General features: G+C 59.0%; 51 protein-coding genes and 3 pseudogenes (2 of these 54 only partly in view). 35 read left to right on the top strand and 19 right to left on the bottom strand.

What is annotated here, in order from left to right; genetic code table 11:
* The 11 genes from AB4N91_RS09160 to AB4N91_RS09110 form a co-directional block, all read left to right on the top strand.
* Window positions 1-807: the 3' portion of an undecaprenyl-phosphate glucose phosphotransferase gene (locus AB4N91_RS09160; protein WP_077749465.1), read on the top strand. It extends 585 nt beyond the left edge of the window; only the last 807 of its 1392 coding nucleotides appear in the window; its start codon lies beyond the left edge, outside the window; it ends in the stop codon at window positions 805-807.
* A gap of 47 nt (window positions 808-854) precedes the next feature.
* The gene (locus AB4N91_RS09155; RefSeq protein WP_077749466.1) at window positions 855-2195 is read left to right on the top strand and encodes a UDP-glucose dehydrogenase family protein; all 1341 of its coding nucleotides are present in this window, start codon (window positions 855-857) and stop codon (window positions 2193-2195) included.
* A gap of 13 nt (window positions 2196-2208) precedes the next feature.
* Window positions 2209-2913: a WecB/TagA/CpsF family glycosyltransferase gene (locus AB4N91_RS09150; RefSeq protein ID WP_077749467.1), complete on the top strand. Its 705-nt coding sequence runs from the start codon at window positions 2209-2211 to the stop codon at window positions 2911-2913.
* A gap of 2 nt (window positions 2914-2915) precedes the next feature.
* Window positions 2916-3998, top strand: a complete 1083-nt coding sequence (locus AB4N91_RS09145) for a glycosyltransferase (RefSeq protein WP_460112330.1) — start codon at window positions 2916-2918, stop codon at window positions 3996-3998.
* Entirely contained in the window at window positions 3995-5107 is a 1113-nt protein-coding gene (locus AB4N91_RS09140; protein ID WP_460112329.1) for a glycosyltransferase, read from the top strand. The genes AB4N91_RS09145 and AB4N91_RS09140 overlap by 4 nt, the downstream gene beginning before the upstream one ends.
* Entirely contained in the window at window positions 5104-6417 is a 1314-nt protein-coding gene (locus AB4N91_RS09135; protein WP_221106310.1) for an O-antigen ligase family protein, read from the top strand. The genes AB4N91_RS09140 and AB4N91_RS09135 overlap by 4 nt, the downstream gene beginning before the upstream one ends.
* A gap of 17 nt (window positions 6418-6434) precedes the next feature.
* Window positions 6435-7388: a glycosyltransferase family 2 protein gene (locus AB4N91_RS09130; protein ID WP_077749471.1), complete on the top strand. Its 954-nt coding sequence runs from the start codon at window positions 6435-6437 to the stop codon at window positions 7386-7388.
* Window positions 7389-7403: 15 nt separating this feature from the next.
* Entirely contained in the window at window positions 7404-8822 is a 1419-nt protein-coding gene (locus AB4N91_RS09125; RefSeq protein ID WP_460112328.1) for an oligosaccharide flippase family protein, read from the top strand.
* 30 nt (window positions 8823-8852) lie between these two features.
* On the top strand, window positions 8853-9908 hold the full coding sequence (galE, locus tag AB4N91_RS09120; protein ID WP_077749473.1) for a UDP-glucose 4-epimerase GalE: 1056 nt from the start codon (window positions 8853-8855) through the stop codon (window positions 9906-9908).
* Window positions 9909-9913: 5 nt separating this feature from the next.
* The gene (locus AB4N91_RS09115) at window positions 9914-11386 is read left to right on the top strand and encodes a family 16 glycosylhydrolase (protein WP_460112327.1); all 1473 of its coding nucleotides are present in this window, start codon (window positions 9914-9916) and stop codon (window positions 11384-11386) included.
* Between the two features lie 513 nt (window positions 11387-11899).
* Window positions 11900-12949 (top strand): acyltransferase family protein, encoded by a 1050-nt coding sequence (locus AB4N91_RS09110; protein WP_172791216.1) that lies wholly within the window; start codon window positions 11900-11902, stop codon window positions 12947-12949.
* 27 nt (window positions 12950-12976) lie between these two features.
* Here AB4N91_RS09110 and treS read toward each other — a convergent pair whose 3' ends face one another.
* Complete coding sequence (treS, locus tag AB4N91_RS09105) at window positions 12977-15043, bottom strand: maltose alpha-D-glucosyltransferase (RefSeq protein WP_200666444.1); 2067 nt, start codon at window positions 15041-15043, stop codon at window positions 12977-12979.
* A gap of 371 nt (window positions 15044-15414) precedes the next feature.
* On the opposite strand from treS, the gene AB4N91_RS09100 reads away from it, so the two are divergent.
* The gene (locus tag AB4N91_RS09100; protein ID WP_460112326.1) at window positions 15415-16206 is read left to right on the top strand and encodes a hypothetical protein; all 792 of its coding nucleotides are present in this window, start codon (window positions 15415-15417) and stop codon (window positions 16204-16206) included.
* Between the two features lie 160 nt (window positions 16207-16366).
* Here the strand turns inward: AB4N91_RS09100 and AB4N91_RS09095 are convergent, their stop codons facing one another.
* On the bottom strand, window positions 16367-17770 hold the full coding sequence (locus AB4N91_RS09095; RefSeq protein ID WP_460112325.1) for an MFS transporter: 1404 nt from the start codon (window positions 17768-17770) through the stop codon (window positions 16367-16369).
* Window positions 17771-17899: 129 nt separating this feature from the next.
* Between AB4N91_RS09095 and AB4N91_RS09090 the strand changes: the two genes are divergently transcribed.
* On the top strand, window positions 17900-18799 hold the full coding sequence (locus AB4N91_RS09090; RefSeq protein WP_427700514.1) for a LysR family transcriptional regulator: 900 nt from the start codon (window positions 17900-17902) through the stop codon (window positions 18797-18799).
* Window positions 18800-18890: 91 nt separating this feature from the next.
* The gene (gene ilvD / locus AB4N91_RS09085) at window positions 18891-20573 is read left to right on the top strand and encodes a dihydroxy-acid dehydratase (RefSeq protein ID WP_460112324.1); all 1683 of its coding nucleotides are present in this window, start codon (window positions 18891-18893) and stop codon (window positions 20571-20573) included.
* A 170-nt stretch (window positions 20574-20743) separates the two neighbouring features.
* Here the strand turns inward: ilvD and AB4N91_RS09080 are convergent.
* Window positions 20744-21340, bottom strand: a pseudogene (locus AB4N91_RS09080) (methyl-accepting chemotaxis protein); the annotation flags it as partial.
* A 309-nt stretch (window positions 21341-21649) separates the two neighbouring features.
* A pseudogene (locus AB4N91_RS09075) lies at window positions 21650-22357 on the bottom strand (MCP four helix bundle domain-containing protein); the annotation flags it as partial.
* Window positions 22358-22584: 227 nt separating this feature from the next.
* Here AB4N91_RS09075 and AB4N91_RS09070 point away from each other — a divergent pair.
* Entirely contained in the window at window positions 22585-23445 is an 861-nt protein-coding gene (locus AB4N91_RS09070; protein WP_010455357.1) for a CAP domain-containing protein, read from the top strand.
* Window positions 23446-23483: 38 nt separating this feature from the next.
* Here AB4N91_RS09070 and AB4N91_RS09065 read toward each other — a convergent pair whose 3' ends face one another.
* The 4 genes from AB4N91_RS09065 to AB4N91_RS09050 all read right to left on the bottom strand — a co-directional run bounded on the left by AB4N91_RS09065 (window position 23484) and on the right by AB4N91_RS09050 (window position 25928).
* Entirely contained in the window at window positions 23484-23843 is a 360-nt protein-coding gene (locus tag AB4N91_RS09065) for a hypothetical protein (RefSeq protein ID WP_010455359.1), read from the bottom strand.
* A gap of 392 nt (window positions 23844-24235) precedes the next feature.
* Entirely contained in the window at window positions 24236-24736 is a 501-nt protein-coding gene (locus AB4N91_RS09060; RefSeq protein ID WP_460112654.1) for a CinA family protein, read from the bottom strand.
* A gap of 71 nt (window positions 24737-24807) precedes the next feature.
* Window positions 24808-25080 carry a hypothetical protein gene (locus tag AB4N91_RS09055; protein WP_010455365.1) on the bottom strand — a complete coding sequence of 91 codons (273 nt, stop codon included), beginning with the start codon at window positions 25078-25080 and terminating at the stop codon, window positions 24808-24810.
* 125 nt (window positions 25081-25205) lie between these two features.
* Window positions 25206-25928 carry a cysteine hydrolase family protein gene (locus AB4N91_RS09050; RefSeq protein ID WP_010455367.1) on the bottom strand — a complete coding sequence of 241 codons (723 nt, stop codon included), beginning with the start codon at window positions 25926-25928 and terminating at the stop codon, window positions 25206-25208.
* Window positions 25929-26080: 152 nt separating this feature from the next.
* On the opposite strand from AB4N91_RS09050, the gene AB4N91_RS09045 reads away from it, so the two are divergent.
* From AB4N91_RS09045 to katG, 6 genes are all read left to right on the top strand, one after another.
* Window positions 26081-26974 carry an AraC family transcriptional regulator gene (locus tag AB4N91_RS09045; RefSeq protein WP_083376451.1) on the top strand — a complete coding sequence of 298 codons (894 nt, stop codon included), beginning with the start codon at window positions 26081-26083 and terminating at the stop codon, window positions 26972-26974.
* 135 nt (window positions 26975-27109) lie between these two features.
* The gene (locus tag AB4N91_RS09040; protein WP_102616858.1) at window positions 27110-27682 is read left to right on the top strand and encodes a hypothetical protein; all 573 of its coding nucleotides are present in this window, start codon (window positions 27110-27112) and stop codon (window positions 27680-27682) included.
* Window positions 27683-28071: 389 nt separating this feature from the next.
* Entirely contained in the window at window positions 28072-29370 is a 1299-nt protein-coding gene (locus AB4N91_RS09035; protein WP_010455372.1) for a sialidase family protein, read from the top strand.
* Entirely contained in the window at window positions 29367-29981 is a 615-nt protein-coding gene (locus AB4N91_RS09030) for a hypothetical protein (protein ID WP_154913558.1), read from the top strand. The genes AB4N91_RS09035 and AB4N91_RS09030 overlap by 4 nt, the downstream gene beginning before the upstream one ends.
* Before the next feature lie 31 nt (window positions 29982-30012).
* Entirely contained in the window at window positions 30013-32049 is a 2037-nt protein-coding gene (locus tag AB4N91_RS09025) for an LTA synthase family protein (RefSeq protein ID WP_077749489.1), read from the top strand.
* Between the two features lie 390 nt (window positions 32050-32439).
* The gene (katG, locus tag AB4N91_RS09020; protein ID WP_077749490.1) at window positions 32440-34698 is read left to right on the top strand and encodes a catalase/peroxidase HPI; all 2259 of its coding nucleotides are present in this window, start codon (window positions 32440-32442) and stop codon (window positions 34696-34698) included.
* Between the two features lie 121 nt (window positions 34699-34819).
* Here katG and AB4N91_RS09015 read toward each other — a convergent pair.
* Window positions 34820-35568, bottom strand: a pseudogene (locus AB4N91_RS09015) (glucose 1-dehydrogenase).
* Window positions 35569-35765: 197 nt separating this feature from the next.
* Here AB4N91_RS09015 and AB4N91_RS09010 point away from each other — a divergent pair.
* The gene (locus tag AB4N91_RS09010; RefSeq protein ID WP_460112652.1) at window positions 35766-36689 is read left to right on the top strand and encodes an AraC family transcriptional regulator; all 924 of its coding nucleotides are present in this window, start codon (window positions 35766-35768) and stop codon (window positions 36687-36689) included.
* On the opposite strand, the gene AB4N91_RS09005 is transcribed toward AB4N91_RS09010, so the two are convergent.
* Complete coding sequence (locus AB4N91_RS09005; protein WP_154913562.1) at window positions 36676-37020, bottom strand: cupin domain-containing protein; 345 nt, start codon at window positions 37018-37020, stop codon at window positions 36676-36678. The two genes, AB4N91_RS09010 and AB4N91_RS09005, sit on opposite strands and share 14 nt — an antisense overlap.
* A gap of 162 nt (window positions 37021-37182) precedes the next feature.
* On the opposite strand from AB4N91_RS09005, the gene AB4N91_RS09000 reads away from it, so the two are divergent.
* Together AB4N91_RS09000 and tspO are read left to right on the top strand one after the other, a co-directional pair.
* A complete protein-coding gene (locus AB4N91_RS09000) occupies window positions 37183-37998 on the top strand; it encodes a DUF1206 domain-containing protein (RefSeq protein ID WP_083376447.1) in 816 nt (271 codons plus the stop codon).
* 63 nt (window positions 37999-38061) lie between these two features.
* Window positions 38062-38505 (top strand): tryptophan-rich sensory protein TspO, encoded by a 444-nt coding sequence (gene tspO, locus AB4N91_RS08995; RefSeq protein WP_083377295.1) that lies wholly within the window; start codon window positions 38062-38064, stop codon window positions 38503-38505.
* Between the two features lie 34 nt (window positions 38506-38539).
* Here tspO and AB4N91_RS08990 read toward each other — a convergent pair whose 3' ends face one another.
* Window positions 38540-38998 carry a winged helix-turn-helix transcriptional regulator gene (locus tag AB4N91_RS08990; RefSeq protein WP_077749493.1) on the bottom strand — a complete coding sequence of 153 codons (459 nt, stop codon included), beginning with the start codon at window positions 38996-38998 and terminating at the stop codon, window positions 38540-38542.
* Window positions 38999-39123: 125 nt separating this feature from the next.
* Between AB4N91_RS08990 and AB4N91_RS08985 the strand changes: the two genes are divergently transcribed.
* The 4 genes from AB4N91_RS08985 to ycaC all read left to right on the top strand — a co-directional run bounded on the left by AB4N91_RS08985 (window position 39124) and on the right by ycaC (window position 42665).
* On the top strand, window positions 39124-40407 hold the full coding sequence (locus AB4N91_RS08985) for an MFS transporter (RefSeq protein WP_460112323.1): 1284 nt from the start codon (window positions 39124-39126) through the stop codon (window positions 40405-40407).
* Window positions 40404-41363 (top strand): EamA family transporter, encoded by a 960-nt coding sequence (locus tag AB4N91_RS08980; RefSeq protein ID WP_169858072.1) that lies wholly within the window; start codon window positions 40404-40406, stop codon window positions 41361-41363. The genes AB4N91_RS08985 and AB4N91_RS08980 overlap by 4 nt, the downstream gene beginning before the upstream one ends.
* Window positions 41364-41414: 51 nt before the next feature.
* Complete coding sequence (locus AB4N91_RS08975) at window positions 41415-41870, top strand: VOC family protein (protein WP_010455390.1); 456 nt, start codon at window positions 41415-41417, stop codon at window positions 41868-41870.
* Between the two features lie 162 nt (window positions 41871-42032).
* Complete coding sequence (ycaC, locus tag AB4N91_RS08970) at window positions 42033-42665, top strand: isochorismate family cysteine hydrolase YcaC (RefSeq protein ID WP_077749496.1); 633 nt, start codon at window positions 42033-42035, stop codon at window positions 42663-42665.
* A 200-nt stretch (window positions 42666-42865) separates the two neighbouring features.
* Here the strand turns inward: ycaC and AB4N91_RS08965 are convergent, their stop codons facing one another.
* Window positions 42866-43774: a glycine betaine ABC transporter substrate-binding protein gene (locus AB4N91_RS08965; RefSeq protein ID WP_010455394.1), complete on the bottom strand. Its 909-nt coding sequence runs from the start codon at window positions 43772-43774 to the stop codon at window positions 42866-42868.
* Window positions 43775-44092: 318 nt separating this feature from the next.
* Between AB4N91_RS08965 and AB4N91_RS08960 the strand changes: the two genes are divergently transcribed.
* Window positions 44093-46129 (top strand): oxidoreductase, encoded by a 2037-nt coding sequence (locus tag AB4N91_RS08960; protein WP_460112322.1) that lies wholly within the window; start codon window positions 44093-44095, stop codon window positions 46127-46129.
* Between the two features lie 68 nt (window positions 46130-46197).
* On the opposite strand, the gene AB4N91_RS08955 is transcribed toward AB4N91_RS08960, so the two are convergent.
* Window positions 46198-46974: a pyrroline-5-carboxylate reductase family protein gene (locus AB4N91_RS08955; RefSeq protein ID WP_304874078.1), complete on the bottom strand. Its 777-nt coding sequence runs from the start codon at window positions 46972-46974 to the stop codon at window positions 46198-46200.
* Window positions 46964-47671 carry a TetR/AcrR family transcriptional regulator gene (locus AB4N91_RS08950; protein WP_010455399.1) on the bottom strand — a complete coding sequence of 236 codons (708 nt, stop codon included), beginning with the start codon at window positions 47669-47671 and terminating at the stop codon, window positions 46964-46966. Before AB4N91_RS08950 ends, AB4N91_RS08955 begins: the two co-directional genes overlap by 11 nt.
* Window positions 47672-48397: 726 nt before the next feature.
* On the opposite strand from AB4N91_RS08950, the gene AB4N91_RS08945 reads away from it, so the two are divergent.
* A complete protein-coding gene (locus AB4N91_RS08945) occupies window positions 48398-48691 on the top strand; it encodes a fructose-bisphosphate aldolase (RefSeq protein WP_460112321.1) in 294 nt (97 codons plus the stop codon).
* Between the two features lie 53 nt (window positions 48692-48744).
* On the opposite strand, the gene AB4N91_RS08940 is transcribed toward AB4N91_RS08945, so the two are convergent.
* Window positions 48745-49167: a hypothetical protein gene (locus tag AB4N91_RS08940; protein ID WP_145308309.1), complete on the bottom strand. Its 423-nt coding sequence runs from the start codon at window positions 49165-49167 to the stop codon at window positions 48745-48747.
* 129 nt (window positions 49168-49296) lie between these two features.
* Here AB4N91_RS08940 and AB4N91_RS08935 point away from each other — a divergent pair, with 129 nt between their 5' ends.
* From AB4N91_RS08935 to AB4N91_RS08915, 5 genes are all read left to right on the top strand, one after another.
* Window positions 49297-50769 carry a hypothetical protein gene (locus AB4N91_RS08935; protein ID WP_460112320.1) on the top strand — a complete coding sequence of 491 codons (1473 nt, stop codon included), beginning with the start codon at window positions 49297-49299 and terminating at the stop codon, window positions 50767-50769.
* Between the two features lie 219 nt (window positions 50770-50988).
* Window positions 50989-51507: a hypothetical protein gene (locus AB4N91_RS08930; RefSeq protein ID WP_314639663.1), complete on the top strand. Its 519-nt coding sequence runs from the start codon at window positions 50989-50991 to the stop codon at window positions 51505-51507.
* A 195-nt stretch (window positions 51508-51702) separates the two neighbouring features.
* Window positions 51703-52134, top strand: a complete 432-nt coding sequence (locus AB4N91_RS08925) for a hypothetical protein (RefSeq protein ID WP_460112319.1) — start codon at window positions 51703-51705, stop codon at window positions 52132-52134.
* Window positions 52135-52391: 257 nt separating this feature from the next.
* Complete coding sequence (locus AB4N91_RS08920) at window positions 52392-52742, top strand: DUF6152 family protein (protein ID WP_077749504.1); 351 nt, start codon at window positions 52392-52394, stop codon at window positions 52740-52742.
* Entirely contained in the window at window positions 52742-53254 is a 513-nt protein-coding gene (locus AB4N91_RS08915; protein WP_460112318.1) for a DUF6644 family protein, read from the top strand. The genes AB4N91_RS08920 and AB4N91_RS08915 overlap by 1 nt, the downstream gene beginning before the upstream one ends.
* Window positions 53255-53407: 153 nt before the next feature.
* Here the strand turns inward: AB4N91_RS08915 and AB4N91_RS08910 are convergent, their stop codons facing one another.
* The 4 genes from AB4N91_RS08910 to AB4N91_RS08895 all read right to left on the bottom strand — a co-directional run.
* Complete coding sequence (locus AB4N91_RS08910) at window positions 53408-53884, bottom strand: NUDIX hydrolase (RefSeq protein WP_083376438.1); 477 nt, start codon at window positions 53882-53884, stop codon at window positions 53408-53410.
* 115 nt (window positions 53885-53999) lie between these two features.
* A complete protein-coding gene (locus AB4N91_RS08905) occupies window positions 54000-54548 on the bottom strand; it encodes a cupin domain-containing protein (RefSeq protein ID WP_007946335.1) in 549 nt (182 codons plus the stop codon).
* Window positions 54549-55236: 688 nt separating this feature from the next.
* Window positions 55237-56520 (bottom strand): NAD(P)/FAD-dependent oxidoreductase, encoded by a 1284-nt coding sequence (locus AB4N91_RS08900; RefSeq protein ID WP_010455430.1) that lies wholly within the window; start codon window positions 56518-56520, stop codon window positions 55237-55239.
* Window positions 56521-56572: 52 nt separating this feature from the next.
* A protein-coding gene (locus AB4N91_RS08895; protein WP_083376437.1) for an aldehyde dehydrogenase crosses the window boundary here: on the bottom strand, window positions 56573-56743 show its end. The gene runs 1320 nt beyond the window's last position; 171 of the gene's 1491 nt are visible here — the last part of the coding sequence; the start codon falls outside the window, past its right edge; it ends in the stop codon at window positions 56573-56575.

Below are 56743 nucleotides of genomic sequence, written 5' to 3'. Positions count from 1 at the left end.
CGCGAAATCATCACGCGCCTGGATGTGCGCCGCGTTTACATTGTCCTGCCGATGACGCATGCCGCCACCATCGAAGCGTTGTACATCGACCTGCTGGACATGAATGTCGACGTGGTCTGGATCCCGGATTTCGGCAGCATGGTATTGCTCAACCATTCGATCTCGGAAATCGAGCGGATGCCCGCCATTTACCTCAACGAAAGCCTGATCAGCTCCCATCCGGCCAGCCTGTTTTGCAAAGACCTGTTCGAACGCAGCCTGGCCGCCGTGGCCATTATTGTCCTCAGTCCGATGCTCTTGACGGTGGCGATCGCCGTCAAGCTGACTTCCGCCGGTCCCGTGCTGTTCAAGCAAAATCGTCATGGCTGCAACGGCGAAGTGATCAAGGTCTGGAAATTTCGTTCGATGCGCCTCCACGACGATAGCGAAGTGCACCAGGCCACCCGTGACGATGAACGCGTCACGCTGATCGGACGCTTTCTGCGCCGCAGTTCCATTGACGAGTTACCGCAGCTGTTCAACGTGTTGTTCGGGCAAATGGCCCTGGTCGGTCCTCGCCCGCATGCGGTCACCCACAACATTTACTACACCGGCAAAGTGCGCGCCTACATGGCCCGTCACCGTCTCAAACCGGGGATTACCGGATTGGCCCAGATCACCGGGCATCGAGGCGAAACCGAGACGGTGGAAAAGATGCAGCTGCGCGTCGCCCAGGACCTCAACTACATCAACCAATGGTCGCTGTGGCTGGACATCAAGATCCTCATCAAGACCCCCTTCACGCTGTTCTCGAAAAACATCTACTGACCCCTGCCCCCTCGTTGATCACTGTCACGCCGACCTGAGGTTTGATCATGAATGTGAGCGTATTTGGTATTGGTTACGTGGGCCTTGTCCAAGGCGCCGCGCTGGCGGAAGTGGGCCATAACGTCCTCTGTGTGGATGTTGACGCCGACAAGGTACAGGCGCTGAAGGACGGCACGCTGCCGCTCTACGAGCCGGGGCTGAAAAGCCTGGTCCACAGCAATTACCAAAGTGGCCGGCTGCAGTTCGGCACTGATCTCGCCAGCGCTGTCCACCATGGTGATGTGCTGTTGATTGCCGTGGGGACACCGCCGGATGAAGACGGGTCGGCAGACCTCAAACATGTATTGAGCGTTGCGCAAACCATCGCGCTGAACATGGACCGGCATCACATCATCGTCGATAAATCCACCGTCCCCGTCGGGACCGGTGACCGGGTTCGCGCGCACATCGAGCAGGTGCTGGCCGACACCGGTCGCTGCAATCTGACCTTCGACGTGGTCTCCAACCCCGAGTTTCTCAAGGAAGGCTGCGCGGTCGAGGATTGCATGCGCCCGGACCGGATCATCATCGGCACCGACAGCCAACACGCCGAAGAGGTCATGCGCGAACTGTACGAACCGTTCAATCGCAACCGCGAAAAGATCATCGTCATGGACCTGCGTAGCGCCGAACTGACCAAGTACGCCGCCAACAGCATGTTGGCAACCAAGATCAGTTTCATGAACGAAATGGCCTGCCTCGCCGAAAAACTGGGTGCCGATATCGAGATGGTCAGACACGGCATCGGCTCTGATCCGCGCATCGGTTATCAATTCATCTATCCGGGTGTGGGCTACGGCGGGTCGTGCTTTCCCAAGGACGTGAAGGCGCTGATACAGGCCGCCGCCAGCGTCGACATCGATGCTCGGGTACTCAAGGCCGTCGAGTCGCGCAACCACGAACAGAAGGCCAGCCTGTACACGAAGATTTTCAATCACTTCGACGGCGCCCTTCGCGGCAAGACCTTTGCCCTGTGGGGGTTGAGTTTCAAACCCAACACCGACGACATGCGCGAGGCCCCCAGCCGGGTACTGATGGAAGCCTTGTGGCACGCCGGCGCCAGCGTCCAGGCGTTCGACCCCAAAGCCATGGAGGAGGCCCAGCGCATTTACGGATCGCGCGACGACCTGACCCTGGCCGGCACCAAGGAGGCGGCCCTGAAAAATGCCGACGCCTTGATCATCGTCACCGAGTGGCAATCGTTTCGAGCCCCGGACTTCGACTTGCTCGGCCGGCAGCTCAAGCACCCGCTGATTTTTGACGGACGCAATCTGTTCGATCCGCAGCGGTTGAGCAAACGGGGTTTTACCTACGTCTCCGTGGGCCGACAGACCCGCTCAGTCATCTGAAAGGAGCGGCGCCATGATCAGGCTGGAACTAGTCGGGCAATACTCAACGAAGTTACTGGAGGCCAACCAGGCCTATTCCTTCATCAACTTCGCGTCCATTGGCAGTGTTTTCGAGCAGCCCCCGAACACCGTCACCTATTTTTGCGACGGCATGCTGATGTCGACTTTCATGTCGCGTGTGACCGGCAGGAGGATCGGACGGGTCAGCTTTGACTTCACGTCCATCGCCGACCTTGTACTGCGCAGCGCCGAGCAACAGGGCAAGCGCGTGTATTTCGTCGGGGCCCGGCAAGCGGAACTGGAACTGTTCGTCAGCAAGATCAAGGCCCTTTACCCACGGCTGACCCTCGCCGGTTACCACAACGGTTACTTCAATGCGTCCCAGGCCGAGGGCATTCAGGCCGACATCTGCCGCAGCGAAGCGCACATCCTGATCGTGGGCCTGGGTGCCGGACTGCAAGAGCAGTTCGAGCAGGACGCGTTGCGCGCGGGGTTTCGCGGGGTCGCCTTCACCTGTGGCGGGTTCATTCGTCAGGAAGCCCTGGCCACGCGCAACTATTACCCGGCGCTGATCAATCGCCTGCATATGCGCGCGTTTTATCGCATGTATCGCGAGCCCCATACGATCAAGCGCTACCTCATCGACTACCCGAACAACTTTGTGCACCTGTTGGCGCTCATCGCGTCACGCAAAGTCGCCATCAGCGTTGAGGAATGACCATGCACATCCTGTTTATTCTCAAGGATTTCAAGGTGGGCGGCGGTGTCGAGCGCGTCCAGCAACGGCTGTCCGAGCAGTTTCTCAAGGATGGCCAGCGCGTGAGTTTTTTCGTCATGAACGGCGACACGCCGGACACGGATGGTGTTCAAACACTCGGCAGCGCCAGCGGCAGCGGCATCGTCGGCCTGCTCAAATCCATTGTGCAGTTGCGCCGGCTCATTCGCCGTGAGGGCGTCACCCACGTGATTTCCGCCAAGGAGCAAGCCAACCTCTGCGCCTGGTTCGCCACCTTGGGCAGTCCTTGCAAAGTCATCTACAGCCGCCACGCGGCACTGGATTGCACTGAACAGAAAACCGGCCCTTCAAGCCTGCGCCTGCTCTATACGTTGTACCTCTGCGGTAGCGGCAAAGTGGTCACGGTCTCCACCGCCTTGCGCCAGTCCCTCATCGACGTGATGCCTTGGGGTCGGCAACGGATCCGCTATTGCCCCAACGCTGTCGTCACCGAACAACTGCTTCAAGCCGCACAAGCGCCGTTGTCCGCTGATTTGCCCCGCGACTATTGGTTGAGCCTGGGCCGCCTGGTGGAACCTAAAGGGTTTCATCTGTTGCTGGATGCCTACGCCCTGGCGCTGCGCAGCGAAACACTGCCGGATCTGGTGATTGTCGGTGACGGTCCGTTGCTCGACGCACTGACCACTCAGGCAGCCCGACTGGGCATCACGCACCGGGTGCATTTCACCGGATTCCTGAGCAACCCCTATCCGCTACTGAGGCACGCACGGCTGTTCATTCTGAGCTCCGTGCAGGAAGGCATGCCGACCGTCCTGATCGAGGCGCTGGCACTGGGCACGCCCGTGCTGGCATGCGACTGCGAGACCGGCCCGAGGGAACTGCTGGACAACGGTCGACTGGGTCAACTGGTCGCCGTCAACGACGTACCGGCGCTGGCGCGGGGAATGCTTCAAAGCCTGACCGCACAAAGCGGCGTTGCACCTAGCGCAAAAATGCTCAGTGACGCCATCCATCCGTACACCAGCCAGCACGCCGCGCAAGCGTACTACCAGGTATGGAGCCAATGAAAAAGCTGCTGATTATCCTGCATGACCTCGGCGCAGGCGGGGCTGAAAAAATGATGACGCGCCTCGCCGGTGCCCTGGTGGACGCTGGCAATGACGTGACCTTGCTGTTGCTCACCGGCGGCGGCCTCCATGCGGCGAACCTCGACCCGCGTGTCAAGAAAGTTGAACTGCAAAGCCAACGCACCGCACGTGCGGTACCGGCACTCGCGCGATTTCTGCGCGCCAATCGCTTTGACGCGCAACTGGCGGCCCTCACGCACGTCAACGTGGTGGCGATCGCCGCAGCCGTGCTGTCCGGCACGCTGGCACGCCTGCACGTCAGCGAACGCAATGCGTTTTCCCATGACAAACACGTCAACCCCGACTTCATGGTGCGGGTCGCGTACCTGGTGGCGCCACTGCTGTATCGGCTCATTCCCAACCCGGTGATCTGCGTCTCGCGCGGTGTCGCCCAGGACCTGGTCGATACCACCCTTGCGCGTCGCCAGGACGTGACCATTGCCGACAACCCGGTGCTCGATAACGACTTCCGCGACAAGTCGCCTGGGCCGCCAAGCCACCGCTGGCTGCTGGAAAAAACCGGCTCGGTGATTGTCGCCGTGGGGCGCCTGGTGCCGCAAAAAGGCTTCGACACCTTGATTACAGCGTTCGCCGCGTTGCCGGATTCAGACGCTCGCTTGATCATTTTTGGCGAAGGCCCGCTCAGGGCGCAGTTGCTTGACCAGGCCCGGACGCTGGGCGTGGCGGATCGCTTCGACCTGCCGGGTTACACCTGTGAGCCTCTGGCAGAAGTGGCCGCGGCGGATTGCTTTGTGTTGTCGTCACGCTTCGAGGGCAGTCCCAATGCGCTGGTAGAGGCCTTGTCCACGGGTACACCGGTGGTGGCGACGCGCTGCCCCCATGGTCCTCAGGACATCCTCATCGGCGGCCTCGTCGCACCGCTCGTCCCCGTCGACGACCCGATCGCGCTGTCGCAGGCGGTTGCCCTGCAACTCTCCACACCGCGGGACCTGCAACGTCATTCCCGCCTGGATGCGGCCACCCGGTTCATGAATGCCAGCGCGGTGCAGACCTACCTCGCCGCGTTGCTCGGGAGTCCATCATCATGAGCACACTGCAGATCAGGTATTCGACGTTGCGCGATGGCTTCACCTTGTTTGGCGTGCTGTTCTACATTCAGGTGATCACGTTTGCCCTCAGTCTGGGGGGCGCCTCCAGCTTCGGCGACATCGATAAAGACCTCGAAGGCAACGTCGCCAACCAGATCTGCGGCCTGATCACACTGTTGGTGCCCTTGTTCTTCTTCATCCGCAACAAGGTGTTCCTCAGCAAAACCTTTTACCGCAGCAACTTCTTTCTGCTGGTGTTCATGCTCTGCGTCATCGCATCGATCGGCTGGTCCCACGACCCGATGCTGAGCCTCAAGCGGTTCATCGCGATGCTCAGCGTGGTGTTTTTTGCCGGTTTCATTGCCTACAACTACCCCCTTGAAAAAATCACCTTCATGCTCGGCTGTGCCATCGGCGTGGCGGCGTTGATCGGATTGATACTCGCCGTGGTCATGCCGGGCGTCGCGTTCTTGTCCGGTGGTATTCGCGACGGCGCATTCAAGGGTATTTTTGCCGAAAAGAACGCCGGCGCCCGGCTCAACGCGATTGCCATCCTGCTGTTGCTGCCGATGATCCGCCAACGCAACCGCTGGGCCCTCTTCTGCTCGTTTTTTTCGCTGATTGCCATCCTGCTTGCCCAGTCGGCGACCGGCGTGGCATTGATTCTTTCCGGCACGTTGAGCTACTGGTATTTCCTCACCCTGATCCGCCTGCGTATCAACCGCTCGCAGTGGCTGTTCTTCGGTTGCACGCTGGCGTTCCTGCTGGTTTGCCTACTGCTGTACAACCACCTTGCGTGGCTGCTGGAGATCGCCGGCCGCGATCCGTCACTCACGGACCGCACGTTGATCTGGGAGCTGCTCGCGCCCTTTGTCGACCAACAATGGCTCAAGGGTTACGGCTTTGGCGCCTTCTGGGCCAGTCCCGACGCCAATGCGTTCATCCTTCGCTGGGGCTACATCGGCAACGCCCATAGCGGCTACATGGAGACCCTGCTCAATGGCGGCGTCATCCAGTTGACTGCACTGGCGTTGCTGCTGGGCGAAGCGCTGTTCAAACAATACCGCGCCGTGACGGCGAACCAGGCGGCGCAGTTTCGCGCCAGTGCCCTGGTGATCATCGGCTTGTTCGTCGTCACCAATTATGTGGCGTACGTGATTCCCAACTACCGCTCCGCCGAGTTCCTGGTGTTCTGCACCCTGGCCCTGTCCTTTCGGCGTCACCACGCGACCTACCCCGAATTATCACCGACACCCCTGCGCCAGCGTCCGTCTGGCGGGGGATTCCCGCGCGATTCAGCCCAGGCGTAATCAAAGGAGAAACACCCGTGTCAGACCAAACCTCCCCTCTAGCGCATTCAGTGTGCGTCGTAATCCCGATGTACAACGGCGCCGGCAGCATCGAGCAAACGCTGACGTCCCTGGTCGAGCAAACCCGGCTGCCCGATCACGTGATCGTCGTCGACGATGGCTCCACCGATGACGGCCCCCAACGGGTCAAAGACTTCGTGGCGCCGTTTCGCCTGACGCTGTTGCAGCAAGCCAACGAAGGCCAGGCCAGCGCCCGCAACCACGGATTGCGGCACTCGGAAGAGACGTTTGTGGCGATGCTCGATGCCGATGACCAATTTCGTCCACAAAAGCTGGAGCTGCAACTGGCCCTGTATGACGAACTCACTCGTCAGGGACGGTCGGTGGGGCTGATCGACTGCTACACGCAGGTCAATTACAGCGACGGCCGGCGGCAACTGGACAACCGGCGCAAGAACGGCCGGCATTTCTACGATTTCATCCACGCCAACGTCGTCAATGGCGTCTCCACCGCGCTGGTCAAGCGCGAGGTGATCATGCAACTCGGCGGCTTCGATGCCAGCCTGCGTTACTCCGAAGACCGCTACATGTGGACCCGGATTGCCGAACACTGGGAGATCCACACGGTGCCGCAGGTGCTGCTGGAGCGCACGGTCAACGGCGGCAACATGACCGCGCAGCCGAAGAAGTATTACCAGAACAAGATCCGGTTCATCGAGGTGTACCTGGCCCGCTATGGCGCGCAGCTCAGCAAGCAGCAACGGATCGATTTCGTGCTGGGCAACCACACAGATTTTCTCAATGCCTTTTCCCGACGCGACGAGCATGCCGAGGTGCTCGACGTGTACCGGCGAATGCTTGAGTGCTCCTGGCAAGCACTGATCTTCGCCAACGGCAAACCGACCTTGCGCTACCTCTATGCCCGCGCCAGAACCTTGCGCAAGGCAACGGCGTCAACCACCGCTCATTGAACCGGTCCCACACCCATGGCCAATCATCGCCTCATTACCCTAGGGTGGATCTTCACCGAGAAATTCGGCCTGATCTTCCTGTCCATGATTACGTTTGTCGTGTATGCCAGGCTGCTGTCGCCGGCAGAACTGGGTGTGGGCACGGTCATCATTGCCATCGTCGAGTTGATCGGCCTGGTGTACTCATCGGTTCTGGAAGACCCGCTGGTACGACTCGAACGGCTGGAGGACAAACACATCACCACGGCCTTCTGGGCGGCGGTGCTCGTCAGCCTGGTGTCCATCGTCGTCATCTCGGGCGCAGTGATGCTGTACACGCCCGACCCGGTGCTGCAATGGATGACGGCGGTGGCCTCGGTGAAAATCCTGTTCACCATGATGGCGCGCGTCTACGTGGCGCAGATGCGCCGCAACGGCAACTTCAAGATGCTGGCGTCACGCACGTTACTGGGCAAGGTGTTTGGCGGTGTTGCCGGCATTGCTGTCGCACTCTGGGGTATGGGGGCATGGGCGGTAATTGCCCAAGCGGTGATCATGGAACTGGTATCCATCATCGTGTTGATGCTCGGAGACCGGCGCCGCATTGCCTTCCATATCGATGGTCCGGTCTTGCGCGAACTGTTGAAGTCCGGCGCACCGGTTGCCATCAACGCACTGAGCTCACAAACACTTCAGCGCGGGGTCAACGTGGTGCTCGGGATGACGGCCGGCGTCAACGCGGTCGGAATGTTCAACATGGCCATGCGTATCATCGAGCTGCCGCGCACTGCGATTTACAACGGTCTGTTGAGCTATGCGCTGCCGGCATTCGCCCGGCGTAGCGCGGAGCCGTCGCGGCTCCTGGGAATCATTGGCGATTCCACCGCCGTCAGCGGCTTTCTGTTGACGCCCCTGTTCATTGGCATCGCGCTCACGGCAAACGACCTCATCCCGTTGATATTCGGCGCCAAGTGGACCGACGCCATTCCCCTGCTGCAAGTGCTGGCCTGCACGGCGGCCATTGGCAACACCGCCATGTACGCCACGACGGCACTTGTGGCAGTCAACCGCAGCCACCTCACGATCAAGGCTGAAGTGGCAACCACCGTTCTCGCGCTGGCGCTGGTCTACACCCTCGGCAACCTGTGTGGCGGCATGGCCGCTGCCCTTGCTCTGCTGGCGCGGATGCTGATCATCACGCCGCTGCAAATCCGTGGGCTCATCGCAGCCATCGGTTACGGCTGGCAGCGGTTCTTCGACTCCAATTACCGCAGCGTGATTGCTTCGGTCGTCATGGCCGCAACCGTCCTGTCTGTTTCACCGCAGCTGGGTTTGCACGGCTATCTGCACCTGTTCTGCAACATCGTGGTTGGCGCGCTGAGCTATGCCGTGGCGTATAGCGTCATGCACCCGCGCTGGCCGCAAGAATTCAAATCGGTTTTCACCGCCCGCTGAATTCAATCCCTGAGACAGGAAGACCTCACCATGCGCAAAACTACGTTGATTACTGGCGGGGCCGGCTACATCGGTTCCCATACCGCGTTGGCGCTCATCAACGCCGGGCACAATGTGCTGGTGCTCGACAACCTGTGTAACAGCTGTCGAGAGTGCATCGGGCGTCTTGAGTTGCTGACCCACACCCGTGTCGATTTCGTCAATGGCGATATTCGCGACCCCATCCTGCTCGACGATATCTTCAGCCGCTACGACATTGATGCCGTGGTGCACTTTGCCAGCCTCAAATCCGTAGAAGAAAGCGTGCGCAAACCACTGGACTACTACGCCAACAATGTCGCCGGCACGCTCAACCTGTGCCGGGCGATGGCGCGCAATAACGTGTTCCAGCTAGTGTTCAGCTCATCGGCCACGGTGTACGGCGAGCCCACACGCACGCCGATTGCCGAAGATTTCGGCACCGGCAAGCCGGTCAATCCCTATGGACGCACCAAGCTCATGATCGAGGAGTTGCTCACCGATCTGTGCCACTCCGATCCGCGCTGGAGCATCGGGTTATTGCGCTACTTCAATCCGATTGGCGCGCACGAAAGCGGGATGATCGGCGAAGATCCCAGAGGCCGACCCAACAATCTGTTGCCCTGCCTGACGCAGGTGGCGATCGGACGAATGCCCGAACTCACGGTGTACGGGTGCGACTACCCAACCGTGGACGGGACGTGCGTGCGCGACTACATCCACGTGGTCGACCTTGCCATCGGCCACCTCAAGGCGCTTGAGGTGTTGCACCACCACAGCGGCATCAATTTCTGGAACCTGGGCACTGGCATTGGCTACAGCGTGCTGCAGATCATCCAGAGTTTCGAGGACATCACTGGCATCACCATTCCCTACCGTTTCGCACCGCGACGCGAAGGTGACATCGCCAAATGCTGGGCCGATCCCAGCAAGGCCGGGCGGGAACTGGGCTGGACCGCGCAGCGCGATCTTCAACAGATGATTATCGATACCTGGCGGTGGCAGTCGTGTAATCCGCAGGGGTATCAGTCTTCATTCGAAACGCCAGTGCTGAGTGCCGTGAAGTGAAGCCGATGTTTAATGCCTCTGTGCTGGCCCTGCTGCTGTCGGTGTCGATGGTTTGCAACGCCGCACAAGCGCCCCCCGGTGTACCCACCACCGGGCTCGTGCTGTGGCTGGATGCGGCCGATGCATCATCAATGACCCTGGATGCGCAGAACCGTGTCCAGCACTGGAGCGACAAATCCGGCGAGTCCCATCACGCCACAGTGGACGATGCCGCCTCGCAGCCACAGCGGATGGCAAACGCCCTGAATGGTCATTCGGTCGTGCGCTTCAGTGGCGTGTCGGCGTTTGTAGGTAAAACCATTCGCAGCGCCAAAGGCCCTGTGACGGTATTGATTGTGTCCCGTCGATTGCCCGAGCAAGCCGAGGCCGATCCCTGGCAACGGTTGTTCAGCTCACGCCCACAAACCGCCCACAACGATAACGTGTTGCCGAACTTCGCCATCAGCCTGCAACAGACCACCGCGTATGTGCCGACCGTCTCCGTCCTGGAGCTTTACGATGTGCCGATTGGTCCGTATGCCGTCGGGCGCAATGTGGTCGGCAATGCCGACAACTTTCGCGGCGACATCGCGGAAGTGTTGGTGTACGACCGTGCGTTTGCCTCCCTCGCAGAACGCCAGCGCGCATTTCAGTACCTGGCGGATAAATGGTCAGTTGCCATTCCCAAACAGGCCGATACCTGGACCCGTGTCGGACCGCTGGGCCGATTGCCGGCCCAGACCAACGCCAACCTGCCGCTGTCCGATCAGGTCAATGCCGGCCAGTGGGTGCTCGACACGAAACTGTCCGACGACTTCAATGGCACCACCCTCGATCTCGAACGCTGGCACGTCAACAACGCCATAGGGAACGAGTCGCTCGGACGCAAACCGGCACTTTTCACCCCGGCCAATGCCAGCGTCCACAATGGCAACCTGAACATTGTTTTTCGCAAGGAAACCCTGCCGCAGAAATACGTACAACTCGGTTTCAAGGACTACACCTCAGCGATGGTCCGGACCAACGAGCGCGGGTTCTACGGGTATTACGAGGCACGCGCCAAACCCATGAACTCGGCCGGTTCCAGCGCCTTCTGGCTCGCGTGGACGGGCATGGCGGACAACGCCACCGAGATCGACATCTTCGAAATCGGCGGTAAGACGAAAAACGCAGCGTTAGACCGTTCGTACAACATGAACGCCCACCTGTGGGCCACGCCGCATAGCACCGAGCATATCGCCGACGGCAGCGTCTGGATCAGTCCCTGGCGCCTGGCGGATACCTTCCATGTCTACGGCTTCGACTGGCAGCCCGACACCCTGCGTTGGTACGTCGATGGCGTGCTGGTCAGGGAATCGAAAAACAACCATTTCTTCTTCCCGATGCAGGTTGTGTTTGACAGTGAGGCCATGTGGCAGTGGTTCGGCGTGGTCGACGATGCTGACCTTCCCTCTACCTTCCGCGTCGACTACGTCAAGGTGTGGCAACGGCGTCGATAGCCATTCAACCGTCGCCTGGCTGACGTCGGCTCAGGTGATAGATACGACCTGTTTATCCTGACAGCGCCACCGCCCTGAACTTTCTTTCGACCGCAGGGGTCGACCGCGTTCCAGCCTCCTCCGTGCCACCGACGATTCCCGTACCGGGCGTCTCAACCGGCTCACGGCGACGGTTAAATAACAAAAATGGATGATCACGATGAATTGCCTTATCTGTGTCGGCGTGGCGGAACGCATTCAGTGTCAGGGCCCGTGGGAGGAAAGGGATTGCCCGGACTGCGGGCGCTATCGGGTGTCCGATGAGCTCCTTTTGAACTTGATGGATCAGGGCCAGATCTTCGATATAGACAAAACCAGACGTTGGCTCGACAGCCGACGCAAAGAAGAAGGCATGACACCTTCAATAGAACTCCACGAAGCGCTACTGCTGCTATAGCGTTCAGCCCGGGTCAAATTTCAATCGGCAACGTGGTCAGTTTCCATTCAGCGCTAACACGTCTGGAGCGCATAGACATGATCAAAGGCCGGCTGAAAGAACTGGACTTGCTGCGCTTCCTCGCGGCAATCGCAGTCGTGTTTTTTCACTATGCTTTTCGGGGGTATGCAAAAGGCGACATGTCAGTAATGCCCTACCCGTTGTTGGCCGAGCCTGCCAAATACGGTTATCTGGGCGTCGAACTGTTTTTCATGATCAGCGGATTCGTCATTCTGATGACCGCTTCGGGCAATAACCTCAGGGCATTTTTTATATCCCGTGTCGTTCGTCTCTGCCCTGCTTTCTGGGTGTGCTGCACCCTGACTTTCCTGATCACGCTTGCCATCGGCCGGCCAAGATTCACGGCTGATATTTACCAATACATGATTAACATGACATTCCTTGGCGACTTGATGGGTGTGCCACCGATTGACGGGGTCTACTGGTCGCTGTTTGTCGAAATAAAGTTCTACCTGATGATCTCCATTCTGTTGGGCTTCAAGAAAATAGAAAAAATAGAGACCTTCCTCGTACTGTGGCTGTTGGTCTCCGCCACCGCAGAAGTCCTGGCTTTTGAAAAGCTGCGCTCGATATTAATTACCGATTACGCGGCCTATTTCATCGCGGGTTCGACGTTCTACATTATCTGGGCCAAGGGATTCACAACGACACGGGTGCTCCTGTTGGCAGGGTCATTGGCATTGGCCAACTACACCGCCATTGCCTGGGCCCAACTGCTCGAATCAAAATATTTAACCGAATTCGATCTTCTGATCGTATGCGGCATGGTTACCCTGTTCTTCATGACCTTTCTTTTGATCGCAACGAATAAAACGGCAGCTATCGGTGCATTGAACTGGACGGCATTAGGCGCGCTCACTTATCCCCTTTACCTGCTCCATCAAATGATCGGCTTTATGATCTTTAACCTTGCCTATCCGGCGATGAACCCGCACGTACTACTGTGGGGCACCATCGCCTTGATGATCAGTGCGTCTTACATCATCCACAAAAAGATAGAAACGCCCATGGCCAGGCAGATCAAGAAAATCCTTTCATTGTCCTTCAAGCGTGTCGAAGCTGATTAGCGCCCACCTGGGCGCCAACCAACGCCCTCAAATCATCGGCGAAGTGCTCACGACGCGCAGTGCCAACCCTTCGTAGGCATCCAGCGTAATGGTGAAATCACCCTCAGGCGTGAGATCACCTTCGACTCGCTCGTTGATGATGTCGACCACCGGGCCCGGCGCAATATTGGGCAGGTGCAAGGTTTCGGTGATCGGCGTCGAGCCGAAGTTCAGCGCAGTGATTTGCGTGCCTTTACCGGCCGGCAATTCGTGGACCATGACCAGCAGGCCCGGATGCTGGACATCGGGAATCAGGATCTGCCGACTGGCGGCGATATCGTAAGCGCGGCGCGCGGCGAGGATCCTCTTGAGTTGCGAGACGAACGAATCGGAGTCCTTCAACTGGCTGGGCAGGCTGCCGTACAAAGTTTTCGGCCGTGGCATTTGCCCTGCGGACAGCGGTGCGTCCGGATTGAGGTCCACCAGGTCGTAGGCGCCACGATGAATCCAGCGCGTGTCGCCGTCACCCATCAAATGCTCAACCTGTTCCGCCGGCAACGGCAGCGCGCCGACCAGGTCCCAGCCGGACAGCGCAAACACGCCCGGTTGCATGGCGTTGTACATCACCAACAGCAAATGCACCTGGCGAATCTGTTGGATGTCCGCCTCGGTGATCGCGTCGAGATCACGAATCCCCAGCGCTGCCGTGATGATGCTGGCGGTGGTGCAAGACACGCCGTTGGTGACAAATTTCAGGTTGTAGGGCGCGTGCTCGCCCGCCAGACGTTCGTACATCTGCTCGCGAATGTGTTCACGCAGGATGTTGCCCGGGAAGGTCTGGCCTTGGTAGAGGTAGGTGTCATGGGCGTGCAGCGTCCAGAAATGCACCAGCTCCAGGGTCAGCTCGTCGTGGTTTTGCAAGGCATGGATCAGCGATCCCGGGTCGATGCCGAGGGTGTGCATCTGCCGCAGCATCAAGCGCAGGAACTCGGTGTCGCCCATCAGCAACGCGTGCTGGTAGGCCGGTCGGGTGATGAAGTCATAGGAAAGGTCGGCGCCGCCATGGGACATGTTGGCGATGTCGTCGACGGTCAGGTTGAGCTCCTGGAAACTGAAACCGCCGGCCTTGCGGATCGCCCCGGCCAGCAGCTGGTTACCGGTGATCGATAACGGATGGCTTTCAGACCAGGCTGTGCCGTCGAGCTTGCGCTCCACGCCGAGGAATCCGTTGGCGTCCAGGCGCAGGATTTTCGCGCCCATGACGTCAATGGCGTGCAGCGCATCGCCGATGATCATCTGCTGCGCGGCGAAGGTCGGGTCCAGCCAGTTCAACGACGGCTGCCCTTCCTTGAAGTAATGCAGATAGACCCAGCGTCGCGGCTTGCCATCGACGCCGATCACGATTGGCGTCGCGCTCCAGTCGGTCTCCTTGACCCCGGGTTCGAAGAAAATCACCCGTTGCAACTGGCCGACGATGTAGTGCTTGTCCCGGAGCACGTCGACCTGCAGCGGACTGAGATTTTGTGCATCACGGCCATCGGCGATGTCCGGCAGCAACGGCCAGTCCTCTTCGCGGATTTCGACCATGTGGTAGAGGCCCGGATAGTCTTCATAGGCCATCTCGGCCAGGCGGAAGTCTGCGCCTTTGCCGGTGTGCGAAGGGATCACGTCATCGATGATCACCGCATTGTGCGCGGCGGCCATGCGCACCAGCGCCTGGAGCTGCGCCTCGGTGCCCAGTTCCGGGTCGATCTCGAAACTGACGCGGTCAAAATTGCCGTCAATGGTCGGCGTGCGTTGGGTGCCTGTCAGGCCGCCCGACATTTTCAGCGGCCCGTTGTGAATACCCTGGATGCCGATTTTCGAGAGGGCATGCCATAAGGTTTCATCGCCCAGGGCTTCCAGCACGCTGCCGTCTTCGCGGGTGACGATGGACGCCGGGTAGGCGGTGAACCACACCGAGGCCAAGGCGGAAGCATCACGGGGCCGGGTATGGGCGTAAGGCTGTTGCCACAGTCGACCTTGCCCCGAATAGAGCTTGGCCCGCTGCCTGGCGGCATGCAGCATCGATTGTTCAACCAGCCAGGTCACATGGTTTTTGTCAGCCGCGGTCATAAAAGCAATCACCTGTTGTCGGGGAAAAAGTGCGCGTGGCCATCCCATGCGTACCTGCACCGATGGACCCGTCCTTTTCATATGAGGCCCTGGGCCGGCATTCGTTGCATCACGCGGTGACGATTCAGAATCCGCTTGCTGTTGCAAGTCATACCTGTGGGTGAATCCTTAACACCTATATATCCCTTCGAAGCAACCTAGGCATAAGTGACGTAATTTCGCCTCTGTTTAAGATACAGACGTCAAATGCCAAGGCTTGACCGGACCCAAAAACGTCCAGGCTCAAGTCAATTCGACGCTGACGTCGGATCGCCGGACTCATGCAAAGCCTCTTGGTGTTTGAACCTCCCCTGATCAAATAGGAAAACAGGATGAAAACGCCAAACGTTGTATTGGGCATCGCCCTCCTTGCCACCACCGGCTTGATATCGGCGATGACCCACGCCGCCGAACCACACGCTGGCGCTGCCGGCGGCAGCCGGGCAGGCGGAGATCGGGATGCAACGGCCCCTTTGGTCCAACACGCCGCTGATAAACCCGCTGACCAACACCTTGCCGAGGGTGGTGCTGACCGCTTGAAAGAGCGGCAACTGGCATCGGACGGCTCCGACCACCTCAAGCAGAACAGCCTTGCCGAGGGCGGTGCTGACCGCTTGAAAGAACGGCAACTGGCATCCGACGGTTCCGACCACCTCAAGCAGAACAGCCTTGCCGAAGGCGGCGCTGATCGCTTGAGAGAACGGCAGCTGGCATCCGACGGCTCCGACCACCTCAAGCAGAACAGCCTTGCCGAAGGCGGCGCTGATCGCTTGAGAGAACGGCAGCTGGCATCCGACGGCTCCGACCACCTCAAGCAGAACAGCCTCGCCGAAGGCGGCGCTGATCGCTTGAGAGAACGGCAGCTGGCATCCGACGGCTCCGACCACCTCAAGCAGAACAGCCTTGCCGAAGGCGGCGCTGATCGCTTGAGAGAACGGCAACTGGCATCGGATGGCTCCGATCATCTGAAGCAGAACAGCCTTGCCTACGGTGCCAACAGCAATATGCGCGGTACGCGTGTAGCGGAAGGCGGGTCTGATCGTTTGATGCAGAACCGTGTTGCCGACGGTGGCTTTGACTTCGGTTCCGACACGAACTCGGACTTCTGCTACGCCTGCCGCTGATCGAGCACCCATTCAATGCTCGACAACAAAGCCCCTCACCACAAAAGCTCCACGCTCAGGTGAACAGCAAGACGTCTACAAGGGGCTTTTTCAGTTCCTGAATAACGCTTTCCAAACGCCCGCCAACCCGTTTTTTTGGCGGGCGTTTTTTTCTTCTGCGTTACGCCACCACGGGTTCTCTTTTCAGCGCGGGCAACGCAATGGCGAACGCCAGGCCAATCAGCCCCGCCGCGACCGCAAAGGTGATCGCCATGCCGTGGGCGACCGCTTCCGGGGCTGCATGGGTGATGTCGGGCGTCGAGGACGCCAGCGCAAACACCGCGCCCATGACCGAGGCGCCGGTGATGAGGCCGAGATTGCGTGACAGGCTCAACAGTCCGGCAATGACGCCGCGCTGATCCTGGCTCACATCGGTCATGATCAACGTGTTGTTGGCCGCCTGGAACAGCGCATAACTGGCAGTCATCACTGCAATCGGCGCGAGGTAGCCGATGATGCCGACACGCGCCGGGATCAGCGACAACACGCACGCGCCGAGCGCCATCGCGACGAGCCCCGCCACCGTCATGCGCCGGGCGCCTAAACGATCCACCAGGCGACCTGCTGGGACGCCAGCCAATGCAGCCACCAGCGGGCCGACGGACAACGCGAGCCCGACCAACGCAGCATTCAAACCGAGTGCGCCCGAGAGATAAAACGGCCCGACCACCAGCGTCGCCATCATCACCGTCGAGACGAGCATGCTCATGGCCAGGCTCGTCCTCAATCCCCGATCACGCAACAGCGCCAGTTTGATCAGAGGCGATGCAGCTGTCGCCTCGACGAACAGGAAAACGCCTGCCCCGGCAACAGCGATGAGCAATAACGCAAGGTTCAGCGCCCCCCAATCGCCTTCGCCCCATGTCATGGCCAGCGCATACGCACCGAGCGTCAGGGCCAGCACCAGCGTGCCGAGCAGATCGAATGCGCCGCGCTGAACCTTCGGCGCTTGGCGATCGGCGGGCAAATAACGATAGGCGAGCACAACGTTCAAAACACCCAGCGGCAGGTTGACCAGAAAAATCGCCTGCCAGCCGAAGCCGGAAATCAACACGCCGCCGAGCGACGGCCCCAGCGTCGTGCCGATCGCCGACACCGTGCCGAGCAATCCCATGGCGCTGCCGGTCTGCGCCTTGGGCACCGTCTCACCGACCAACGCCACGGTGAGCGCCAACATGATCGCGGCGCCCAGACCTTGCACGGCCCGGGCGGCGACCAGCCACCCCAGCGACGGCGCCAGGCCGCACGCCAGCGAAGCCAACGTAAAAATGGCAATACCGGCCAGCATCAAGCGGCGACGACCGACGATGTCGCCCAAACGTCCAACACTGACGATCAAGGTGGTTATCGCGAGCAGATAGGCCAGGACGATCCACTGCACTTGCTGGAATGAAGCGTCCAGTGCCTGGGACAAGGTGGGCAAGCCTGCATTGGCGATGCTGGTGTCGAGCGAAGGCATCAGCATCGACAGCGAGAGACTGGCCAACGCCCAGCGGACCGAACCGGAGGATGCGATAAGTTTCATGGTAGGGCTCACTTGTGAACTGTAGACCTTCAGCGTATGCCGGCGCCTGACAAGGCGGAAGACGCACCGTTTGCACTTGATACCTGCATACGACGCCATGTCACCATCCGGCCGTGCTAACGTTAAAGCATGACGACTCCCGACCTGAACCTGTTGATTACCCTCGACGCGCTGCTCACAGAAGGCAGTGTGGCGCGTGCCGCCCAACGACTGCGGCTGAGCCCGTCGGCCATGAGCCGGGCGCTGGCGCGACTGCGTGAAACCACCGGCGATCCCCTGCTGGTCCGCGCCGGACGCGGCCTGGTGCCGACACCCCGGGCACTGGAACTGCGCGAACACGTCAGCCAACTGGTGCAGCACGCCGAAGCGGTACTGCGCCCCGCCGAGCAGCTCGACCTCAAGCACTTGGTACGAACCTTCACCCTGCGCACCAGCGACGGCTTTGTAGAAAACTTCGGGCCGGCGTTGATTGCTCGCCTCAGCGAGGAAGCACCGGGGGTACGGCTGCACTTTTTGCAGAAACTGAACCAGGACAGCACCCTGCTGCGGAACGGCACGGTCGATCTGGAAACCGGCGTTGTGGCGGACACCACCAGCCCGGAAGTGCGTACTCGCGCGTTGTACCAGGACCGTTTCATCGGCGTGGTACGGCCGGGGCATCCACTGAGCAAGGGCAAGATCACGCCCGCCCGGTATGCGGCCGGCCGGCATGTCCTGGTCTCGCGGCGCGGACGGGACCAAGGGCCAATGGATGATGCGTTGGACACGCTTGGACTGACCCGTGAGATCGTCACCATCGTCGGCGGTTTTTCCGCGGCCCTGGCGTTGGCCCGGGCCTCGGACCTGATCGCGACGGTGCCCGAACGCCACACCCACACGCTGCGCGCCGGCCTCCACAGTTTTCCCCTTCCGGTCGCCACGCCAGTGATCACCATTTCAATGCTCTGGCACCCGCGAATGGACGCCGATGCCGCGCACCAGTGGTTGCGCGGATGTCTTCGGGCGGTGTGTGCGGGATCGCTGGATTAGCAAACTGATTTTTGTCGCCGCCGGGTCTAGACTCTATGCGTTGCTTCGGGCCACACCGGTCGGGCCAGCGATCTGGATAGAAGGGAACGTCATGAGCGACAAAGACAATTTGCGTAAGTACTCCTCTCAAGTGGTCGACGGCGTGGAGCGCGCGCCCGGCCGTTCCATGCTGCGGGCCGTGGGCTTCACGGATGAAGACTTCAAGAAACCGCAGATCGGCATCGCCTCGACGTGGGCGATGGTCACGCCGTGCAACATGCACATCGACAAGCTGGCCATCGAGGCCGAAAAAGGCGCGAATGCCGCGGGCGCCAAGGGCGTCATTTTCAACACCATCACCATTTCCGACGGCATCGCCAACGGCACCGAAGGCATGAAGTATTCGCTGGTGTCGCGGGAAGTGATCGCCGATTCCATCGAAGTGGTGGCCGGTTGCGAAGGCTTCGACGGATTGGTGACCGTGGGCGGTTGCGACAAGAACATGCCGGGGTGCCTGATCGGGATGGCGCGGCTGAATCGCCCGTCGATCTTCGTCTATGGTGGCACCATCCGCCCGGGCGCTGGCCACACCGACATCATTTCCGTGTTCGAGGCCGTGGGTCAGCACGCCCGGGGTGACATCAACGAGATTCAGGTCAAGCAGATCGAGGAAGTGGCGATCCCCGGCCCCGGCTCCTGCGGCGGCATGTACACGGCCAACACCATGGCCTCGGCCATTGAGGCTTTGGGCATGAGCCTGCCCGGTTCCAGCTCCCAGGACGCCGTCGGCAGCGATAAAGCCTCGGACAGTTTCCGCGCCGGCCAGCAGGTCATGGAGCTGCTCAAGCTGGACCTCAAACCGCGCGATATCATGACCCGCAAGGCATTCGAGAACGCCATCCGCGTGGTGATCGCCCTCGCCGGCTCGACCAATGCCGTGCTGCACCTTTTAGCCATGGCGCATGCCGTGGATGTCGAACTGACGCTGGATGATTTTGTCGAGCTGGGCAAGATCTCCCCGGTCGTGGCCGACCTGCGTCCCAGCGGCAACTACATGATGAGCGAGCTGGTGGCCATCGGCGGCATCCAGCCGCTGATGAAACGCATGCTCGCGGCCGGCATGCTGCACGGCGATGTGTTGACGGTGACCGGCAAGACCCTGGCCGAGAACCTGGAAAACGTGCCCGACTATCCCGAAGGCCAGGACGTGATTCTGCCGTTCGATCAGCCGGTCAAAAAGGACTCTCATCTGGTGGTGCTGCGCGGCAACCTCTCGCCGACGGGCGCTGTGGCCAAGATCACTGGCAAGGAAGGTTTGCGCTTTGAAGGCACGGCGCGCGTGTATCACGGTGAAGAAGGCGCGTTGGCCGGGATTCTCAATGGCGAAGTCCAGGCCGGCGACGTCATCGTCATTCGCTATGAAGGACCCAAGGGCGGGCCGGGCATGCGCGAAATGCTCTCGCCGACGTCGGCAGTCATGGGCAAAGGGCTGGGCAAGGATGTCGCGCTGATCACCGACGGCCGCTTCTCCGGTGGCTCCCATGGTTTTGTGGTGGGGCATATCACGCCGGAAGCCTTTGACGGCGGGCCGATTGCGCTGATTGAAGACGGCGACAGGATCACCATCGATGCTGAGACCCGGCAGATTACGGTGGATGTTTCAGACGCGGAATTGGCCGAGCGCAAGACCCGTTGGGTGCGGCCGGAATCCAAATACAAACGCGGGGTGTTGGCCAAGTATGCGAAGACTGTGTCCAGTGCTTCGGAGGGCGCGGTGACGGATAAATATCTTTAAGGGATAGGTTCTGCGCTGTCTGATCTGGCGCATTCGCGAGCAGGCTCGCTCTTGCATGGGATCTTCATTGAACACAGGATCTGTGTTCGAAGCAGACCCCATGCAAGAGCGGGCCTGTTCGCGAAGAGGCCTTCAATATCACCAAGAATCAATGGATCAGCGCACAAGCCTCAAAGCCGAAACCGATCCACCGACTGCGACAGCTTGCCCGCCAAGGTCGACAGCTCATCAGTCGTCGAAGCCGTCTGACCAATAATCTTGCTGTTACCCTCCGACATCCCGGCAATCATGTCCACCTGTTGGGCAATTTCGTTACTGGCCAGGCTCTGCTCGCCGATCGTGCGAGTGATGTCATTCACCAGCTCAGTGGTATTGAGCGTGGCTTCAAGAATTTCGCGGATCGCGCGCTCGACGTCGGCGGTCACCGCCATGCCTTTGTCGACCTGCGCAACGCCCGCCTCCATGCTGGTCACCGCCTCGCGGGTGCTTTGCTGGATGCGCGCGACCATGCTGGCAATTTCCTGCGTGGAGGCACTGGTGCGTCCTGCGAGACTGCGGACTTCGTCGGCCACCACGGCAAAACCACGGCCCTGTTCACCGGCGCGAGCAGCTTCGATGGCGGCGTTGAGGGCCAGCAGGTTGGTTTGATCGGCGATGCCCTTGATCACCTGAATGATGCTGAAAATTCCCTCGGACTCCTTGTCCAGCGTGCGGATCACCTGGGCTGACTGCTGCGCCGAACGCGCAATGCCGTCCATGTCATTGACCACCTGATGAATCACCCGACCACCGTCCTTGGCCAATGCCTCGGCCTGGTTGGCCATGTTCAGCGCACGTTCGGCGTGACGGGTGACTTCCTCGATGCTGGCGGTCATTTCACTGGCGGCAGCGGCCATGGTGCTGGCGGCGACGCTTTGCTGCTGGCTGCTGTCGGCGACCTGATGGCAGCCACTGCTTAACTGCACGCTCATGCCGCTGACGCCATGCGCATTGCTGCGAACCACCTCGATCATGCCGCGCAAGTCACGCTGCATGGTCGCCAGGCTGCGGATCAAGGCGCTCGCTTCGTCATTGTGGGTCGGTTCGACAATCGGCTCGCTGAGGTTGCCATGGGCGATGCTTTGGGCAATGCGGCTGGCGGTCTGCAACGGCCCCATGATGCTCGAAATCACCCAGCGTCCCTGGATCAGCAGTAACAACAGGCTGGCGATCAGCACGATACCCAGCGTGAAGTTGGCGCTGCTGATGGCCTGCTCGGTGTTTTTACTGGTCTGTTGGGTGCTGGTTTCGATCACCTCGCTGAGGGCTGCCATCTGGTCTTCCAGTTGGCTGAACGCGGTATTGAACGTGCCGAGTTCCTTTTGCGCGGAATCCGGATTTTCCAGCGCCAGACCGACAATGCGCTCGGCGGCGCTGATGTAGGTGTCGAGGCTCGGCTTGACCTTGTTCAAGCCCGCCTTGATGGTGTCGTTGACCGGCAACTGGAGGTTTTCACCCAGCACTTCACGAAAATGCGCCGCATGCTCCTCGATGGAACTGTGCACCTCGGCTTTGCTGCTGGTGCTTTTGCCCAGTCCGACCACCATCGCGGACAGCACATCGGCGCGCAGTGCGTCGTGCATCATGTCGGCTTCGAGGTGATTGCGCAGCGCGGTCAAGCTGACCTCGTTGTCCTTCACCGCTTCGGCCATCCGGGTGTTTCCCACGTAACTGACCAGGCTCACGATCAGCGCGGTGAGCAAGCTCGTACCAATCAGCAGCAACAAACGTAATTTTATAGACATGGGGTAGCCCTCTCGGTACGTCGCTTTTATGAACACGTTATCGGCGGCGCCCGCCACTCTTTGATGCCTGACGCCGGACTTTCAGTGTTTTGCGACATGCGGTAGTCACAGCCGCTGTCTCCAGCGCAAATTTCCCCCCTTCACGCCTGAACCTAGTGCCTGAACGCAAGTCTTAGCCGAGCCGTGAATTCCCATTGCCGCTGTCATCTCATCAGAGCTGCCGTCCCATGCGCCAACCTCGCCTTGCCTTGCGTTTTGTCTCGCTCTGTTTCATGCCTTTGCTTGCTCTGTTTGCCAGTCCTGCTTATGCCAGTGGTGAACGGCAACTGGTGGAAGCCATCAACGACTACCGTGCCCACCCGCAACGTTGCGACAGGCGCCCGGCCCAACGTTTGGCCCCGCTGTCATTGAAGTCGAACCTGGCGTTGCCGATTGGCTATGGTGGCGGTTTGCGCGATCGATTGAAGGCTTCAGGCTATGCGGCGGTGACGGTGCGCACCCTGCGTGTGGTAGGCGCGCAGGACGCCGACGAAGCGTTTGACCTGTTTCAGGACGAATACTGCGGGGCGCTGCTGGATAACCAGTACGCCGACATTGGCGTCAGTCGAGCCCGAAGCGAGTGGCAGATCGTGCTGGCGCAACCCGTTCTCGATAGCCGTGTGGGTGATTCGCGTGCGGCGAGCAAGGGGCTGTTGGCGCAGGTCAATGCCGCCCGGGCCAAATCACGGATGTGCGGTCGTCAGCGCTACCCCGCCGCACGACCGCTGAGCTGGAACCCCGCCCTCGGCGCGGCAGCGCAAGGGCACAGCAAGGCCATGGCCTATGGCAATTACTTTGCACACCGTGACCCCGACGGTGATGGCCCGGCGGATCGAGCAAGGGCCGCCGGTTACCGAGGTCGGCAGATCGGCGAAAACATCGCCGCCGGGCAGAGCTCACCGGGCAAGGCAATGGCAGGCTGGCTGGCCAGCCCCGGGCATTGCGCCAACTTGATGAACCCGATGTTTACCCAGGTGGGCGCGGCGTATGCAGCAGACGCGCGCAGTGATGAAGGGGTTTACTGGACGATGATGTTTGGTGCGCCGTGATCCTGATTCTGCGCTGACGCTTCCGATTCGCTCCAGGGCTAGCGCTTGCGCGCCAGGCGTTGCTGCCAATTGCCGCCATTGGCGCGCTGGCATTGTTCTTCAGAATCAAACTGCACATGGGCCGCGACCGATCTGACGTGTACATCCGCTTCGCTTAATGCTGTAGCCGTCAGTTCGACCATGCGTTCGCCCTGCCCGCTCGCCAGCGCCTGATCCTTGTTGGCCTGGGTGTCGAAAACCCAGAGCACCCTCAGGCTGGAAGGAAACTCCTCATAATCGACTTCGTGGGTCAGCCATTCAAAGCCGACGATGTGCGCTTTGGCCGTTTCACACGCCTCAGTCAGGGTGGCAATCAGGCGACGCTCGATGTGTGCTTGATCGCGTTTGCTTAAACCCATGGGGAATCCTTTGATGGTCGAAATGTTAAACCGCTGTCAATCGTTCACTTCTTGGGGCAATCGATGCTCCCTGCCAATCAAACCGATTTCGCCGGACTCCAGGGGTTCCTGAGTCAGCCCACAAAAGGCCCCGCCAGCCACTGTCTGATGGAAGCGACAAGATCGGCAAAACCCGAAACCCGGTACATCTTCCCCTTGTTGAACAGTCCTCAACAGCTCCAGCCGCAACCCTTCCAGATCCTCTGATCGAGCGCCCATGCGCTTGGCGGTAGCGACCAGGACATCCGGAGGCATCCCGTCGTCCAACAGGGCCCAGATCGTTAGCGCTGATGGTTTTGTTCATGCTATCGAACCCCGATTCACTCGAACGGGATAACCGAAGTGTTCATCATCTAGCCCCGCTCGCCGTTGAGCATGGCCTGATGAAACGTCGGCAATTCTTTCAAAGAATACAACGACGCCTGCTGAAGTACGGACTCCCGACTGCCAGAAAATCGCTGCTTGCGGCTGAATACCGCCATTTCCTGCCCGGCCATGAAGGCCCATGCAAAGCAAACCGTGCCGGCTGGAATACCATCAACATCCTCCGGCCCCAGCAGCCCTGTCGTGGACACCGCCACGTTGGCCGGGCTGTCACGCAGCGCGCCGATGGCCATTTCCCGAGCCACTTCGCAGCTGGTGAGATTAAAGGTCTCGATAGTGATTGCACTGACTGCGAGCAAGCGTTGCTTGGCCTCGGGTGAGTAAACCACGTAGCCGCTTTCAATCAGCTCACCGCTGCCGGGCACCTGGGCCAGCAGCGTGATGATACTGCCCGCCGTGCAGGATTCTGCGGTGGTCAGCCGCAACGACTGTTGACGCAGATAATCGACGACTGTTTCAACGATCGACATCGCACTTAACCCGTTTTCCGTGTTTAACACCGAATCAAACTTCAGCCTCAGCTGTGCACCGGCGAAGCTCATCAACCGCCCCTCTTCCTTAGTGCTCGGTGATAATCCTCGCCCGCGATGGCGCGCAGATACGCTTGATCGGCCTCAACCCTGAGGTCGCGCCATTCCTGCCAGCTCACGATTCCCAGGCGATCCATCTCGTCAGACTGACGAATCAGCTCCTCGTGATACGCATCGGGGCACTCCATGCGCAGCTTCAAGTCCTCAAGGACAAGATGCCAGGTGTTGAGCGCACGCAGCTTTTGCTCTTGCGCCGGAGTCAGCAGATTGGCAAACGAGTGCATGGCAGCGCCCCCCGAGAGTTCTTTCAGAATGGATCAATCCATCGTGAAAGCGGTTCAGGTGCACCGACCAAAGGCAGTTTTTCAAGGCTGCGCCCCAATGGTGAGACGCAGTCCATTGCCATGGCTTATTTCCCGTTAAGAAACTCGACCGTTTGCGCCGTACTCCACAACGCATTGGCGATGTAGCGATAGTTGATCAGCGCTGCCAGGTAGCCATCGCCCTCGGGAGTCGTCGGGCCGGCGGTGGCGTCCCGAACCACGGCCACTTCGAAGCCAAGCTCCAGCAGTTCACGCAAGTGCGACTCGACACAGAGGTTCGCCGCCATGCCCGCCAAAATGATTTGCGACACGCCGTGCTTGCGCAGCTGCAACGCCAGGTCATTGGTTTCCGGGCCGTACACCTTGTGCGGTGACGCGATGATGGTTTTGCCGTCGAGAATGTAGGGCTTGTACTCGGGCATGAAGTCGGCACCGGAGTTCTCGAAACCGTCGAGGGTCAGCGGCCCCTTGCGATCAAACATGCAGATACTGTGCATGACCTTCTCAAGCGGTCCGCCGAAATGCCAGTCGTGGTCACATGGATAGTAGTAGTGCGGCGAAACGGCGACCGTGATGCCCGCGCCCTTGGCGGCCGCAAACAGCTGGCCGATGTGCTTGACGGTATCGTGCTCGACGATGCTTTTTCCAAACACGCCCCAGCTCACGCCTTCGGGGCTGAGGAAGTCGATTTGCGGATCGATCACCACCAGCGCGGCCCGCGAGAGATCAAGCTTCATGCCGGGATCTGGCAGCGCAGGCTCTGCCGGGTCTGCATACTGGGGGGCGATGCGGTTCGAATCGTTGCTCATGACAGTGGACTCCGGTCGATAACAGGAAAATCGCTCTGCGCCATGGCGCCCGGGTGGGGCGTTGTCTACCATCGGCGAGAACTTCATCCTATTGCCCTGCCCTGCGCGGCTTTTGCCTGGACGTGCAGAGTCTTTACCCGGTCGTCTCTATCATGGATATCCTGTCCGAATTCTTCGAACGCACCAACCTTCAGGGCAGGCTGTTCTTCTCTGGCAGGGTCGATGGCACGCTGGTGCTCGACAAGCCTCCTGGCATGGCGTTCATCCATGTCATCAGTGAAGGCGGGATCGACATGGTGCAACCCGGCCTGCCGAAGATTTCCATCACCGAACCCAGCGTGTTGTTTTGCCCGAGCAGCTGCCGCTACCAGTTGCGCGCCAGTTCGGCACACGGCGCCGAGCTAATCTGCGCCTCGTTCCAGTTCGGGCGCAACGCCCTGCAACCCTTCCCTCTGGGCCTCAAGGAAACACTGGTTTTCCCGTTCAGTGAACTGCAGAACATCACGCCCGTGATCGGCTCACTGCTTGCCGAATTCAAGGATCAGGCCCCCGGCAGAACCAAAGCGCTCAACCTGTTGCTTGAGTACATTTTCGTGGTGTTGGTGCGCCGTTCGGTCGTCGAGCAAAAGATTTCCAGCGGCCTGCTTTATGCGCTTCAGGATGGGCGACTTGGGGCGGTTTTCCAACGTGTTCACCAGGAGCCGGAGGCGCTGTGGACTGTCGAGAAACTTGCTGGCCTGGCGAACATGTCCCGGTCGAAATTCTCTGCGTACTTCACGCAGATCATGGGTGCATCACCAATGGGCTACGTGACGGCCTGGCGGATGAAAGTGGCCCAGGACCTGCTACGCGACGGGGTTCAGATCAAAGTGGTTGCCGCATCGGTTGGATACAGCTCGCAAGCTTCTTTCTCCCGTACTTTTCTCAACGTGATTGGCTGTCCACCGGCTGAATGGTTGAAACGTGATGCCGCTGGGGAGGTGCCGCGGGTGACCGCGCGCGTGCAGCGGGTTCGGTCGGATGACGCGGCAAATGAAACTGCGTGAGCTCGCGCTTTTGTGTCTTCTAGCGCCTTGAGTTTTATACTTCTGTCCCGGTGGCCAATACACCGGGGTGCGGTATCACCACCTCCCATGGAAGACGTCCGCGCACGACAAATCAATCGAATGGAATCCATCACAATGAGTTTCACTGCTATACAAAAAGTCTCCACTAAAGCCTGGTTCGCGCTTGCGGCCCTGGTGACAGTTCTAAGCGGCATTGCAACGATTTACGCCACGTTTCACGAAACCAACCCCAACAATCCCCGCTTCATAGGTCGCTGGACGACCGATTACACCTACCCGATCACCAACGGCACGTTCGAATTCAAGGGAATGACGGAGTACTTCCGCAACGGACGGTACAACGTCAATGGCGTTGTCTTTGTGGACGGAACCGTTGAAGCCAAACCTTACCGGCTTGAGTACAGCGTAAACGGAGCCGGCAGCTGGACGGCCGATTCCAGCCTGCTTTCGTTCACATTGGCTGACATGAAATCAATTCCCAAGTCTTACGTAATCAACGGCACAGCCATTTCCCCCTTGCTGGTTGCCAAGTTTGCCGGGCCCTCCTTGCCAAACTTTAGCGACGGCTTAGCGTCCGGCGCTTCCGACGAACTCAAAATCCTGATGATCAAGGACAATGAGATAACGCTTGAGGGTAAAGACCCGGCAGGGAATGCCTTCACCCTACAGACGTACAGACAGCACTAGGTTTCAGCAGAAAAAGCGTTTGTGCCTGTGCTGCTGTCTTGGCGGGCAAACCACGCTTCCACAGAGATAGGGGTCGATCACGTCTTGTGTGAACGACGCAGGTCAACCGTAGGAGCGTGGCTTGCCCGCGAAGAGGCCGGAACAAACAGCACATATTCCGAAGACGTCCCTGTTACCGCCCCAGCCTTTGCGACCAACGGCGTAATTCACCTCAAGCCCGCCACGATCGCTCTGGCCCGACAGTCTCCGGCGCTAAATCAAACTGAACGCGACGACATGGCTGGCCGCTACAAATACCTGCTTACAATTTAGCCAGTCATAAAACCCGATCGTGTACTAACGAGTGTTAGTTTGGCCGCCTTATCGGTCCATGAGATGCCAACGTAGTCATGCGCATCAAACTTCCCAGTTTTCCTGCCTTCTGTGCTTACCTTCTACTGTCCTGCCTGTTTGCGACCGCGTGGATCACCAATCCTGCCAATACGCACTCTTCCTTTGCCCTGATCAGCCCCGTGATGGCAGTGGCCGGCAAAGTGGCCAAGCCCATCTATACCAGCCGTTTCGCCTCCTCCGGGTTGGTGGATTTCGTGCATTCCTCGGCGGTCACCGCACTGCCCGACGGCAGTCTGATGACGGTCTGGTTTGCTGGCTCCCGCGAAGGCGCAGCCGATGTACAGGTGCGCTCCGCCCGGTTCGACTCGAAAACCGGCGAATGGGGTGCTGAACAGGTATTGGCCACTCGGGACTCGACCCAACAGGGCACTCGAAAATACATCCGCAAGCTGGGCAACCCGGTGGTGGCGCTCGCGCCGGATAATCGGGTGTGGTTGTTCTACGTGTCCGTGTCCATGGGTGGCTGGGCCGGTAGCGCGGTCAATGTGATGGTGTCCGATGACTTCGGTGAACATTGGTCCGCTCCGCGCCAACTGATCACCTCGCCCTTTCTGAACATCAGCACCCTGGTCCGGTCGGCACCGGTGTTTCATGCCGACGGTTCCATCGGCCTGCCGGTCTATCATGAGTTCCTGGGCAAGTTTGCCGAGTACCTCTACCTGAGCGCAGACGGCGATGTGATCGACAAATTCCGCATCAGCCATGGCATGAATTCGTTGCAACCCGCGGTGGTGCCGCTGGATGGCCAGCGCGGCATCGCCTTGCTGCGTTATGCCGGCAACACCCACCACCGTGTCCTGGCGACCCGCACTGAAGACGCCGGGCAAACCTGGAGCGAACCTTATCCGCTCGACCCCTCGAATCCGAATTCCTCGTTGGCTGCCGTCGCAACACCCGAACATGGGTTGCTGGTGGCGCTCAACGACCTGCAGGAGGGGCGCTTCAAGCTGAGCCTCTATGGGACCGACGCCAAAATGGACGATTGGCGCTCATTACGCGACCTGGACAAATCCCCGGATCCACTGGGCGCGCCATTTTCTCCCGAAGCCTACAAGGAGATCATCGGCAGAGAATTCCGCGGTTCCAGCGGCGCACGCCGCCATTCACTGGAAGCGGAGTTCCTGGATAACCTCGACAACCGTGTCTGTAAAACCCAGGGGTGTGAATTCGAATACGAATACCCGTATTTCATCCGCAGTCCTGACGGTATGTATCACTTGGTTTATTCCTGGAACAACACCTTCATCAAGCACGTCACCTTTAACGATGCATGGCTTAGCGAGCGCCTCAAATGATCAGCCTGTGGCAAGCCCATCTCAGCTTCGCAATGATCATCTTCCTGCTGCTGCCGTCGTTCGGCTTGTCCAGGAACTGGCGGATCGCACTGCTGGCCGCCTTGCTGGCCGTCAGCTTCTTCTCGCCGGACGGCTTGTCGTTGGCCGCGTATTTGCGCAGCTACATTGATGACCTTGCGATCACCACCCTGGTGTTCATGGCGTGGGGCTGCTTGCGTCGACTGGACATGCTGCCACCGGCACGGGGAAGGACCGGCGTATTGATCCTCTTCGCCGCGATGGCCCTGGTGTTGTACCCGGCCACTCTGGGCATGAGTGATGTGGACCCCTATCGGTTAGGCTACAGCCCGCGCCCCATGTTGATTTTCTTCGCAGTGCTGACGCTGGGCCTGTTTTACCTGCGCAATGGCCTGGCCGTCTTGATGCTGGCCAGCGCAACCCTGGCCTTCATCGCCGGGATCAAACCTTCGCAAAACTATTGGGATTACCTGGTTGATCCGCTGTTGGGTCTGTATTGCTGCGGGGCACTGCTGACGCTTGCCCTGCGCTGGACCTATCGCCGCTCAAGCAAGCGGCACGGTGCAGTGAGCGACGAACTCAAATCCGTTTGAGATTTAACGACTTTTTAACAGGGGAACAAGGATGGGTTGGCTGCACTCGAGACGTTTACATTATTGGCTAGGCGCTACAGCGATTGCGTTTGTGCTGTTTGCACTGCTGAGGATGGCGTTCTTCTTCGGCTTTTCCGGGTTCGAACCCAAAGCCCTGATCGACACAAAGGGCGTCTGGGAAACCCTGAGCATCGGCTTCAGTTTCGATTTGCGCCTGGCCATCCTGACCATGTTGCCGTTGGCGTTGCTGGCCTGGATGCCTCGCTGGAACCTGCTTCGCAGCCGCCTGCTGCGCCGTATCGCACGTGTCTATCTGGTCGCCGCCCTGAGCGTTTTGCTGCTGATCTACATCATCGACTTTGGCCACTACGCCTACCTGGGCGTGAGGATCAACGCCACCGTGCTGCGCTTCATCGAGGATGCGCAGATCTCCCGCGACATGGTTTGGCAGACTTACCCGGTGATCTGGATTTCACTGGGCTGGCTGGTAACGATCGCACTGGTGACACTGGCCCTGGTGCGCCTGGAACGCGTCACGCTGGACCGCCCTCGCAAAGCCATTCGCAAGCTCTCCGCGACGTGGGGCGGTGCGTTGATGGTCGTCCTGGTGCTGCTGGGCATTTTGGGTCGTGTCGAAAACATGAACCTTGAAAACCCCGTTCCGTTGCGCTGGAGCGATGCGTTCTTCTCGGGTAATAACCAGATCGCCGCACTCGGCCTGAACCCGGTGCTGTTTCTCTACGATACGGGCAAAGTCGGCCAATCGCGTTATGACGAGGCGCAAGTGCGCGAACATTACGCAGTCATGGCCAACTACCTGGGCGTCGACAAACCCGACCCGCAGACCCTTGATTTCGTGCGGCACCAGGCCCCCCAACCGTACAAAATCCCGGGCTCGCGTCCCCCGAACGTGATGTTCATCATGCTTGAATCGCTGGGCACCAGTGCCGTCGGGGCCTACGGCAACCCGATCAATCCGACGCCCAACCTCGATCGATTGGCCACTCAGAGCTGGTTCTTCGAGCACTTCTACGTACCCGTAACGGGGACCGCGAAAACCGTCTGGGCCAGCATCAGCGGGGTGCCTGATGTCACGCGGCAGGAAACCGCGACGCGTAATCCGCTGATCACCCAGCAAAACACGCTGATCAATGCGTTCACCGGTTACGAGAAGATCTACACCATCGGCGGCAACTCCGGCTGGGCCAACATGAATGCCCTGATCCGGCAGAGCATCGACGGCGTGCGTCTGTTCGAAGAGCGGGACTGGAAATCGCCGGTGGTGGACGTCTGGGGTATTTCCGATCTGGACCTGTTCAAGGAAACCGACCAGATCCTGCAAGCACTGCCCAAGGACAAACCGTTCTTTGCCTATGTGCAGACGGCCGGCAACCACCGTCCGTTCACGATCCCAAAAAGCAATGACGGCTTCGAGGTCAAGCACCCTACCCTGGCCGAAGTGCAGGCCGCCGGATCGCGCAGTGTCGAGCAGTACAACGCCGTGCGCCTGCTGGACTTCAACCTCGGCCGCTTGATGGAAATCGCCAAGGCCGGTGGCTGGTACGAAAACACCATCTTCGTGATGTTTGGCGACCACAACACCCGTATCGCGCAGATCCCGTTCCTGGCACCGGCCTACGAGCAACTGGGCCTGGAGAGCAACGCGGTGCCGATGATCATCCACGCACCAGGCTTGATCGGGACGCGCCAGGTCAAGGAAGCGGTCGGCCTGGTGGACCTGCTGCCCACCGTGGCGGGGATGGCCGGCCTTGAGTTTCGCAACAGCGGCATGGGCCGTGATATCCAGCAGCCCGCGCGCGAGGGTGAGCGCGTGGTGCCGCTGGTATTGCGTGAGGGCACGTTCCCGCTGATTGCCGGCGTGACTCAACACTACATGGTGCAGATGGAGCACGACGGCAGTTCGCCGACCCTTCACGACCTGGCCTCGATGACGCCACGGGACAACGTTGCCGAGAAAAACCCTGAAGAGTTCAAACGCCTGTCGGCGCTGACCCGCGCCATGCATGAAACCTCACGGTTGATGCTGTACCAGAACGTTCGAAAGTAACCGTTCAAGCCCCGCAAACCCGCGTCTATGCTCCAGATAGACGCGGGCCCTCCCCGCGACACCCGTAAAAGACTCTGTCTATTACTCCCCAATACTCCACCTATTAGCTGACTTCCCAAGTGGGGTCTAACCTGTATCCAGCGCTGGCGGAACAAGCTGGCCGGTTTAGTGCTGATAAGGAGACAGGAATGAGTCCGAAGCTTGACTAGGCCACCCGTGGGCCACCGCGCAGGCAACTCGATTGCCGCAGTTCAGAATTCCCGTGTGGTCCAGACAATCAGTTGATCCAACTGTGGGTCCTGCAGCCTATGTCATTGAATTCGCTCGTTGCTATCTAACGCCCACCCCGGGCCGATAGCCGGATGAAACACGACCAAAGGTAGCTCACACATGGCAAATGAATCGAAATGCCCGTTCAATCACGCCGCTGGCGGTGGCACGACGAACCGCGATTGGTGGCCGAACCAACTGAATCTGAAGATCCTGCACCAGCACTCGTCCCTGTCCGACCCCATGGACGAGGGCTTCAACTACGCCGAAGAATTCAAGACCCTGGACTTTGAGGCGGTCAAGCGCGACTTGACGGCGCTGATGACCGATTCGCAAGACTGGTGGCCGGCGGACTTCGGTCACTACGGGCCGCTGTTCGTTCGCATGGCCTGGCACGCCGCAGGCACGTACCGCACAGGCGACGGTCGGGGCGGCGCCGGCTCGGGCCAACAGCGTTTTGCACCGCTCAACAGCTGGCCGGACAACGTCAGCCTCGACAAGGCACGCAGGCTGCTCTGGCCGATCAAGCAAAAGTACGGTCGCAAAATTTCCTGGGCCGACCTGATCGTCCTTACCGGCAACGTCGCGCTGGAGTCCATGGGCTTCAAGACCTTTGGTTTTTCCGGAGGCCGTGCGGACGTCTGGGAACCCGATGAAGACGTCTACTGGGGCTCGGAAAACAAATGGCTGGGCGGCGACACCCGCTACGGCAAAGACGACAATGCTCCCGTGGAAGCACCCGGTGACGGTCCACTCGTGGCCGAACCCGGTAAAAACGAGGAGAGCCGTACCGAGCACGGTCGCAACCTCGAAAACCCGCTGGCCGCCGTGCAAATGGGCCTGATTTACGTCAACCCCGAAGGCCCGGAAGGCGAGCCAGACCCGGTCAGATCCGCCATAGACATCCGCGAAACCTTCGGCCGCATGGCAATGAATGACGAAGAAACCGTGGCGCTGATTGCCGGCGGCCACGCCTTCGGCAAAACCCACGGCGCCGGCCCCGCCGACAACGTAGGCGCCGAACCTGAGGCGGCGGGCCTCGAAGCACAAGGCCTTGGCTGGAAGAACAGCTTCGGCACCGGCAAAGGCCCGGACACCATCACCAGCGGCCTGGAAGTGACTTGGACCACCACACCCACCCGCTGGAGCAACAACTACCTGGAAAACCTGTTCGGCTTCGACTGGGAACTGAGCAAAAGCCCGGCCGGTGCGCACCAGTGGGTTGCGAAAAACAACGCGGGCGCCGGCACCATCCCGGATGCTTTCGACCCGTCCAAACGGCGTAATCCCACCATGCTGACCTCAGACCTGGCCCTGCGATTCGACCCGATCTACGAACCGATCTCGCGGCGCTTCCTGGCCAATCCGGATCAGTTGGCCGACGCCTTCGCCCGTGCCTGGTTCAAACTGATCCACCGTGACATGGGCCCCCTCTCCCGCTACCTCGGCCCGGAAATGCCCGGCGAAGAACTGCTGTGGCAAGACCCGATCCCGGAAGTCGACCATGCTTTGGTCAACGACAGCGACGTCGCAGCGCTCAAGAGCAAAGTGCTTGCCTCGGGCCTGAGCGTCTCGCAATTGGTATCAACAGCTTGGGCAGCGGCTTCCACCTTCCGTGGCTCCGATAAACGTGGCGGCGCCAACGGCGGTCGTCTGCGTCTGGCGCCGCAGAAATCCTGGCAAGCCAACCAGCCTGAGCAACTGGCGAACGTGCTGGCGAAACTGGAGAGCATCCAGAGCGAGTTCAACAACAGCGGCAAGAAAATCTCGCTGGCGGATTTGATCGTTCTGGCGGGTAATGCAGGTGTCGAACAGGCCGCAAAAAATGCCGGCCACAGCGTCACCGTGCCGTTCACACCAGGGCGGATGGACGCCTCGCAAGAGCAGACGGATGTCGAGTCTTTCGGCTTCCTCGAACCCATCGCCGATGGCTTTCGCAACTACCTCAAATCCCGTTACAGCGTGTCGGCCGAGCATCTGTTGATCGACAAGGCGCAACAGCTGACGCTCACCGCGCCAGAAATGACCGCGCTCGTGGGTGGTCTTCGCGTGTTGAACACCAACGTCGGGCAAACAAAACACGGCGTGTTCACCCAGCAGCCAGAGGCATTGACCAATGACTTCTTCAAGAACCTGCTGGACATGGGCGTGGAATGGAAACCGACCTCAGAGGCCAACGAGGAGTTTGAAGCACGCGATCGCAAAACCGGTGAATTGAAGTGGACCGGCACGCGGGTTGATCTGGTCTTCGGCTCTCATGCGCAATTGAGGGCGCTGGCTGAGGTGTACGCGAGCAGTGATGCGAAAGAGAAGTTTGTGAAGGACTTCGTAGCGGCGTGGACCAAGGTGATGAACCTGGATCGCTTTGATGTGAAGTGATGCCGTTGTTGAATCTGTGAGCCTGAAAGGGGCCACCTCGATCCAGTGATACGGAGAGGCGTGGCCCTTTTGTCATTTGCGGGTGCCTGTCACCGCGCACCGGTCGCAATCATCACAGTGTTCAGTAACCCACCCCACGAACACCACCCGATGCCCGAATTGATTCGCCGGTGACCCAATGCGAGTCGTCGGACGCCAGGAAAACGGCAAGCGGCGCAATGTCTTCAGGCTCACCGAAACGGCCGAGCGGCGTACCGGCGATCAGCTGTTCACCAAACGCTCCGGCGAAGTTGCCCTCCGTCGCCGGCGTATTGGTGTGACCGGGCAAGATCGAGTTGACCCTGATCCCTCGCGGCCCGAGCTCTCTGGCCAAGGCAAACGTCAATGTATCAACCGCGCCCTGGTGGCCGAATAAACGCTGGAGGCCAAGTAGGGATCGGTGCTGAGAATCGAGCTGATGTTGATGATGCTGCCCGAGGGGCCAAGCAGCTTGACGGCTTCTCGGACCGCCAGGAGATACCCGAGCACATTCAGATTGAATTGCTGGTGGAACGCGTCCTCGGTGAGGTCTTCGATCATTTGAAATACCGCGACGCCCGCATTGTTCACCAGAATATCCAGCGCCCCGAAGTCCGCCTTGACCGTGTCGAACAAGCGGACCACATCGGCTGATTGGCTGATATCCGCCTGAATGGCGACGGCTTTACCGCCCTGTCCCTGAATCTGCGCGACCACCGCATCGGCGTCGGCTTTGCTCGACGCGTAGTTCACAACGACCGTTGCTCCTGCCGCGCCCAATGCTTTGGCAATACCTGCGCCGATGCCTTTCGATGCGCCCGTGACAACAGCAATTTTTCCTTCAAGTTTCATGAGGCTGACCTTTACCTGAGTTGATTGATCCATCGCAGGTCTGCCTGCCATCAGGTTTTGAAGGCCTGAATGCAACCTGCCGCTTGCCCCCAGTATCCGGGCAGGCGAAGGACAAACGGTTGCCAGTTGTTATCGAATGCTTGCCTATTCTTCTCGCATGGCTTGCCCTGCTCGCGGCGATGGCTCATGTTCAGCGCATGAATCCTGCGATCGAAGAACTGCGCCGCCTCGTGATGCGCGCGGAAAACAAGTGGACGGACACCGGGCTGCCGCGTGTGACGATGGTCCAGGCGGAGGCGTGTGCGAGCCAGGTGTATCAGCCGATGCTGCACCTGGTGCTCCAGGGTGCGAAAACCTTGTCTATCGGCGATCAGGTTTATCAGTATCTGCCGATGACCTACTTCCTCGTGCCGGTGGACGTGCCCGCCACCGGTGAGATACACCCCGGCGGACCAGGCTTGCCCTATCTTGCGATCAGCCTGACCCTGGACCCGAACGTCATCGCGACGCTGCTGGCAACCGACATCAAGACGACCGCGCCGTCACCCGCAAGCCGCTTTGCGGCGGTGCCGGCACAGGCTGAAATGATCGACGCCTGGTTGCGCATGATGCGGCTGATGGACCGCCCAAACGAAGCCGCGATACTGGCGCCGATGCTTGAGCGGGAGATTCTGTTTCGAGCCTTGCAAGGACCGCTAGGGCCGATGCTGCGTGAAATCGCTCGCCCGGATGGTCGTCTGGCGCAGATACGCCGCGCCACCCAATGGATCCGTGAGCACTACACCGAACCCTTTCGCGTCGAGCCACTGGCGACCATGACCGACATGAGCGTTGCGGCGTTTTATCGGCATTTCAAATCCATCACAGGCATGACGCCCATTCAATATCAAAAGCGCCTGCGCCTGCTCAGGGCTCGCTGGTTATTGCTGTTCGACCCTCGCGATGCCGCTTCAATTGCCTTCACCGTGGGGTATGAAAGCGCATCACAATTCAGCCGTGAATATGCACGCCTGTTCGGGATGCCTCCGGCGCGTGATGCTGCTAGGTTCAGGGCGCCCGTTGTCCCGGGTGATACTGACATGACAACGCTTGATTTGCGGCCTGAGCTTAGTCCTGCCTGACAATATCGACCGAGACCTCCCTCGCCGCGATTGTTCCTCGGTTCTCCAGCCAATGGGTGGTGTTCCTGTCCTCGGGCCAGCCCACTCCCGGCCCGTAGTCCGTGGCAACGCCATTGCGATGATCAGTAATGGTGCCTTGCAGGATGTAAACGACACCCGGCCTGTCTATATGGTTGTGGACCGGTCCGAAAACGCCTCCGGGCTCGATGGTCACCATACGCATTCTGAGTTGGCGCCCTGCCATTCCCTCAATCTCAGGACCAAGATCAATCGTTGCCAATAACGTCACTTCGACACCTTTGGTTTCCGGTGCCTTCTGGTCGCGGCTCATCTTGCTCTCCTCGGTGTACATTCAGGGCCTGACACTCAGTAGACACCTTGAGCAAAGCAAGCGGTCGAGAAGCGACAAAGGGTTGGTCGAACCCTATCTTCAATCGAACCCCTCCACGCCTGAAAGGTCTGCTCCTGTAGTACTTCTCTGGAATGAGCTCTCATGTCTGCGCACCAAAGCCTTGTTGTACTCGCTCGGGGAGGCTATGCCGCTCGCGGCGTTCTTTACCTGATCATTGGCATCTTCGCGCTGCTGGCGGCTCAAGATTCGACAAAACCCAAAGACAGTCACAGGAGCCTGGAGGCCGTGTTAAGCCAGCCTTTCGGTTACGTTTTAGTCGGATTGGTGGTGGCAGGCCTGCTCGCCTTCGCCTGTTGGCGAGTGCTGCAAGCCCTGCGCGACGTTGATCATCACGGTCACGAAATGAAGGGGTTGGTCATCCGGGCAGGACTGTTGGCAGGAGGTTTGGTCAACGGCGCGCTGGCGTTTTTTGCGTTGGGCTTGCTCATCAGCGGCATCAGCAGCTCGGGCGATTCCGGCGGCGGGCAGACCAAGGATCTACTGGCGCACCTGTTGTCCTGGGAACACTCGAATGTCGTGGTCTACCTCGTCGCGCTCATCCCTCTGGGCGTAGGCATTGCTCACATCATCAAGGGCTGGAAGTCGTCGTTCGAGAAATATTTCGAAGCGGACGAAGACGTCATGCGCTACGTCCGTCCGGTCTCTCGATTCGGTCTTATCGCCCGTGGCGTCGTGTTCATCGAGATCGCCCTGTTGCTGATCATCAGCGGCTCCCGCTATAAAGCCATGGACCCGCCCGGAATGAAGGAGGCCCTCGATGCGCTGCAGAACCTGCCGGCCGGCGGCGTCATCTTGATGGTGATGGCCCTGGGATTGATCGCCTTTTCGGTGTACAGCTTGTCCGAAGCCGCCTGGCGCAAGATCAACATGGATGTGCCTGGCGTACCGGGCGCCTAGCGGCATGAATGGCCAACCGGTTTTTGCAACCCCCACACAGCTGACCTCAACGAAGGACTGATGATGACCTTTCTGATTTTTCTTTTAGCCTGCGGCGCGGCGGCCAGTACTGGCCTTCTTTTCAAACCGGGCCAGTGGTACGAATCACTCGTCAAACCGAGCTTCACGCCACCCAACTGGCTGTTTCCCGTCGCCTGGTCGATTATCTATCTGTTGCTCGCCTGGGCCGGTTACCGGTTGTCCCTGATACCTGGAAGTCAGGTGGTGCTGGCGTTATGGGCGGCGCAGATTGCCTTGAATACGCTGTGGACACCGGTGTTTTTCGGCGCACACCGCATTTTCGCCGCGATGGTGATCCTGACGCTGCTTTGGCTGGTGGTCGCCGCGATGGTGGTGATGGCGATGCGGCTAGATGTGATCACAGGCTTGATCCTGTTCCCCTACCTTGTGTGGCTTTGTGTGGCGGCTGCGTTGAATTTTTCCATCTTGCGCAATAACCGCGGATAGCGAACTTCGAGCAGCTAACTCGACTGCTGTTGTTTCACGACTCGCCGTCGACAAGTCTCACCCTGTGGCAGTCAGAAGGCCCCAGTTTTTGCCCGCTTGATGAACGAACATCCATCGGCATCAGGGCCTGGCCGGATGCGTTGTCCAACAGCACAGAACGCGTTTCCTGCGGCTGGAACAGGAAACGTTCGCCCCACTGCCTCATGCTGACCACCACCGGAAAGATCTCACGTCCTTTGTCCGTCAGGACGTACTCCTTGTAGGCGCTTCCATCTGACGCCGGTCGAACGTCGAAGACCCCGACTTCAACCAATGCCTTCAGTCGCGAGGCCAGGATATTTTTGGCCACGCCCAGGCTCTTCTGAAATTCGCTGAATCGGCGAATATCGTCAAAGGCGTCGCGAAGGATCATGAGCGACCAGCGATCCCCAATCACCTCAAGTGTTCTTGCTACCGGGCATTCGCTGCTTTGCGGTGAAGTGCCTTCGACCATCGTATTTACCTTTTGGATAACGGTTGCCAAGTCTGCCGACCAAGCTGGTTGCAATTTGAAACTTGATTCAGCAATAATCGAATCCGGTTTTTAATTGCAACCAGCTTAACGCCATGGAGGCGCTTATGACAGCAGATGCCGACGCAATAGCCAAACGTAGCACCGGGCAGCCTGTGGGATTGCCGCCTGCGGAAACCGGAGAATGCAGTAGGACTGGCCAATCCTCGGGGCTTTCTCCGTCACTCACGTTATTGTTTTCTGTCACCTGCGCGCTGGCCGTCGCCAATGTTTACTTCGCCCAACCCTTGCTCGCCTCGATGGCTGAAAGCCTGGGGGTCACTTCAGGAGTGATCGGGTTCGTGGTGACGGCCACTCAGGCCGGATACGCGCTGGGGTTGTTGTTCATCGTACCGCTGGGCGACAGGGTCAACCGTAAACGGCTGATTTTGACTCAAGTGATGCTGTCTGCCCTCGCGCTGGCGGCCGTCGGCGCTTCACAGCAGTGGCTGGCTCTCTTGGGCGCCATGATTGTGATGGGATTACTCGCAGTGGTGGTTCAGGTGCTTGTAGCCTATGCCGCCGCGCTCGCAACGCCCTCACAACGCGGGCAGGCCGTGGGGACCCTAACAAGCGGAGTTGTCCTGGGCATTCTTCTGGCGCGGTTTATCTCTGGGCTGATCGCCGATCTGGCGGGCTGGCGCGCCGTCTATTTCGTGTCCTCAGGATTGATGCTGACCCTCGCGGCGGTCCTGTGGAAAGTGGTGCCCGCCACGGCGTTGCCACGCAATCATGACACCTACCCCGCGCTGATCCGGTCGCTCTTCAAGCTGTTCATGACCGAACCGGTTTTGTGGGCCAGGGGCCTGTTGGCCTTGCTGATCTTTGCCGCTTTTTCAGTGCTGTGGACCTCTATGGTGCTGCCGTTAAGCGCTCCGCCGCTGTCGCTTTCACACACGGCCATCGGCCTGTTTGGCCTGGCGGGCGTTGCCGGCGCCCTGGCTGCCAGAAGAGCCGGCCAGTGGGCCGATAGAGGTTGGGGTCAACGCGTAACCGGCCTTTCGCTGGGGCTCCTGGCGCTTTCCTGGTTGCCCATCAGTTTTGCCGAGACGTCCCTGATCGCGCTGGTTTTCGGCGTGGTCGTGCTCGACTTCGCGGTGCAAGCCGTGCACGTCACCAATCAGAGCTTCATTTTTGCGGCACGACCCGACGCGCAAAGTCGGATGGTCGGCGCCTACATGTGCTTCTACTCGGTCGGCAGTGCGCTGGGGGCGGTCGCCGCAACCCAGGTTTATGCGCGCTGGGGCTGGATGGCAACAAGCGTGCTTGGCGCCTTGATCAGCGCTGCGGCTTTGGCGCTTTGGGTTTTTACGAGTCATCTATCACCGACCAATCAAGGAAGATCAGCATGAAAGCCAGGCACCTGCTACTCGCCATCTCGATTACGGCCATCTGGGGTGTGAATTTTTCAGTGATCAAACTGGGCCTCACCACCGTTGACCCGCTGATTCTTGCCGGCATTCGCTTTACGCTTTGCGCACTACCAGCGATCTTTTTCATTCCGAAACCCGATGTACAGTGGCGCTACATCATTGGTTACGGTCTGGTCTTCGGCATAGGACTCTGGGGCGTCGTCAACCTTGGTATCAAGTCGGGCCTCTCCGCTGGCATCGCTTCGCTGGTGCTTCAGTTCAGCGCTTTTTTCACGATTCTGCTGGGCTCATGGGTATTCAAGGAGACCATTTCCCGCTACCAACTGGCGGGCATGGGCATCGCCTTCTGTGGCTTGTTGAGCATCATCTCGATTGTTGACGGGACAGTGACGACGGTAGGGCTGATGCTGGTGCTGCTGGGCGCGGTGGCCTGGAGTGCGGCCAACGTAATCAACAAAAAAGCCAGGACAACTCAGGTCTTTGCTTTCCTGGTGTGGTCCAGTGCTTTTTCGCCCATCCCTCTTTTCGCGCTTGATTACGCGGTCAACGGCTCGACGGGTTACAGCGCATTGGTGAATCAACTCGACTACCGTGCCGTCCTGTCGATCCTGTTCCAGGTCTACCCCAACACCCTGTTCGGCTACTGGGTGTGGAATTCACTCCTGAAACGATACCCGGTGTCTACCGTCGCGCCGTTATCGTTATTGGTGCCGGTATTCGGACTGCTGGGTTCAGTCATGATTTTCAATGAGCCCCTGTCATTCAACAAAATCGTTGCTGTCGTTCTCATCGTATCGGGGCTTGGCGTCGGTTTATACGGACAGCGTTTGCTCAGTGCCGTGCTCAGGCGAGCAGACCGACGCCATAGTGCAGCAGAAGCAAGTGCATCGCTGCCTCATGGACGGGCAACCAAGGCCACACGAAAATTCTTCTAATGCCGAGGCGGCGGTCGTTACCATGGACACGGATTCAACCGGAGGAATGCAATGGAGCTGAAGTTCAGTCACGTCGATGTGCTGGTCAAGAACCTCGAAGAAGCCTGTGCTTACTACGCACAGATACTGCAAGCCAGGATCTCTAAAACGCTTGTCTGGGAACGCGGTGGTCTGCACGTGCGCTACGCGATCGCGTTGATCGGTGCGGAGCGATTCATGCTGGTACAACCGCTGGCGGGGAACCTGAAGGCGCTTCTGGATTGCGCGGGCGAAGGCATGATTTACCGCCACTGCTACTCCACACCGGACATCGAGAAGGCCTATGACGAATTGATCGCCGCGGGTGTTCAGCCAGAAGACGAGAACGGAAAACCACTCGCCCGCGCGAACCTGCAATCTCCGTCCGGGACCCGCATCATCTGGCTGCCCAAGCGCTTCGGGCACTTCTCCATCGAGATATTGGAAGACAAGGCGTTGGAGGCCTTTATCGAGGATGCGTTTGCCTGAATGGGGCTGCGGTGAATGCCCGCTTTCGCCGGTTGGCGATCGATTGTCCCATCCGAGTTGACAGTCAAACCGTTTTCACCCTCTTTTTCCCTTTCCTGTAGATCATTAATCTGAGCCCATGTTGAACGAAGCCACTTACCCCTACAGAGAAAGGATTTCATCATGAGCAACGCCACATACAACCGCCTGAACAAAGACGACGCCGTAGTCCTGATGATCGACCACCAGACCGGTCTGATCTCCCTGGTGCAGGACTTCTCGCCGAACGAGTTCAAGAACAATGTGCTGGCTCTGGCTGACGTGGCCAAGTTCTTCGAACTGCCGACCATCCTGACCACCAGTTTCGAACAAGGCCCCAATGGTCCGCTGGTCCCGGAGCTCAAGGAAATGTTTCCGGACGCGCCCTACATTGCCCGTCCTGGCCAGATCAACGCCTGGGACAACGAAGACTTCGTCAAGGCGATCAAGGCGACCGGTCGCAAACAACTGATCATTGCCGGTGTCGTGACCGATGTGTGCGTGACCTTCCCGACGCTGTCGGCCCTGGCTGAAGGCTTTGAGGTGTTCGTGGTCACGGATTCTTCCGGCACCTTCAACACCACCGTGCAACAGGCAGCGTGGAACCGCATGACGCAAGCCGGTGCGCAAATGATGAACTGGTTCTCGGTCGCCTGCGAGTTGCAGGGCGACTGGCGCAACGACATCGAAGGCCTGGGCAACTTGCTGTCCCAGCGCATTCCGAACTACCGCAACCTGATGAACAGCTACTCGGCCATGGCAGCGCGCCAGGCATAAAGAAAACGGGCGATGATGACCTCATCGCCCGTTATCTTGTCAGCTTCATGGGACAGTCAGACACGCTGCCTTCTATGAATTGGCAGGAGTGGAGCATGACCGTTGTCGAGATCGAAGAGCGGCATTGACGAGGTGGCGGTTGTGTAAGCAGTGAGAATGAAAACAAGGCCGACTTCGCGGCCTTGTGTGTTTTCAGGTGTTCAAGGCTGTCGCGTGCTGACTCGCTGCCCGCCTTGCTCGAACATCGCTTCGAAACGCGGTTTGTTGGCCGCGTAATAAGCGGCCACGGCCTGGTCAGAGGAGGTTTGGCGTGCCTGCATCATCAGCGCTTCCAGGTCCGCCTGGGGGATCGAGTAATGAGCGAAGAAATACGCCACTTCCGGGTACTGCTGGCTAAAACCTTTGCGCGCCATGGCGTGAATCTGCTCGGCGCCACCAAAGATATGCTTGGGATCATCCAGGTAACGCAGTGACCACTTGGAGAACATCCAGTGTGGGCTCCAGGCATTGACCAGGGACCATTTGTCACGTTTGAGGTTGCGGTCCAGCTCATTGAGCATGCCGGTTTCCGAGGAGGCCACCAGCTTGTACCCGTCGAGCTTGTATTCTTCCATGGCCTTGACCGTGAGCTTGTATTGGCCATTGCCGACTTCAGAGGTGAGGATCTTGCCGTCGAGTTTTTCCCGGACCTGCGGTTTGTTCAGATCCTCGACGCTCGCCACTTCACTGATGGGCACCGAGGTGGGCACGGCCATGCCGATCCGCCCTTCATACAGCACGCCGAGGTCTTCCAGCCGGTCCTTGTACTTGTCGTAAAACGCCTTGTGGGTACTCGGTAGCCACACCATCGGGATCAGGTCGATATTACCGTTGGCCAGCGCCTGGAATTGAATGCCAATGTCGGCCATCACCAGTTTGACCGGTTGCTTGAGATGTTCCTGCAACGCGGTGCTGGCCAGTTTGACGGTGATTTCGGTGTCGGACCAATTGACCCAGCCAATGCGCACGGGCTCGGGTTCAGCAGCCTGTGCCAGTGCTGCACTTGCTCCAAGCGCAAAGCCGAAAAGGCAGGCACAGGCTTTTTTTCGATACGGCGAACGAGCGTTCATCAGGCGTCTTCCTATTGATGTGGGATAGGCAGGTTGTCTTCATTTGAACGGCCTTACGGTCGTGAACAGTGCAGTCTTCGCTGCTTTAAGCCCGGGCAGCGCAGCCCTCTTCTTCTGCCCCTCGCAATCCCATGCATGTCATCCATCCAGAACACTGACGACGGGGTCTCTGCACCCTTTCGAGCTTGATCTTATCGACGAGTTTTGCGGCGCGCAAGAAAAATGTACACCTGTGTCAACGATGATTGACACAGGTGTACAGTTATCCTAATTTCAACTCGCCAAGCCCGATGAAGCCCCACTACGGAGCGCACCACGATGTCCAGCGATCCCTTGCTGCAACCCTACAAGATCAAGCACCTGACCCTGAAAAACCGGATCATGACCACCGCGCACGAACCGGCCTACCCGGTTGATGGCATGCCGCAGGCGTTGTATCGCGCTTACCATGTCGAACGCGCCAAAGCCGGCGTGGCCCTGACCATGACCGCCGGCTCCGCAGCCGTGTCCCGAGACAGCCCTCCGGTGTTCAACAACGTGCTCGCCTACAAGGACGAAGTGGTCAAATGGATGAAGGACCTGACCGACGAATGCCATGAACACGGCGCGGCCGTGATGATCCAGCTGACACACCTGGGCCGCCGTACCCGCTGGGACAAAGCCGACTGGTTGCCCGTGGTATCGCCCTCGCACCGACGCGAGGCTTCGCACCGGTCCTTCCCGAAGAAGATGGAAGACTGGGACATCGAGCGGATCATCAAGGACTACGTGGATGCCGCCGAGCGCATGAAGGCCGCCGGGCTTGATGGCCTGGAATTACAGGCTTACGGGCACCTGATGGATCAGTTCTGGTCACCGCTGACCAATGACCTCGAAGGCCCTTACGGCGGTTCGCTGGAAAACCGAATGCGCTTTACGTTCGACATCCTCAGGGGCATCCGCCAGCGGGTCGGGGAAGATTTCCTGCTGGGTGTGCGCTATACGGGTGATGAACAACTGCCGGGCGGCTTCAATGCCAGCGAGGGCATGCAGGTCTCACACATGCTCAAGGACAGCGGGCTGGTGGACTTCCTGAACGTCGTGCGCGGCCACATCGACACCGACGCGGGCCTGACCGACGTCATCCCGATCCAGGGCATGCGCAATTCCCCGCACCTGGACTTCGCCGGCGAGATTCGCTCCGCCACGGGTTTTCCGACCTTCCACGCCGCGAAGATTCCCGACGTTGCCACTGCGCGTTACGCCATTGCATCAGGCAAGGTGGACATGGTGGGCATGACCCGCGCGCACATGACCGACCCGCACATCGTGCGCAAAATCATCGAGAAGCGTGAAGAGGATATCCGCCCGTGCGTGGGTGCGAATTACTGCCTGGACCGGATCTATCAGGGTGGCGCCGCCTATTGCATCCACAACCCGGCGACCGGCCGGGAAACCACGATGCCCCATGACATTCCCAAAGCGGCGGTGAAGCGCAAGGTCCTGGTCATCGGTAGCGGCCCCGCAGGTCTGGAGGCGGCGCGCGTGGCCGGCGAGCGCGGCCACGATGTCACCGTGCTGGAAGCGGCCGACCGCCCTGGCGGCCAAATCCGGCTGACGGCGCTGAGCGAGCGCCGACGCGAAATGATCGGCATCATCGATTGGCGGATGAGCCAGTGCGAGCGCCTGGGCGTCAAATTCCACTTCAACACCTGGGCCGAGGCCGACACGGTATTGGCCCATGAACCGGACGTGGTAATCGTTGCCACCGGCGGCCTGCCCCATACCGAGGTGCTGTCGCAGGGCAATGACCTGGTGGTCTCGACCTGGGACATCATCTCCGGCGATGTAAAGCCTGGCCACAATGTCCTGATCTTCGATGATGCCGGCGACCACGCCGCCCTGCAGGCGGCCGAAGTCATCGCGCAAAGCGGTGCGACCGTCGAGATCGTCACCCCGGACCGGTCGTTTGCACCCGAAGTCATGGCGATGAACCTGGTGCCCTACATGCGCAGCCTGCAGGACCTGGCCGTCACTTTCACCGTCACCTATCGGGTCGAGTCAGTCGAGAAGCACGATGGCAGGCTCATTGCGATTTTCGGCAGCGATTACGGCAAGGTCCACAAGCAACGCGTGGTCGATCAGGTCGTCGTCAACCACGGCACGATCCCCCTGGATGACCTGTATTTCGACCTTCGTCCTCATTCGAGCAATGAAGGCGCAGTCGAACAGCACGACCTGATCGCGGGCAACGCACAGCACATCGTCACCAACCCTCAAGGGCGTTTCCAGTTGTTCAGGATTGGTGACGCGGTGTCCGCTCGAAATACCCACGCGGCGATCTATGACGCGTTGCGACTGGTGAAAGATATTTGACTCGACAGCCTCCTTCCCTGAGCGGAAGGAGGCGCCTCGGGCGCAAAGTGTGTGCCCGGACCGATCGACTACATGCCTCGCCGGGCCACTTGCGCGCCTTCCTGCACGGCACGCCCCACCATGGCTTCGATGCCCTGATCAGCCATCGACTGCAGCACGGCCGCCGTCACCCCGCGATAAGCCATCAAGTTTTCAATCATTTGCCGGGGATCGTGGCTGGCGAGTAATTGACCGCCGCCCACCACCACACCTTGTGCGGCTCGTTGTGCGATGGCGGCCGGGATGCCCGCCGCCACCGCCTGATTCATCAACGCCTGATGCAACATCGCCGCCAAGGCAGGCCCGGTGCCGGACAGCGCGCTGAGGTAATCGATACAGTCCTCATCCGGCACTTCATCCGCCGTGCCCACGCATTCGAACAACCGTTGCACCAGCGCTCGGTCCTGCTCGCACAGGCTGGCAGGACAGCACCAAGGCGTGAACGATTGCCTGATTTCCACCGCCGCATTCGGCATCGCACGTACCACCACTTCGGCGCCCGTTGCCGCGCGAATAGCCGTCGCCGGGACCCCGGCCATCAGGGAAATCACGAGCTTGCCCCTGGCGTTTATCTGGAGTTGGCGAAATTGTTCTGGCCGGATCGACAGCACAACGATATCGCTGAGATCCACCAGCAACTGGTTGTCAGCCAGCAGCCGCACCGGTGGTTCGAACGTGTGGGTGCCGGACCGGTTCGAGACCAGCAAACGATCAGGACGGATGAAGCCGGTATCGAGCAGCGCCTGCGCAATCGCGCGGCCCAGCCAGCCGGTGCCACCGATGATGCCCAGGGTTCTATTCTGCATCGGGGGTGGCCTCCTCAAAGCTGTCGACCCGTGACACGAAAACCCCCGGCTCTTTTTCTGCGTAGCCGAATTTCCCATAAAACCGGTCGAGCTCGCGCCGCTTCGGTGCTTTGCCGGTAAATACGGTGACGTACTCAGGGATTCGCCGGAAACGCACGACGATATCCTCAGTGGTTTTCATGGAGATGTAGCCGATCTGGGTGAGATAGATCGTTCTGGCCCGAGCGTCGGCGGCCGCAACCTCATAACCGAACCGTCGGAACATCGCGGCCAGGGCATTGATTCGCGCTTCATCAGCCAGCGCGATTTCGGCGGACACCTCAGCCGATTGCAGCGCCCAGCTGCGCACGGCAAATTCAAACTGCGAGTCAAACAAATCAGGGTTTAACCAGCATTCGAAAACGTTGAGGATCGCTTCGGAAATACTTTCTGAATAACTCTCGCACTGGCCAATCAGGCCGCCGGTGTTCTTGTCCCGCCACCGCGCCAACAGCGCCGCGAGCAACTGCTCCCGGTCTTCATAAAACCAGTAGAAACTGGTGCGCGACAAATTCAGCCGCTTGGCCAACGGCATCACCCGCACGGCGTCCACACCGGATTCCTTCAGCGCATCGTAAGCCGCGTCCAGCCAGCCATTGACGGAGCCACGCCAACCCGCTTCTTGCGCCTTGATTCGCGTCTTTCCTGCCTGCGGCATTTTGGCTTCCTCTTTGATATCTGATGTCCCGGCAACTGTACGCGGCTGCGTGCAAGGCGTACATAAAATGTACATCAACGTACATTTTTTAGACGACGGTGGACACTGGAATTATTTTCAAGAGGGGGCATCGGCCAGACTTCACTGCTCACCAGGACGTCACCCTGACAATCGTCGAATCTTGACGTCCGAATTTCACGTAGGAAACCGCCCCCTGTGGCGAGGGAACTTGCTCCCGTTGGACGGCGAAGCAGCCCCAAAATCCGACAACATTTTAAACATGCCCACATCCCGTAGCTGCTGGCGAAGCCTGCGTTCGGCTGCGCAGCTGCTGCAAATCCGGCACGCACGATCCACCGGACACTAAACAACCTCTGGATTCATGTCAGTTACTCAACCGGATGCTGCTCCCGACATCTACCAAAAATCCGATTTTCCGTCCTACAACCCCGTTTGCAGGCACCAAAATCGCCGCCTATATTCGACCCGTCGCTGACTGTATTAGCGATAGGGTTTCGCAGCCCTCAAGATTGACACCAAAACACCGTCAGGCATGATGCAGCCGACTCCGGCTGCAAAGTGTTTTATGGCGGTTGTGCGTGGGAGACCCTCGGGTCTGCCGGGTCTTGGTGTAAATCCTCCGGTCTGCGAACCCGCGCACAGCTGCCACCCAATTTGTTTCGCAGCAAACGGTGGTAATTCTTCTTTTTTATTAGGATTTACACCATGACAACTCAACAACCGCCTCGCCGCTTCACTCCCATGTCCCAACTCGCCACCGACTACCCCGTCCTGCTCATCGATTACGACGCCCCGCTGCGCGAACTCCACAACTGCCTCAGCGAACGCCTCAACGCCGTCCTCAAATACCTCAACCTCATGGCCTGCACCAGCCTCCCCGACTATGCCGAACACGACATCAACACCGTCACCAACATCGCCCGGATCATGGTCCAGGATGTGAGCGATGTGTTTCGGGTGATTGAGCAGCGTGGGTTTGATGCACCCAAGAGTCAGTGATCAAAGTTGAGTCGTAAAAAAACCCGCACTGAGTTGCGGGTTTTTTGTGTTGTTCAGGCCTGTCGAGTTGGCGAGTGAATTGTCTTCTCTATCAGCGCCGCGACATCCTTCGCACCAAAACACCGGAATTTAACGCTGCCAGCGCCGGTATCCAGACGGATGATCTTCGTCATGAACCCGCCTTCAATAGTGACCTTTCGGATGAATGCCAGTGGGAGCTCAATATCCAGCGTCCCGTCCTGAACGAGGCGGTTCATGGCATTGGCACTCAAACGAACCATTTTTTGCGTCAGCTCCATCTTCCCGCCGACCCAAAGTCCTCCGTATGCTTCCTTGAAGGCCTCCAGCACATCGCCCAACGCGTCCACATTGCCAGCCTCAGCCACGGAATATAAATCGTCCACGTTGTCGTAATTCACCTCGGCATCGGCCACCAGAAAATTGACCAACTTCGACTTCAAAACCTGTCCAGTCAACTTTGTCTCTCCATAATTTGAGTCGCAGCCCTGAAATCCAAATGCCTGTTTGTCGGTAAAAACGGCGTTCTATTGGGCGGCCAGCACTCATGCTAATATGCCATCATTCTTTCAATGAAGTACACCTGCATGGATGCCACGTCCCGCCCTTCCAGCTTTTTTTCACTGCTGACCGTTGCCCTGATCCTCTCTGGATGCCAAGCAACAAAACCCGCTCAAGTTACAACACCTGAGGCCCAGCCGGGTTTTGCGGTTTTCAACAGTGTGCTGTTCGAAACACCCGAGCCGAACTCGATCGTGCGCGAGGGTGATCGGATCACCTATCTAGTGACTTCGTCCCCAAGTCCGGAACTCCATTATCTGGCCCGTTTCGACGCCCACTGCAGCCAGCCCGATGCGCAGATGGCTTACCGCAGCAAAGCGGGAATGTCGCTATTCGCCGCCAACCCGCGAGGGCGTTCGGAAGACTCCCGACAATTGCCTGCTGAACAAAAAAGCCGGTACCTGCAAAGTGCGCAGTTGAAGCAGGTGTGTGCCCAGACAGCACCTCCTCAATGGCGCGTGTTCTCCGCACCCGAGCATCAGGATTGGCAGATGATCGACCGCAGCAGCCTGAAAGTAACAGGTGATGAGGTGACTTTCTGGACGGCCCGCGTACTGCCCGGCGAGATGTTGATGCCCGGCCAAAACGCCTTGTATGGGCAGGTACGCCAGCGGTGGACGGCCAACTGCGCCCTGCAACAACTGACTGCGTTAAGCCATTTCTACCTTGATACTCACAGTCGTGTACTCGCTGGAAGCATGCAGACAGATCTTAAAGCCATCGGCTCGCAAAGCCTCAGCGCCGATGAGCGTCAGCTGGTTCAAGTGGCCTGCGGCAAACCGCAATCGCTAGACCAACACACTCAATTTGAAGGGCGTGAGCAGTCGCCTTTCGAATTACCGGCCCCCGTCGTTGCCGCCCCGGTGTTGAAAGCCATCGAGGCATTGAATATGCCCAAACCGGAGAAAAGCATTCAGCACCTACGCCGTGTGTTCAAGGATAACTCCCAGCCAAGGCAGTATTCAGATGAAGGCGTGCGGCTCAACGGGCGTGACTCGACATACCTTTCAGGCAAGACGGGTAATCAACTGACGGAGCGTTATGAAGACCGACGCGGTCAGTGGGCCAAAGCCACGTTCCGAGGCCTGATTGTCCTGGCTGAAAGTCAATTCAGCAGTCGTGCAGGTGAGATAACGATTGAGGATAAGGCGCTGACGAACCTCAACTTCGAGGGCGATTGGGCGCACATGCCGGTCGGCGCACTCCTGCGATACACGGCGCAAGAAATGCGGCTTCAATACACTAACGGCGGGAAAGGTCCCAGAGCCCTGGTGCCCGTCGACGACAGATACAGCTGTGAGGTGCAGTCGCAGAAACCTGCGAGCACGTATCACCCGAGTTTGACCGGGACTGCCAAGGTACTCAGCTGCATAAAAGATACTTACCAATACAGCACCGACATTTACGTCTACCTCGAGGCGTATGGAATGTTTGTGCCGTTCCAATACGTTACGAAGAACGTGCTGGGCGAGTGGACGATTGATGTGGTGGAATTTTGAGTTGGCTGGCCATTCGGAAAACTGTGGCAGATCTAATTATTTAAATGAATATGACACCTTTTTCGGTCACCTTTTTCGAGAACTAAAAAGTCCCGTTCATTTCTGGCGGGGCCTCGGATAACTACGTCAAATCCTAAGGGCGAAAATAAATGCGTTCCCTTTTTATTCAACAAATAGCATTAGAGTGCCCACCTCCAACCGCTAAGGACAGAAATGCCCATGAAACCGTTGTACTCAGGCTCGCTCCTGCTTCTGATTACCGCTTGCTCGCCGATACCGCAATACGAAACCCCTGCCAATGCTCCCCAAGCGCAGATTCGCAGTGAGATGGACGCACTCTTCAACCGCCGCAACTACCTGACCCTGAGCGCAGCGCCGACCATCGCCTGCAAGTACGGCAGGTCGGTCCCCGTGGCACCTGCTCGGCAATTATTCTCGGTCAGAGGCGGGTACCCCTCGGAACCCGAAGGTTTTCGAGCCATTGAAGCGGGCAAACCGATCCATCTGGTGTTGGAAGGCGGAGCCAGCGGCAACCGACGATGCACGGTCGATTTTGTCAGTGAGTTCATGCCGGGAGCCCGCTATGTGATCAAGGGCGGCATCACCGATGGCCCCAATGTCATGAGCGGCTGCCAGGTCAGCATCGTTGATCTGGATTCCGGCGTTCGACTTTTTCAGGCTAAGCCGTCAGCAGCCAACGGTTGTGCCCTGGATCGATTAACGCCGCCGACGCCTTGAGCGCATTGGAATAAGGGAACGGATTTATTTTCAGAAAATAAATCCATCCCCTTTGATGTTATCGGTGCACATAACCTCCTTTTTTGCCCTGGAACTTTTCTACAAACTGACGTCGATATGATGGCACCCCCACGACATCAAATGGGTGGAGTAACCAGCGTCAGGCTGATCCCTGAAAAATCAAGGAAGTGTGCAATGAGACTAATACTCGCAGTGATGCTGATGTTCAGCAGCTACGTTTACGCCAGTTGCGAAAACATCAGCAACGATGACCAGCGTAACTATTGCAAGGCGCGTGAGGGCCGAGGCGGTTGTCAGAATATTAAGAACGACGACCAGCGCAACGCCTGCAAAGCGGAAACGGAGGGTACGAGTGATTGTGGAAACATTCGCGACGATGACCAGCGCAACAATTGCAAAGCCAAGCAGGGTTCGGGAGGTTGCCAAAACATCAAGAACGACGACATGCGCAATGCCTGCAAAGCGCAAACAGAAGGTACGAGTGACTGTGGAAACATACGCGATGATGACCAGCGCAATTACTGCAAGGCCCAGCAAGGCTCCGGAGGTTGCCAGAACATCAAGGACGACGGTCTGCGCAATCAGTGCAAATCCATCGCGCCTTAGCTGAACGGCACAGTGACAGCCGCGTGATAAAGGTGACAGGTCTTTTATTTAAATAGATCTGTCACCTTTTCCATATACGTCCCCTTTTACCTAGAAACCACCTTCCGTGGCGAGGGAGCTTGCTCCCGCTGGACGGCGAAGCCGTCCCGGCCTCCCCTCATCAAGAATCTGTACTATTTTTAAGACTCTCTGGATTGACCTGTTCCCGATCAGAACAGGTCGACGGTCATCAATGATCCGTAACAGGAGATTGCATCATGAAGCGCTTGCTTGGGGCTCTTGGATTCTCAACGTTACTGGTGGCATCGACGGTGTTCGCTCATCACGGCTGGAGTGAGTATGACTCGAGCAAACCCTTGCAGTTGAACGGAACGATCGAGGAGTCCGGTTATTCCCACCCGCACGGGTTCATTCGCCTGAAGACCGACGACAAGACCTGGAGTGTCGTGCTTGCGCCGCCATCGCGCATGGAAAACCGGGGGCTTTCCAGGGAAATGCTGAGTGTCGGAAAACGGGCTACTGTGGTGGGCTATCAGAATCGCAACAACCCCGATGAACTGCGCGCAGAACGCATCACGGTCGACAACAAAACCACTGAGTTACGTTGATGCAGACAACTGGCACCCGCAGTGGATCGGGTCTGGACGGCTGGCTGGACGATGTGGGGGACTCGCCACTCGGGTTGGCCATGCGAAGCGAGTTATGGCTGTATCCGATCGTCGAGGTGGTTCACATCATTGGCTTCGTGGTGCTTGTCGGCTCGGTCGTCATGTTCGATCTGCGGGTTCTCGGGCTGTCGAGAGATCTTCCGGTGACGGCACTGGCCCGCCACCTGCTGAGGTGGGGAGTCGCGGCCCTGCTGTTGATCGTCCCGGCGGGGCTGATGATGTTTTCAGCCCATCCGCACGACTTCGCATCTAACAGCGTTTTTATTCTGAAGCTGTGCTTGATCGGTATTGCGGGCCTCAACGCGGCTCTTTTTCATGTGGGTGTCTTTCGGTCAGTAGCCCGATGGAACACCGACGCCGCGGCGCCAGGAATAGCAAAAATCCAGGCGATATTTTCGATTATGTTATGGATCAGCGTGGTGCTCTGCGGACGATTGCTGGCTTACACCTGACTGGGAGACATTAAAAAAAGTACCAGATCTATGCATCAAATAGATCCGATTTCCGCGTTTACTGGATTGGTCATCGCGATGCTGACCAACGCTTCGGCAGTCAATGTCATTTTCGCTCCTTGAAAGGTGATCGCATCCTTGGCGATCAATAAGTTAAACAGCGCTATTGCTAATGACCGAGCATCCGTCCGGCAGCACAACCTTCTTCAGCAACTCGTATAGCCCAGCAGGCACCAACGGCGTTTCGCCAGTAATACTGTCGAGCGCCAGCCACTTCGCTACAAAGGCAGCGCCATCGCTTTCTTGAGCATCCAAGTGGAGCAGTTCATAGACGCTGGCATCCACGAATTTCGCATCGTAGACCTGCACGATTTCGTGCCCGGGCGTGCCGGCATAGGTGAAGATGTTTTCGAGTGTGCCCAACAGGCGAACATCGGTAATGGATAAGCCAAGTTCTTCATCGACTTCACGTAGTACGGCTTGGGCGCTGGTTTCGCCGAACTCGATTCCGCCACCGATTGGGCGCAAGAAGGGCTTTCCAGTAACGGGGTCGAGTGCTTCGTTGACCAGTATCCTGCCATCGTGATGGAAGATGCAGAGTGCGAGGGCTCGGATGCGGGGCGTGGTCATGAGGTGAAGTCCATTTGCTTTGATCAAACCCTGTAGCAGGTGCGTCCATTGGGCATGGCTGTTGGCCGCGGACGCAGCCTTCGGCAGCTGCTAAAGGATGGCGTCCGTTTTGATATCAGAAGTTGGCCGGGGTGTTAGCGCTGATGATTTCCGCTTCATCCTGGCCGATATTGCGGAACTTGTGAGGCAGCGTCGTCGGAAAGTAATATCCATCCCCAGCATTCAGCACACTGATCTGCCCATCCACCGTCAACTCAACCGTCCCCCGCGTAACCAGCCCGCACTCCTCGCCTTCCGAATGCACAATCGGCTCTTCCCCCGAACTCGCGCCCGGCGCGTATTGCTCGCGCAAAAGCCGCATCTGCCGGCTCGGCACCGAAGCGCCAATCAACAGCAGCCGCAACCCATGACGCCCAAGATCCGGCTGTTCATTGGCGCGGAATACGTATTGATGCTCACGCGGCGGTTGGTCGAAGGTGAAGAAATCCGCCAAGGACATGGGAATGCCTTCGAGCAGTTTTTTCAGGGAGCTGACGGAGGGACTGACGCGATTCTGTTCGATCAGGGAGATGGTGGCATTGGTGACGCCGCTACGCCGGGCCAGCTCGCGCTGGGATAGTTTGTAGCTTTCGCGTACTAATTTGAGTCGTGAGCCCGTGTCCATGACAGCCTTATGCGAGAAATACTTAAGGGTTATGGGGGTGGATGGCGGGCGACTTTTGGCCGCGAAAGTACCGCTTCCCTGTCCCGGAAATGTGAAAGGCGGGTATTAAATCACGTTTGGTGGTGTTGCTCAGCAGGTTCGATAACTGGTTAGTGAAAAAGCTGAGGGTGCTCATGTCAGACCGTTTGGCGATGTGGGTTCGGGGGGTGTCAGGTGGCGGTGATGGTGGCTGATCTGGCGCCATCGCGAGCAGGCTCACTCCTACAGTTTGGGCCGGGGCGTACACACATTCTGTGCACGCCACAGATCTCCTGTAGGAGTGAGCCTGCTCGCGATGGCGGTGTGTCAGGCGACATTGATGTTGGCTGATCTGGCGCCATCGCGAGCAGGCTCACTCCTACAGTTTGGGCCGGGCGTACACACATTTTGTGCACGCCACAGATCTCCTGTAGGAGTGAGCCTGCTCGCGATGGCGGGGTGTCAGGCGACATTGATGGTGGCTGATCTGGCGCCATCGCGAGCAGGCTCACTCCTACAGTTTGGGCCGGGCGCGCACACATTTTGTGCACGCCACAGATCTCCTGTAGGAGTGAGCCTGCTCGCGATGGCGGTGTGTCTGGCGACGTCGATGTTGACTGTGCCGCCGTCTTCGCCAGCAGGCTTGGCCCCTACAGGGATTGCGTTGGGCTTAGATCCCGAACCGATCACGCAGCGCGTAATACGCGGCGCCCATGGCAGTGAGTGGCGCCTGGAAGGTGCGACCGCCGAGCATCGGCATGTGCGGGAGCGAGGCGAACGCGTCGAAGCGTTCGGCGTCGCCACGGATCATTTCCGAGATCAGTTTGCCGGCCAGGTGCGAGCAGGTGACGCCGTGGCCGCTGTAGCCTTGCATGTAGTAGGCGTTTTTCTCGATGCGGCCGAATTGCGGCATGCGGGACATGGTCAGCAGGAAGTTGCCGGTCCAGCGGTAGTCGATCTTTACGTCCTTCAGCTGCGGGAAGGTCTTGAGGATTTTCGGCTTGATCAGTTGCTCGATGTCGTCCGGTTCGCGGGCACCGTAGACCACGCCGCCACCGTACAGCAGGCGGTTGTCGGCGGTGAGGCGGTAGTAGTCCAGCAAGTAATTGCAGTCTTCGACGCAATAGTTGTTTTTGATCAGGCTGCGAGCCACCTTTTCCGACAACGGTTCAGTGACGACGATTTGCGAACCGCACGGCATGCTTTTGCGCGTGACGCGGTTGTCGAGGTCTTGCGGCAGGTAGGCGTTACCGGCGATCAGCAGGTACTTGGCGCGCACGACGCCTTTGGCGGTGCGCACGGTGATCGGTTCGCCGTAGGTGATTTCCACCGCTGCCGATTGCTCATAGATTTTGCCGCCCAGGCCGATGATGGCCGAGGCTTCGCCGAGGGCCAGGTTCAGCGGGTGGATGTGGCCGCCCTGCATGTCGAGCAAGCCGCCGACGTAGTTGTCGCAACCGACTTCGCGCTTGATGTCCGTCGCGTCGAGCATGGTCAGGTTTTTGTTGCCGTAACGTTCCCAGCTGCTTTTCTGCTCGGCCAGGCCTTTGAGCTGCTTTTTGTTCAGCGCAGCGAAGATGCCGCCCGGCTTGTAGTCGCACTGGATGTCGTAGTGCTGTATGCGCTGACGAATGATGTCGGCGCCTTCGAAGATCATGCTGCCGAGGACTTCGGCGGTTTTGTCGCCGTAGCGTTCTTCGATGACATCGACGTCGCGGCTGTAGGAGTTGACCAGTTGGCCGCCGTTACGACCGCTGGCGCCGAAACCGACTTTGGCGGCTTCGAGCACGGTCACGCTGTAGCCCGCTTCGCAGAGGAACAGGGCCGAGGACAGACCGGTGTAGCCGGCGCCAATGATGCAGACGTCGCAGTCCACGGCTTGTTCCAGGACGGGGAAGTCGCCGGTGAAGTTGCGGGTTGCGGCGTAGTAGCTATTTACATGAGTCTGTTTCATAGGTTTCTCCGATGGTCGCCGACACAAGCCGGCGGCCGCCGTTGTAGAAGTATTAGAGCTTGATCCAGGTCGCTTTGAGTTCGGTGTATTTGTCGAACGCGTGCAGCGATTTGTCCCGACCGTTACCCGACTGCTTGTACCCGCCGAACGGCGCGGTCATGTCGCCGCCGTCGTACTGGTTGACCCAGACACTGCCGGCGCGCAAGCCACGGGCGAAGGTGTG

This window comes from Pseudomonas sp. H3_D04 (assembly GCF_054669175.1).
This window is presented reverse-complemented; position numbering and strand designations above follow the sequence as displayed.

What these genes read in the sequence shown, in the direction of transcription:
- AB4N91_RS09155 (WP_077749466.1), top strand. Translation starts at nt 855, where the DNA reads ATGAATGTGAGCGTATTTGGTATTGGTTACGTGGGCCTTGTCCAAGGC.
- AB4N91_RS09150 (WP_077749467.1), top strand. Translation starts at nt 2,209, where the DNA reads ATGATCAGGCTGGAACTAGTCGGGCAATACTCAACGAAGTTACTGGAG.
- AB4N91_RS09145 (WP_460112330.1), top strand. Translation starts at nt 2,916, where the DNA reads ATGCACATCCTGTTTATTCTCAAGGATTTCAAGGTGGGCGGCGGTGTC.
- AB4N91_RS09140 (WP_460112329.1), top strand. Translation starts at nt 3,995, where the DNA reads ATGAAAAAGCTGCTGATTATCCTGCATGACCTCGGCGCAGGCGGGGCT.
- AB4N91_RS09135 (WP_221106310.1), top strand. Translation starts at nt 5,104, where the DNA reads ATGAGCACACTGCAGATCAGGTATTCGACGTTGCGCGATGGCTTCACC.
- AB4N91_RS09125 (WP_460112328.1), top strand. Translation starts at nt 7,404, where the DNA reads ATGGCCAATCATCGCCTCATTACCCTAGGGTGGATCTTCACCGAGAAA.
- galE (WP_077749473.1), top strand. Translation starts at nt 8,853, where the DNA reads ATGCGCAAAACTACGTTGATTACTGGCGGGGCCGGCTACATCGGTTCC.
- AB4N91_RS09115 (WP_460112327.1), top strand. Translation starts at nt 9,914, where the DNA reads ATGTTTAATGCCTCTGTGCTGGCCCTGCTGCTGTCGGTGTCGATGGTT.
- AB4N91_RS09110 (WP_172791216.1), top strand. Translation starts at nt 11,900, where the DNA reads ATGATCAAAGGCCGGCTGAAAGAACTGGACTTGCTGCGCTTCCTCGCG.
- treS (WP_200666444.1), bottom strand. Translation starts at nt 15,043, where the DNA reads ATGACCGCGGCTGACAAAAACCATGTGACCTGGCTGGTTGAACAATCG.
- AB4N91_RS09100 (WP_460112326.1), top strand. Translation starts at nt 15,415, where the DNA reads ATGAAAACGCCAAACGTTGTATTGGGCATCGCCCTCCTTGCCACCACC.
- AB4N91_RS09095 (WP_460112325.1), bottom strand. Translation starts at nt 17,770, where the DNA reads ATGAAACTTATCGCATCCTCCGGTTCGGTCCGCTGGGCGTTGGCCAGT.
- AB4N91_RS09090 (WP_427700514.1), top strand. Translation starts at nt 17,900, where the DNA reads ATGACGACTCCCGACCTGAACCTGTTGATTACCCTCGACGCGCTGCTC.
- ilvD (WP_460112324.1), top strand. Translation starts at nt 18,891, where the DNA reads ATGAGCGACAAAGACAATTTGCGTAAGTACTCCTCTCAAGTGGTCGAC.
- AB4N91_RS09070 (WP_010455357.1), top strand. Translation starts at nt 22,585, where the DNA reads ATGCGCCAACCTCGCCTTGCCTTGCGTTTTGTCTCGCTCTGTTTCATG.
- AB4N91_RS09065 (WP_010455359.1), bottom strand. Translation starts at nt 23,843, where the DNA reads ATGGGTTTAAGCAAACGCGATCAAGCACACATCGAGCGTCGCCTGATT.
- AB4N91_RS09060 (WP_460112654.1), bottom strand. Translation starts at nt 24,736, where the DNA reads ATGTCGATCGTTGAAACAGTCGTCGATTATCTGCGTCAACAGTCGTTG.
- AB4N91_RS09055 (WP_010455365.1), bottom strand. Translation starts at nt 25,080, where the DNA reads ATGCACTCGTTTGCCAATCTGCTGACTCCGGCGCAAGAGCAAAAGCTG.
- AB4N91_RS09050 (WP_010455367.1), bottom strand. Translation starts at nt 25,928, where the DNA reads ATGAGCAACGATTCGAACCGCATCGCCCCCCAGTATGCAGACCCGGCA.
- AB4N91_RS09045 (WP_083376451.1), top strand. Translation starts at nt 26,081, where the DNA reads ATGGATATCCTGTCCGAATTCTTCGAACGCACCAACCTTCAGGGCAGG.
- AB4N91_RS09040 (WP_102616858.1), top strand. Translation starts at nt 27,110, where the DNA reads ATGAGTTTCACTGCTATACAAAAAGTCTCCACTAAAGCCTGGTTCGCG.
- AB4N91_RS09035 (WP_010455372.1), top strand. Translation starts at nt 28,072, where the DNA reads ATGCGCATCAAACTTCCCAGTTTTCCTGCCTTCTGTGCTTACCTTCTA.
- AB4N91_RS09030 (WP_154913558.1), top strand. Translation starts at nt 29,367, where the DNA reads ATGATCAGCCTGTGGCAAGCCCATCTCAGCTTCGCAATGATCATCTTC.
- AB4N91_RS09025 (WP_077749489.1), top strand. Translation starts at nt 30,013, where the DNA reads ATGGGTTGGCTGCACTCGAGACGTTTACATTATTGGCTAGGCGCTACA.
- katG (WP_077749490.1), top strand. Translation starts at nt 32,440, where the DNA reads ATGGCAAATGAATCGAAATGCCCGTTCAATCACGCCGCTGGCGGTGGC.
- AB4N91_RS09010 (WP_460112652.1), top strand. Translation starts at nt 35,766, where the DNA reads ATGAATCCTGCGATCGAAGAACTGCGCCGCCTCGTGATGCGCGCGGAA.
- AB4N91_RS09005 (WP_154913562.1), bottom strand. Translation starts at nt 37,020, where the DNA reads ATGAGCCGCGACCAGAAGGCACCGGAAACCAAAGGTGTCGAAGTGACG.
- AB4N91_RS09000 (WP_083376447.1), top strand. Translation starts at nt 37,183, where the DNA reads ATGTCTGCGCACCAAAGCCTTGTTGTACTCGCTCGGGGAGGCTATGCC.
- tspO (WP_083377295.1), top strand. Translation starts at nt 38,062, where the DNA reads ATGACCTTTCTGATTTTTCTTTTAGCCTGCGGCGCGGCGGCCAGTACT.
- AB4N91_RS08990 (WP_077749493.1), bottom strand. Translation starts at nt 38,998, where the DNA reads ATGGTCGAAGGCACTTCACCGCAAAGCAGCGAATGCCCGGTAGCAAGA.
- AB4N91_RS08985 (WP_460112323.1), top strand. Translation starts at nt 39,124, where the DNA reads ATGACAGCAGATGCCGACGCAATAGCCAAACGTAGCACCGGGCAGCCT.
- AB4N91_RS08980 (WP_169858072.1), top strand. Translation starts at nt 40,404, where the DNA reads ATGAAAGCCAGGCACCTGCTACTCGCCATCTCGATTACGGCCATCTGG.
- AB4N91_RS08975 (WP_010455390.1), top strand. Translation starts at nt 41,415, where the DNA reads ATGGAGCTGAAGTTCAGTCACGTCGATGTGCTGGTCAAGAACCTCGAA.
- ycaC (WP_077749496.1), top strand. Translation starts at nt 42,033, where the DNA reads ATGAGCAACGCCACATACAACCGCCTGAACAAAGACGACGCCGTAGTC.
- AB4N91_RS08965 (WP_010455394.1), bottom strand. Translation starts at nt 43,774, where the DNA reads ATGAACGCTCGTTCGCCGTATCGAAAAAAAGCCTGTGCCTGCCTTTTC.
- AB4N91_RS08960 (WP_460112322.1), top strand. Translation starts at nt 44,093, where the DNA reads ATGTCCAGCGATCCCTTGCTGCAACCCTACAAGATCAAGCACCTGACC.
- AB4N91_RS08955 (WP_304874078.1), bottom strand. Translation starts at nt 46,974, where the DNA reads ATGCAGAATAGAACCCTGGGCATCATCGGTGGCACCGGCTGGCTGGGC.
- AB4N91_RS08950 (WP_010455399.1), bottom strand. Translation starts at nt 47,671, where the DNA reads ATGCCGCAGGCAGGAAAGACGCGAATCAAGGCGCAAGAAGCGGGTTGG.
- AB4N91_RS08945 (WP_460112321.1), top strand. Translation starts at nt 48,398, where the DNA reads ATGACAACTCAACAACCGCCTCGCCGCTTCACTCCCATGTCCCAACTC.
- AB4N91_RS08935 (WP_460112320.1), top strand. Translation starts at nt 49,297, where the DNA reads ATGGATGCCACGTCCCGCCCTTCCAGCTTTTTTTCACTGCTGACCGTT.
- AB4N91_RS08930 (WP_314639663.1), top strand. Translation starts at nt 50,989, where the DNA reads ATGAAACCGTTGTACTCAGGCTCGCTCCTGCTTCTGATTACCGCTTGC.
- AB4N91_RS08925 (WP_460112319.1), top strand. Translation starts at nt 51,703, where the DNA reads ATGAGACTAATACTCGCAGTGATGCTGATGTTCAGCAGCTACGTTTAC.
- AB4N91_RS08920 (WP_077749504.1), top strand. Translation starts at nt 52,392, where the DNA reads ATGAAGCGCTTGCTTGGGGCTCTTGGATTCTCAACGTTACTGGTGGCA.
- AB4N91_RS08915 (WP_460112318.1), top strand. Translation starts at nt 52,742, where the DNA reads ATGCAGACAACTGGCACCCGCAGTGGATCGGGTCTGGACGGCTGGCTG.
- AB4N91_RS08910 (WP_083376438.1), bottom strand. Translation starts at nt 53,884, where the DNA reads ATGACCACGCCCCGCATCCGAGCCCTCGCACTCTGCATCTTCCATCAC.
- AB4N91_RS08905 (WP_007946335.1), bottom strand. Translation starts at nt 54,548, where the DNA reads ATGGACACGGGCTCACGACTCAAATTAGTACGCGAAAGCTACAAACTA.
- AB4N91_RS08900 (WP_010455430.1), bottom strand. Translation starts at nt 56,520, where the DNA reads ATGAAACAGACTCATGTAAATAGCTACTACGCCGCAACCCGCAACTTC.